At 59.8% G+C, this 55,174-nt stretch carries 60 protein-coding genes (2 of these 60 only partly in view); 26 read left to right on the top strand and 34 right to left on the bottom strand.

The window, feature by feature from the left end; genetic code table 11:
• On the top strand, positions 1–481 hold the final stretch of the coding sequence (locus V6S97_RS02290; protein ID WP_334426013.1) for an Rne/Rng family ribonuclease. It extends 2,417 nt beyond the left edge of the window; 481 of the gene's 2,898 nt are visible here — the last part of the coding sequence; its start codon lies off the left edge, out of view; its stop codon occupies positions 479–481.
• A 231-nt stretch (positions 482–712) separates the two neighbouring features.
• Here the strand turns inward: V6S97_RS02290 and V6S97_RS02285 are convergent, their stop codons facing one another.
• From V6S97_RS02285 to V6S97_RS02275, 3 genes are all read right to left on the bottom strand, one after another.
• A complete protein-coding gene (locus V6S97_RS02285) occupies positions 713–1,417 on the bottom strand; it encodes an SDR family oxidoreductase (RefSeq protein WP_003502501.1) in 705 nt (234 codons plus the stop codon).
• 118 nt (positions 1,418–1,535) lie between these two features.
• Entirely contained in the window at positions 1,536–1,901 is a 366-nt protein-coding gene (locus V6S97_RS02280) for an antibiotic biosynthesis monooxygenase family protein (protein WP_060724119.1), read from the bottom strand.
• Positions 1,898–2,224, bottom strand: coding sequence for an NIPSNAP family protein (locus V6S97_RS02275; protein WP_003502499.1), 327 nt, complete (start codon positions 2,222–2,224; stop codon positions 1,898–1,900). The genes V6S97_RS02280 and V6S97_RS02275 overlap by 4 nt, the downstream gene beginning before the upstream one ends.
• A 74-nt stretch (positions 2,225–2,298) precedes the next feature.
• Here V6S97_RS02275 and V6S97_RS02270 point away from each other — a divergent pair, with 74 nt between their 5' ends.
• Positions 2,299–2,982: an ArsR/SmtB family transcription factor gene (locus V6S97_RS02270; protein ID WP_003502498.1), complete on the top strand. Its 684-nt coding sequence runs from the start codon at positions 2,299–2,301 to the stop codon at positions 2,980–2,982.
• A gap of 24 nt (positions 2,983–3,006) precedes the next feature.
• Here V6S97_RS02270 and V6S97_RS02265 read toward each other — a convergent pair whose 3' ends face one another.
• A complete protein-coding gene (locus V6S97_RS02265; protein ID WP_060724201.1) occupies positions 3,007–4,164 on the bottom strand; it encodes a pyridoxal phosphate-dependent aminotransferase in 1,158 nt (385 codons plus the stop codon).
• 173 nt (positions 4,165–4,337) lie between these two features.
• Here V6S97_RS02265 and V6S97_RS02260 point away from each other — a divergent pair, with 173 nt between their 5' ends.
• The 6 genes from V6S97_RS02260 to V6S97_RS02235 all read left to right on the top strand — a co-directional run bounded on the left by V6S97_RS02260 (position 4,338) and on the right by V6S97_RS02235 (position 8,715).
• Positions 4,338–5,105: a DsbA family protein gene (locus V6S97_RS02260; RefSeq protein WP_003502496.1), complete on the top strand. Its 768-nt coding sequence runs from the start codon at positions 4,338–4,340 to the stop codon at positions 5,103–5,105.
• A gap of 125 nt (positions 5,106–5,230) precedes the next feature.
• A complete protein-coding gene (gene aroQ / locus V6S97_RS02255) occupies positions 5,231–5,668 on the top strand; it encodes a type II 3-dehydroquinate dehydratase (protein ID WP_003502495.1) in 438 nt (145 codons plus the stop codon).
• Positions 5,669–5,693: 25 nt separating this feature from the next.
• On the top strand, positions 5,694–6,182 hold the full coding sequence (gene accB, locus V6S97_RS02250; protein ID WP_003502493.1) for an acetyl-CoA carboxylase biotin carboxyl carrier protein: 489 nt from the start codon (positions 5,694–5,696) through the stop codon (positions 6,180–6,182).
• A 12-nt stretch (positions 6,183–6,194) separates the two neighbouring features.
• Positions 6,195–7,541 (top strand): acetyl-CoA carboxylase biotin carboxylase subunit, encoded by a 1,347-nt coding sequence (accC, locus tag V6S97_RS02245; protein WP_003502491.1) that lies wholly within the window; start codon positions 6,195–6,197, stop codon positions 7,539–7,541.
• Between the two features lie 6 nt (positions 7,542–7,547).
• On the top strand, positions 7,548–8,192 hold the full coding sequence (aat, locus tag V6S97_RS02240; RefSeq protein ID WP_003502489.1) for a leucyl/phenylalanyl-tRNA--protein transferase: 645 nt from the start codon (positions 7,548–7,550) through the stop codon (positions 8,190–8,192).
• A gap of 79 nt (positions 8,193–8,271) precedes the next feature.
• Complete coding sequence (locus V6S97_RS02235; protein WP_035212392.1) at positions 8,272–8,715, top strand: hypothetical protein; 444 nt, start codon at positions 8,272–8,274, stop codon at positions 8,713–8,715.
• A gap of 18 nt (positions 8,716–8,733) precedes the next feature.
• Here the strand turns inward: V6S97_RS02235 and V6S97_RS02230 are convergent, their stop codons facing one another.
• From V6S97_RS02230 to gatB, 5 genes are all read right to left on the bottom strand, one after another.
• Entirely contained in the window at positions 8,734–9,171 is a 438-nt protein-coding gene (locus V6S97_RS02230; protein WP_026364075.1) for a DUF2155 domain-containing protein, read from the bottom strand.
• Positions 9,172–9,300: 129 nt separating this feature from the next.
• Complete coding sequence (locus V6S97_RS02225; RefSeq protein ID WP_004441414.1) at positions 9,301–9,699, bottom strand: NADH:ubiquinone oxidoreductase subunit NDUFA12; 399 nt, start codon at positions 9,697–9,699, stop codon at positions 9,301–9,303.
• A 109-nt stretch (positions 9,700–9,808) separates the two neighbouring features.
• The gene (locus V6S97_RS02220; RefSeq protein WP_003502481.1) at positions 9,809–10,282 is read right to left on the bottom strand and encodes a GNAT family N-acetyltransferase; all 474 of its coding nucleotides are present in this window, start codon (positions 10,280–10,282) and stop codon (positions 9,809–9,811) included.
• Positions 10,279–10,776, bottom strand: a complete 498-nt coding sequence (locus tag V6S97_RS02215; RefSeq protein ID WP_003502479.1) for a GNAT family N-acetyltransferase — start codon at positions 10,774–10,776, stop codon at positions 10,279–10,281. Before V6S97_RS02215 ends, V6S97_RS02220 begins: the two co-directional genes overlap by 4 nt.
• A 211-nt stretch (positions 10,777–10,987) precedes the next feature.
• On the bottom strand, positions 10,988–12,493 hold the full coding sequence (gene gatB, locus V6S97_RS02210) for an Asp-tRNA(Asn)/Glu-tRNA(Gln) amidotransferase subunit GatB (protein ID WP_099085464.1): 1,506 nt from the start codon (positions 12,491–12,493) through the stop codon (positions 10,988–10,990).
• Between the two features lie 151 nt (positions 12,494–12,644).
• On the opposite strand from gatB, the gene V6S97_RS02205 reads away from it, so the two are divergent.
• Positions 12,645–12,977 carry a DUF1294 domain-containing protein gene (locus V6S97_RS02205; RefSeq protein WP_209788007.1) on the top strand — a complete coding sequence of 111 codons (333 nt, stop codon included), beginning with the start codon at positions 12,645–12,647 and terminating at the stop codon, positions 12,975–12,977.
• Here the strand turns inward: V6S97_RS02205 and V6S97_RS02200 are convergent.
• Positions 12,959–13,468: a GNAT family N-acetyltransferase gene (locus tag V6S97_RS02200; RefSeq protein ID WP_020012369.1), complete on the bottom strand. Its 510-nt coding sequence runs from the start codon at positions 13,466–13,468 to the stop codon at positions 12,959–12,961. The two genes, V6S97_RS02205 and V6S97_RS02200, sit on opposite strands and share 19 nt — an antisense overlap.
• A gap of 274 nt (positions 13,469–13,742) precedes the next feature.
• Here V6S97_RS02200 and V6S97_RS02195 point away from each other — a divergent pair, with 274 nt between their 5' ends.
• The gene (locus V6S97_RS02195; RefSeq protein ID WP_003502469.1) at positions 13,743–14,000 is read left to right on the top strand and encodes a YjhX family toxin; all 258 of its coding nucleotides are present in this window, start codon (positions 13,743–13,745) and stop codon (positions 13,998–14,000) included.
• Positions 14,001–14,069: 69 nt separating this feature from the next.
• Here V6S97_RS02195 and V6S97_RS02190 read toward each other — a convergent pair whose 3' ends face one another.
• The 4 genes from V6S97_RS02190 to V6S97_RS02175 all read right to left on the bottom strand — a co-directional run bounded on the left by V6S97_RS02190 (position 14,070) and on the right by V6S97_RS02175 (position 17,212).
• Positions 14,070–14,567 (bottom strand): GNAT family N-acetyltransferase, encoded by a 498-nt coding sequence (locus tag V6S97_RS02190; RefSeq protein WP_334426009.1) that lies wholly within the window; start codon positions 14,565–14,567, stop codon positions 14,070–14,072.
• A complete protein-coding gene (gene gatA / locus V6S97_RS02185; protein WP_059753190.1) occupies positions 14,558–16,039 on the bottom strand; it encodes an Asp-tRNA(Asn)/Glu-tRNA(Gln) amidotransferase subunit GatA in 1,482 nt (493 codons plus the stop codon). Before gatA ends, V6S97_RS02190 begins: the two co-directional genes overlap by 10 nt.
• Positions 16,040–16,094: 55 nt before the next feature.
• Complete coding sequence (gene gatC / locus V6S97_RS02180; RefSeq protein WP_003496362.1) at positions 16,095–16,382, bottom strand: Asp-tRNA(Asn)/Glu-tRNA(Gln) amidotransferase subunit GatC; 288 nt, start codon at positions 16,380–16,382, stop codon at positions 16,095–16,097.
• A gap of 125 nt (positions 16,383–16,507) precedes the next feature.
• Positions 16,508–17,212, bottom strand: coding sequence for a metal-dependent hydrolase (locus V6S97_RS02175; RefSeq protein WP_003502462.1), 705 nt, complete (start codon positions 17,210–17,212; stop codon positions 16,508–16,510).
• Between the two features lie 84 nt (positions 17,213–17,296).
• On the opposite strand from V6S97_RS02175, the gene V6S97_RS02170 reads away from it, so the two are divergent.
• Positions 17,297–17,599: an alkylphosphonate utilization protein gene (locus V6S97_RS02170; RefSeq protein ID WP_003502460.1), complete on the top strand. Its 303-nt coding sequence runs from the start codon at positions 17,297–17,299 to the stop codon at positions 17,597–17,599.
• 14 nt (positions 17,600–17,613) lie between these two features.
• The gene (ruvX, locus tag V6S97_RS02165) at positions 17,614–18,093 is read left to right on the top strand and encodes a Holliday junction resolvase RuvX (RefSeq protein ID WP_003502458.1); all 480 of its coding nucleotides are present in this window, start codon (positions 17,614–17,616) and stop codon (positions 18,091–18,093) included.
• On the opposite strand, the gene V6S97_RS02160 is transcribed toward ruvX, so the two are convergent.
• The 6 genes from V6S97_RS02160 to V6S97_RS02135 form a co-directional block, all read right to left on the bottom strand.
• Positions 18,045–18,362, bottom strand: coding sequence for a DUF6105 family protein (locus V6S97_RS02160; protein WP_129565745.1), 318 nt, complete (start codon positions 18,360–18,362; stop codon positions 18,045–18,047). The two genes, ruvX and V6S97_RS02160, sit on opposite strands and share 49 nt — an antisense overlap.
• A complete protein-coding gene (locus V6S97_RS02155; protein WP_153314807.1) occupies positions 18,359–18,520 on the bottom strand; it encodes a hypothetical protein in 162 nt (53 codons plus the stop codon). Before V6S97_RS02155 ends, V6S97_RS02160 begins: the two co-directional genes overlap by 4 nt.
• Before the next feature lie 249 nt (positions 18,521–18,769).
• A complete protein-coding gene (locus V6S97_RS02150; RefSeq protein WP_003502452.1) occupies positions 18,770–19,414 on the bottom strand; it encodes a TetR/AcrR family transcriptional regulator in 645 nt (214 codons plus the stop codon).
• A 155-nt stretch (positions 19,415–19,569) separates the two neighbouring features.
• Complete coding sequence (locus tag V6S97_RS02145; protein WP_003502450.1) at positions 19,570–20,181, bottom strand: GNAT family N-acetyltransferase; 612 nt, start codon at positions 20,179–20,181, stop codon at positions 19,570–19,572.
• A gap of 137 nt (positions 20,182–20,318) precedes the next feature.
• The gene (locus tag V6S97_RS02140) at positions 20,319–21,971 is read right to left on the bottom strand and encodes an acyl-CoA dehydrogenase family protein (RefSeq protein WP_003502448.1); all 1,653 of its coding nucleotides are present in this window, start codon (positions 21,969–21,971) and stop codon (positions 20,319–20,321) included.
• Between the two features lie 137 nt (positions 21,972–22,108).
• The gene (locus tag V6S97_RS02135; RefSeq protein WP_035212507.1) at positions 22,109–22,687 is read right to left on the bottom strand and encodes a LysE family translocator; all 579 of its coding nucleotides are present in this window, start codon (positions 22,685–22,687) and stop codon (positions 22,109–22,111) included.
• Positions 22,688–22,978: 291 nt separating this feature from the next.
• Here V6S97_RS02135 and V6S97_RS02130 point away from each other — a divergent pair, with 291 nt between their 5' ends.
• The 5 genes from V6S97_RS02130 to dprA all read left to right on the top strand — a co-directional run bounded on the left by V6S97_RS02130 (position 22,979) and on the right by dprA (position 27,708).
• The gene (locus V6S97_RS02130; protein ID WP_003502444.1) at positions 22,979–23,410 is read left to right on the top strand and encodes a DUF6841 family protein; all 432 of its coding nucleotides are present in this window, start codon (positions 22,979–22,981) and stop codon (positions 23,408–23,410) included.
• Positions 23,411–23,648: 238 nt separating this feature from the next.
• A complete protein-coding gene (locus tag V6S97_RS02125) occupies positions 23,649–24,590 on the top strand; it encodes an aspartate carbamoyltransferase catalytic subunit (RefSeq protein ID WP_080866099.1) in 942 nt (313 codons plus the stop codon).
• The gene (locus tag V6S97_RS02120) at positions 24,587–25,879 is read left to right on the top strand and encodes a dihydroorotase (protein WP_003502440.1); all 1,293 of its coding nucleotides are present in this window, start codon (positions 24,587–24,589) and stop codon (positions 25,877–25,879) included. The genes V6S97_RS02125 and V6S97_RS02120 overlap by 4 nt, the downstream gene beginning before the upstream one ends.
• Before the next feature lie 48 nt (positions 25,880–25,927).
• The gene (plsY, locus tag V6S97_RS02115; RefSeq protein ID WP_162686132.1) at positions 25,928–26,545 is read left to right on the top strand and encodes a glycerol-3-phosphate 1-O-acyltransferase PlsY; all 618 of its coding nucleotides are present in this window, start codon (positions 25,928–25,930) and stop codon (positions 26,543–26,545) included.
• Positions 26,546–26,565: 20 nt separating this feature from the next.
• A complete protein-coding gene (dprA, locus tag V6S97_RS02110; protein WP_065694940.1) occupies positions 26,566–27,708 on the top strand; it encodes a DNA-processing protein DprA in 1,143 nt (380 codons plus the stop codon).
• Here dprA and V6S97_RS02105 read toward each other — a convergent pair.
• On the bottom strand, positions 27,661–27,894 hold the full coding sequence (locus tag V6S97_RS02105; protein ID WP_020012349.1) for a hypothetical protein: 234 nt from the start codon (positions 27,892–27,894) through the stop codon (positions 27,661–27,663). The two genes, dprA and V6S97_RS02105, sit on opposite strands and share 48 nt — an antisense overlap.
• 258 nt (positions 27,895–28,152) lie before the next feature.
• Between V6S97_RS02105 and topA the strand changes: the two genes are divergently transcribed.
• From topA to rpmG, 6 genes are all read left to right on the top strand, one after another.
• A complete protein-coding gene (gene topA, locus V6S97_RS02100) occupies positions 28,153–30,822 on the top strand; it encodes a type I DNA topoisomerase (protein ID WP_209787998.1) in 2,670 nt (889 codons plus the stop codon).
• Entirely contained in the window at positions 30,819–33,173 is a 2,355-nt protein-coding gene (rnr, locus tag V6S97_RS02095) for a ribonuclease R (protein WP_111780855.1), read from the top strand. Before topA ends, rnr begins: the two co-directional genes overlap by 4 nt.
• 45 nt (positions 33,174–33,218) lie before the next feature.
• A complete protein-coding gene (locus V6S97_RS02090) occupies positions 33,219–33,662 on the top strand; it encodes a DUF983 domain-containing protein (protein WP_003502429.1) in 444 nt (147 codons plus the stop codon).
• 61 nt (positions 33,663–33,723) lie between these two features.
• The gene (locus tag V6S97_RS02085; RefSeq protein WP_153315051.1) at positions 33,724–34,350 is read left to right on the top strand and encodes an NUDIX hydrolase; all 627 of its coding nucleotides are present in this window, start codon (positions 33,724–33,726) and stop codon (positions 34,348–34,350) included.
• Between the two features lie 17 nt (positions 34,351–34,367).
• Positions 34,368–35,534: an MFS transporter gene (locus tag V6S97_RS02080; protein WP_003502425.1), complete on the top strand. Its 1,167-nt coding sequence runs from the start codon at positions 34,368–34,370 to the stop codon at positions 35,532–35,534.
• 89 nt (positions 35,535–35,623) lie between these two features.
• A complete protein-coding gene (rpmG, locus tag V6S97_RS02075) occupies positions 35,624–35,791 on the top strand; it encodes a 50S ribosomal protein L33 (protein WP_003496403.1) in 168 nt (55 codons plus the stop codon).
• Between the two features lie 896 nt (positions 35,792–36,687).
• On the opposite strand, the gene V6S97_RS02070 is transcribed toward rpmG, so the two are convergent.
• A complete protein-coding gene (locus tag V6S97_RS02070; RefSeq protein WP_020810760.1) occupies positions 36,688–38,058 on the bottom strand; it encodes a PleD family two-component system response regulator in 1,371 nt (456 codons plus the stop codon).
• Positions 38,059–38,076: 18 nt separating this feature from the next.
• Positions 38,077–38,448, bottom strand: a complete 372-nt coding sequence (locus V6S97_RS02065; RefSeq protein WP_003496409.1) for a response regulator — start codon at positions 38,446–38,448, stop codon at positions 38,077–38,079.
• 131 nt (positions 38,449–38,579) lie between these two features.
• On the opposite strand from V6S97_RS02065, the gene V6S97_RS02060 reads away from it, so the two are divergent.
• Positions 38,580–38,888, top strand: coding sequence for a DUF3572 domain-containing protein (locus tag V6S97_RS02060; RefSeq protein ID WP_003502421.1), 309 nt, complete (start codon positions 38,580–38,582; stop codon positions 38,886–38,888).
• A gap of 21 nt (positions 38,889–38,909) precedes the next feature.
• On the opposite strand, the gene V6S97_RS02055 is transcribed toward V6S97_RS02060, so the two are convergent.
• Both V6S97_RS02055 and V6S97_RS02050 read right to left on the bottom strand, forming a co-directional pair.
• Positions 38,910–39,170, bottom strand: coding sequence for a BrnA antitoxin family protein (locus V6S97_RS02055; RefSeq protein WP_334426004.1), 261 nt, complete (start codon positions 39,168–39,170; stop codon positions 38,910–38,912).
• Positions 39,136–39,423, bottom strand: coding sequence for a BrnT family toxin (locus tag V6S97_RS02050; protein ID WP_003502417.1), 288 nt, complete (start codon positions 39,421–39,423; stop codon positions 39,136–39,138). Before V6S97_RS02050 ends, V6S97_RS02055 begins: the two co-directional genes overlap by 35 nt.
• 178 nt (positions 39,424–39,601) lie before the next feature.
• Here V6S97_RS02050 and V6S97_RS02045 point away from each other — a divergent pair, with 178 nt between their 5' ends.
• Entirely contained in the window at positions 39,602–40,885 is a 1,284-nt protein-coding gene (locus V6S97_RS02045; protein WP_087743823.1) for a DNA polymerase IV, read from the top strand.
• A 169-nt stretch (positions 40,886–41,054) separates the two neighbouring features.
• Positions 41,055–42,293: a L,D-transpeptidase family protein gene (locus V6S97_RS02040; RefSeq protein WP_111834311.1), complete on the top strand. Its 1,239-nt coding sequence runs from the start codon at positions 41,055–41,057 to the stop codon at positions 42,291–42,293.
• Between the two features lie 21 nt (positions 42,294–42,314).
• Here the strand turns inward: V6S97_RS02040 and dnaE are convergent, their stop codons facing one another.
• From dnaE to V6S97_RS01995, 9 genes are all read right to left on the bottom strand, one after another.
• A complete protein-coding gene (dnaE, locus tag V6S97_RS02035) occupies positions 42,315–45,818 on the bottom strand; it encodes a DNA polymerase III subunit alpha (protein WP_003502411.1) in 3,504 nt (1,167 codons plus the stop codon).
• A 539-nt stretch (positions 45,819–46,357) separates the two neighbouring features.
• Positions 46,358–47,041 (bottom strand): ABC transporter ATP-binding protein, encoded by a 684-nt coding sequence (locus V6S97_RS02030; protein WP_003502409.1) that lies wholly within the window; start codon positions 47,039–47,041, stop codon positions 46,358–46,360.
• A gap of 15 nt (positions 47,042–47,056) precedes the next feature.
• Positions 47,057–48,364: a lipoprotein-releasing ABC transporter permease subunit gene (locus V6S97_RS02025; protein WP_003502407.1), complete on the bottom strand. Its 1,308-nt coding sequence runs from the start codon at positions 48,362–48,364 to the stop codon at positions 47,057–47,059.
• A gap of 124 nt (positions 48,365–48,488) precedes the next feature.
• Positions 48,489–49,811, bottom strand: a complete 1,323-nt coding sequence (gene proS, locus V6S97_RS02020; protein ID WP_003502405.1) for a proline--tRNA ligase — start codon at positions 49,809–49,811, stop codon at positions 48,489–48,491.
• Between the two features lie 666 nt (positions 49,812–50,477).
• Positions 50,478–50,783: a DUF1467 family protein gene (locus tag V6S97_RS02015; RefSeq protein WP_003502403.1), complete on the bottom strand. Its 306-nt coding sequence runs from the start codon at positions 50,781–50,783 to the stop codon at positions 50,478–50,480.
• Positions 50,784–51,062: 279 nt separating this feature from the next.
• Complete coding sequence (locus V6S97_RS02010) at positions 51,063–52,730, bottom strand: ribonuclease J (protein ID WP_003502399.1); 1,668 nt, start codon at positions 52,728–52,730, stop codon at positions 51,063–51,065.
• 203 nt (positions 52,731–52,933) lie between these two features.
• Positions 52,934–53,674 (bottom strand): biotin--[acetyl-CoA-carboxylase] ligase, encoded by a 741-nt coding sequence (locus V6S97_RS02005; RefSeq protein ID WP_003502397.1) that lies wholly within the window; start codon positions 53,672–53,674, stop codon positions 52,934–52,936.
• 26 nt (positions 53,675–53,700) lie between these two features.
• Positions 53,701–55,143 (bottom strand): NADH-quinone oxidoreductase subunit NuoN, encoded by a 1,443-nt coding sequence (nuoN, locus tag V6S97_RS02000; RefSeq protein ID WP_003502395.1) that lies wholly within the window; start codon positions 55,141–55,143, stop codon positions 53,701–53,703.
• 18 nt (positions 55,144–55,161) lie between these two features.
• Positions 55,162–55,174, bottom strand: the 3' end of a protein-coding gene (locus V6S97_RS01995) for an NADH-quinone oxidoreductase subunit M (protein WP_003502393.1). Its footprint extends 1,499 nt past the window's final position; 13 of the gene's 1,512 nt are visible here — the last part of the coding sequence; its start codon lies off the right edge, out of view; its stop codon occupies positions 55,162–55,164.

Genomic DNA, 55,174 nt, shown 5'->3' with positions numbered 1-55,174 from the left:
CCGCAACCGTGCGGAAGACGAAGCTCTTGATGCTGCCGGCTCGGAAGCTGAAGGTGAGAGCGAAAGCGAAGAGGTTTCCGTTGAAGCATCTGTAACCGAAGAACCGACCGCCGCCGCCGCGGTGGAAGGTGTGGTTGCCGAGGTTGCGGAAGAGGAAGTGCCGAAGAAGCCACGCCGCACCCGCAAGGCGAAGGTCAAGACTGAAACCGAGGAAGCGCCGAAAGCTGAAGCCGTTGAAACGGTGGAGCCGGTGATCGTCGAGGAAACAGTCGCCGAGGTCGCGGTTGAAGAAGCTGGTGAGGCTTCGGCCGATCTGGCTCCGGAAGCGGAAGCACCGGCCACGGAAGAAAAAGTCCGCGCCAACCGGGGCAGCAATGTCTCCAGTTCGGAGCCGGTGGTAACCTCGTCTTCGCCGCACCCCGATGGCGACGAGCCGAAGCCGCGCAAGGGCGGCTGGTGGCAGCGCAAAGGCTTCTTCTGAGAGAAGAAAGACTGAATGAAAAACGCCCGCAACATCGTTGCGGGCGTTTTGTTTTGTCGATGCAAAGAACGGGCGTTTTCTTGAGCCGCTGAGATTTCCTCATTCCTGTGCTTGTCACAGGAATCCAGTCGACGCGCGTACGCGTGGCGGGAGAGTCCTTTCAGCCCAAGGACTTGGGCTGGCTGGATCCCTGTGACAAGCACAGGGATGAGGGTTGGGAAGGCCAGCCCGTCAAACAGACCGCGTCAGGCCACCATCAACCCGGATATTCTGGCCGGTAATATACCCCGCCCCTTCCGACGCGAGGAATGCTACGGTGGCGGCGATTTCCTCGCTCTTGCCGTAACGCTGCATCGGCACGGCCTCTCGGCGTTCTTCCGTGGCCGGCAGACTGTCAATCCAGCCGGGTAGCACATTGTTCATGCGCACGTTGTCGGCCGCGTAGGTATCGGCAAATATCTTGGTGTAGGAGGCAAGGCCGGCGCGGAACACGGCGGATGTCGGAAACATGCTGCTCGGTTCAAAAGCCCAGGCCGTCGAGATATTGACGATCGCGCCCGCCTTTTGCTTCACCATGACGGGCGCGATGATACGCGTCGGGCGGATGACGTTCATCAGATAGACATCGAGGCCCGTGTGCCATTGCTCGTCGGTAATGTCGAGAATGGAGGCGCGCGGGCCATGCCCGGCGCTGTTCACCAGCACGTCGATGCGGCCGAATGTTTCGAGTGTCCTGTCCGCCAGCCGCTGGAGATCGTCATTGGACTGGTTGGAACCGGTGACCCCGATACCGCCCAGTTCCTTTGCCAGCGCCTCTCCCTTGCCGGAGGATGACAGGATCGCCAGTTTGTAACCGTCCGCGGCCAGCCGTTTCGCCACAGCTGCGCCCATGCCGCTGCCACCCGCCGTTACAATCGCCACTTTTTCTGCCGACATCGTTTTTCTCCATTTCCAGGCCTGCATCCATAAACTGCCCCATCTATAACGGGTTTCAACGACGAGTTCGAACCAGAAAGGCTTGGAGCGGCGTGCAGAAAAACTGATGCTGGAAATGTCAGCCTGACACACTCCCCTCTGCCGGATGTGCTACCCGGCTGTCGGCTGGTGCCTCCTCCCTGTCCTGCAAACCGTAGTCGCGTATCACATGCGCGATGCGCAGGCGATAATCGGAAAAAACACCGGACCGGCCCAGCGACTGCGCGGTGCGATGCGGCAGGGTATTGCGCCATGCTTTCACCGCCTCCTCATCCCGGAAAAACGACAAAGACAGCATCTTTTCCGGATTGCTGATGCTCTGGAACCGTTCGACGGAGAGGAACCCATCAATGGTTTCGAGTCCGGCCCGCAGGCTGGCGGCGATATCGAGATAATGCTGTTTTTCGCCGTCGGCCGGCCAGACCTCGAAGATGACGGCGATCATTGCCCGCCTCCGGCATGCGGGGCGGAAGCGAGACGGAGAAACAGCCGGTCCTCGCGGCGGATGAACTGCTCGCGCCGGGCGAATTCATAATTTTCCCGCCCGGCCGGATCGGCGGCAAGACGCGCCCTGTAGGCTTCGTAAGCGGCGAGGTTTTCGATGTTGTAAACACCATAGGCGATCGTGCTCGATCCCTCCTTCGGCGCGTAATAACCAATGAGATCGGCGCCGCAGCGTGGGATCGCCTCACCCCAGTTGCGGGCATATTGTTCGAAGGCATCGACCTTGAAGGGGTCGATCTCGTAGCGGATGAAACAGGTCAGCATCGTCACTCTCCTTGTGTTCTGCCGCATCTTTTTACGCTATTGCCTCGCATCAATGCTTCGGTTATCATCGAAGTATGAAAGACGGACCTCTCATCGCCAACGTCGCTGCCCTGATCGGCGACCCTGCCCGCGCCAATATCCTGACGGCGCTGATGGATGGGCGCGCGCTCACCGCAAGCGAGCTTGCGGAAGCCGCTGGTGTAACCCTGCAGACCGCGAGCGGGCACCTGTCCAAACTCTCAGAAGCACAATTATTGAAGGCGGAAAAACAGGGGCGGCATCGTTACTTCCGTCTGTCAGACGAGGATGTTGCACAGGTTCTGGAAGCGCTTATGGGCCTTGCCCAACGCACAGGGGCAATCCGCGTCCGCACCGGACCGAAGGACAAGGCTCTGCGTGAAGCGCGCATCTGCTACGACCATCTGGCCGGAGAAAGCGGCGTGGCGCTGCTTGCCGCTATTACCGCGAAGGGGCTCGTGACGTTAGGTGATGATCCTGCCCTGACGGATAGCGGACGCGACTTCTTCTCGAGCTTCGGCATCGACCTTTCGCCACTGGAAAAGGCGCGCCGCCCGGTCTGCCTGCATTGTCTTGACTGGAGCGAACGCCGCCATCACCTCGGCGGCGGGCTTGGTGCGTCTCTTCTGGAAGCCATGCAGCAGCGTGACTGGCTGCGGCGCGGAAACGGCCGGGTGCTAACCTTCACCGCAAAGGGTGAAAAGGCATTCAACAGCACCTTTAGCTGCACACCCGCCTGATCTCCCCGAGCGGATGATCCGGGCTTATTTCAGCCAGCCGGCAATACGTCCAACGGCCTCGGCAATGTCAGACACGGAACCCGCATAGGAAATGCGCAGCGCGCGATGGCCTTCTTCGGGATCGAAATCCATGCCTGGCGTCGCCGCCACATCGATTTCCGCCAGCATGCGCTTGGCGAAATCCATGCTGTCGTTGGAGAAGCGGCTTGTATCGACATAGGCGTAAAAAGCGCCATCCATGGGCGATGCCAGCGGCAGGCCGATTTCCGGCAGGCGCGCCATCAGGAAATCGCGGTTGGTGCGATAGCTTTCCCTGTAGACATCCAGTTCCTCCGCCGCCGAAAAGGCTGCAGTCGCCGCAAGCTGCGAAAGTTCCGGCGGGGAAATATAGAGGCTCTGGGCCAGACACTCGACCGGACGGACGAGATTCTCCGGCAGCACCATCCAGCCAATGCGCCAGCCGGTCATGCAATAATATTTGGAAAAGGAATTGATGATCACGGCATTATCGGTGATTTCGAGCGCGCTCGTCTCTTCGCCGACGAAGGTCAGACCGTGATAGATTTCGTCGGAAATGAAAGCCATGTCGCGGCTTTCGCAATAGCTCGCCAGCCGCTTCAGCGCCTCGCGGCCGGTGACTGTGCCAGTCGGATTGGCCGGGCTTGCCAGAAGCACGCCCTTCAGCTTGCAGCCGGCTCTTGTTTCCGCACGTTCGAGGCTTGCCGGCGTCAGCGTATAACCGGTTTCGGCCGTGACCGGCACTTCCACGACATTAAGGCCGAGCGCCTTGAGAATATTCCGATAGGCGGGATAGCCGGGCCTCGCGATGGCGACATGGTCACCGGCATCGAAAAGGGTGAGGAAAGCGAGATTGAAGGCCGCAGACGAACCGGTGGTCACCGCGATGCGGCCCGGATCGATGGCGACCTGGTGGCGCAGCCGGTAATGGCCGGCGATCGCCTCACGCAATTCGCGCAGGCCGAGCGCATCGGTATAACCGATCCGCCCGTGTTTCAGCGCGGCCTCAGCGGCTTCGAGCGACGCTTTCGGCGCGGGATGGGAGGGCTGGCCGACCGCCATGGAAATGACGGGGCGTCCCGCCTGCCTGCGCCTGTTCGCTTCCGCCAGAATATCCATGGCGTGAAAGGGTTCGACTGCGCTCCGCTTCGACATCGTGATCAAGGGCATGCTCTTTCCTGAACCGTATTTCAGAGACTTGCCGCAGAATCACAATCTTCACAATCATGCGATCATAATGCGGACAAGTATTTTTGCCGTATGGCATTTGGCTTAAAGTAAGGTAATTGCCTTCATAAGATTTCAAGAGGCTTCGGCCGCACAGAATGAGGACCGATATGGCGCATTTTCTCCGTTCCACCCTTCTCGCCAGCGTGACGGCCCTTTCGACGGTATTCGCCTCCCTGCCCGCCCATGCGCTCGATGAGCAGCAGAAGAAGGAAATGGGCGAGTTCATCAAGCAATATCTCATCGAGAACCCGGAAATCATGCTCGAGGTTCAGGATGCGCTTGAACGCAAGCAATATGCGACGCGTAACGCCAAGGCGGCGGAAGCCGTCGCCGACAACAAGAAGGCCATCTTCGAATCGAAATTCGATCTGGCGCTCGGCAATCCGGATGGCGACGTCACGCTGGTCGAGTTCTTCGATTACAATTGCGGTTATTGCAAACGCGCCATGGCTGACATGGATAAAATCCTGAAGGGCGACAAGAAGGTGCGCGTCGTCCTCAAGGAGTTCCCGATTCTGGGACCGGAATCGGTCGCCGCGCACCGCGTTTCCAACGCCGTCAAACTGCTTGCTCCGGCCAAGTACCCCGAGTTCCAGCGCACCCTGCTCGGTGGCCGCGGACGGGCGAATGAAGACAGCGCCATGGAAGTCGCGACCTCGCTCGGTCTCAAGGAAGCCGACATCCGCAAATCGATGGCGGAAAACCCCAATGACGAGCAGGTGCAGGAGACTTACAAGCTGGCAACCAGCCTCGGCATCACCGGAACGCCGTCCTATATCGTCGGCGACGAAGCGGTTTTCGGCGCGGTCGGTGCCGACCCGCTGAAGGAAAAAATCGCCAATATGCGCAGCTGTGGAAAAGCCACCTGCTCCTGATTGCTAAAAAAGCCACTGCATTCCCTGTGAGATGCCCGCCAAGCGGGCTGTTTACGGCTTGCGGGGGCTTTTCCTTGACGTCTGCGCAGTCTATAGGTGTCGCTGATTTTCTTATGGAAACGTGAATGAGCAACATCATCATCGTCATCAACGGCCCCAATCTCAACATGCTGGGAAAAAGGGAACCGGGTATCTATGGTGGCAAGACGCTGAAGGACATCGAGAATGATTGTCTTGCGGCCGGTGCCGATCTCGGTTTCGCAGTGGAATTCCGCCAGTCCAACCACGAAGGCGTGCTGGTGGACTGGTTGCAGGAGGCGGGCGAGCGGGCGGCGGGCGTCGTCATCAATCCCGGCGCCTACAGCCACACGTCGATCGCGTTGCATGACGCCATTCGCGCGATTTCCACGCCCGTCGTGGAAGTGCACATTTCCAACATCCACGCCCGGGAAGAGTTCCGTCACAAATCGATGGTATCACCCGCGGCGAAGGGCATGGTCTGCGGTTTCGGGCCATATGGATATATCATGGCGCTTCACGCGCTGAAAAACATCACGGCATAAAAAGAAACAAAGAATAGGGTTTGTCATGTCTGAAAAGAAACAGGGTATCGACAAGGAACTGATCCGCGAGCTCGCGAATATCCTCAACGATACCGACCTTTCGGAAATCGAAGTGGAGCAGGAAGACCTGCGCATCCGCGTCTCCCGCGCCGCTCCCGCTCCCGCCACGGTCTATGCTGCAGCGCCCGCCGCTTATGCGCCGGCACCTGCCCCGGCCGCCGCGCCGGCAATGGCCGCACCTGCTGCTCCCGCAGCGGCAGCAGCACCGGCCCGTAACCCGGCCAACACCGTGTCCTCGCCGATGGTCGGCACGGTCTATCTTTCGCCTGCCCCGGGCGCACGTCCCTTCATCGAAGTGGGCGCGACCGTCAAGGAAGGCCAGACCATTCTCATCGTCGAAGCCATGAAGACCATGAACCAGATCCCGGCTCCCAAGTCCGGCAAGGTCGTGGAAATCGTCGTCAACGACGCTCAGCCCGTGGAGTATGGCGAAGCCCTCGTGGTCATCGAATAAAGGCGGTTCAGCATGGTTTCGAAGATCCTCATAGCCAACCGCGGCGAGATCGCGCTACGCGTCCTGCGCGCCGCGAAAGAGCTTGGCATTCCGACGGTAGCCGTACATTCCACGGCCGACGCAGACGCCATGCATGTGCGCCTTGCCGACGAAAGCGTTTGCATCGGCCCGCCGCCCTCGCGTGACAGCTACCTCAACATCCACCAGATCGTTGCGGCCTGCGAAATAACAGGTGCGGACGCGGTTCACCCCGGTTACGGCTTCCTGTCGGAAAATGCCAAGTTCGCCGATATTCTCGACGCACACGGCATCACCTTCATCGGACCGACCGCCGAACATATCCGCATCATGGGCGACAAGATCACCGCCAAGCAGACGGCGCAGGAACTCGGCATTCCCGTCGTTCCCGGCTCGGATGGCGAAGTGAAGCCTGAAAACGCGCTCGAAATTGCCCGCACGATCGGCTTCCCAGTCCTCATCAAGGCGACGGCGGGCGGCGGTGGTCGCGGCATGAAGGTGGCGAAGACCGAGGCCGATCTGGAAGAGGCGGTTGCGACTGCCCGTTCCGAAGCGGCAGCAGCCTTCGGCAACGACGCCGTCTACATGGAAAAATATCTCGGCAAGCCGCGCCATATCGAAGTGCAGGTTTTCGGCGATGGCGAAGGCAATGCCGTTCACCTTGGCGAACGCGATTGCTCGTTGCAGCGCCGTCACCAGAAGGTGCTGGAAGAAGCCAATTCGCCGGCTTTGACCGTCGAACAGCGCATGAAGATCGGCGAAATCTGCGCCGACGCCATGCGCAAGCTGAAATATCGCGGTGCAGGCACCATCGAGTTCCTTTATGAAAACGGCGAGTTCTATTTCATCGAAATGAACACCCGTCTTCAGGTGGAGCATCCGGTCACGGAAGCGATCACCGGTATGGATCTCGTGCAGGAACAGATCAGGGTCGCTTCGGGCCAGGGTCTGTCGGTCACGCAGGCTGATATCGAATTCCATGGCCATGCCATCGAATGCCGTATCAACGCCGAAGACCCGCGCACCTTCGTTCCCTCGCCGGGCACGCTGACCTATTTCCATACGCCGGGCGGTCTTGGCGTGCGCGTCGATTCGGGCGCCTATCAGGGTTACAAGATCCCGCCCTATTACGACAGCATGATCGGCAAGCTGATCGTTCACGGCCGCGACCGTGACGAGTGCATCCGCCGTCTGCGTCGGGCGCTGGACGAGTTCGTCGTCGACGGCATCAAGACCACGCTGCCGCTTTTCCAGGACCTCCTCGAAAACGAGGATATTCTGAAGGGCGATTACGACATTCACTGGCTGGAGAAATACCTGGCCGGTGACGCGTCTCACTAAGACGCCATGGTTGGGCGTCGCAGTAGAAACAACGGCATAACGGTCGATATTCTGCTGCGCGCCTATTCCGCCGGCCTGTTTCCCATGGCCGATTCGGCTGACGATCCCGAGCTCTTCTGGGTCGAGCCGGAGATTAGGGGTATCATCCCCCTCACCTCCTTCCATATTTCCAAAAGCCTCGCCAAGGCGATGCGCAGGAAGCCGTTCGAGATACGCTTCAACACTGCCTTCGAAGCTGTCATGGCCGGATGCGCGGCGGAAGCGCCAGATAGACCAAGCACGTGGATCAACGCCACCATCCGCCGGCTCTATACCGAGTTGCACCAGATCGGCCATGCGCACAGTGTCGAGGCATGGGAGGGCGAAGAGCTTGTCGGCGGGCTTTACGGCGTCTCGCTTGGCGCCGCCTTCTTCGGCGAGAGCATGTTTTCCCGCCGCACCAATGCATCGAAGATATGCCTCGTACATCTGGTGGAGCGTTTGCGGCAGCAGGGATTTACGCTGCTCGACACGCAATTTACGACCGAACATTTAAAGACATTCGGGGCAATCGATATTCCAAAGTCGGAATATGCAACGATACTGGAAGCGGCTGTCGATAGGCCGGATGTGCCCTTCGAAAATTTGCCTGCGCAAGAAAATCCACGCTGAAAACAACCTGAGATTTTGCTTGCAACCCTCAAAAACATGACTTATCCGGTCATGATATTTTATTCATCGGGGGTTGGTCATGCGCTGGATTGCGGCCTTGTTATTGATGCTGACGCTGGCGGTGAATGTCACCGCTGCTGAACAGCTCCCGAACCCGCTGGCCGCCTGGCGAAACGAAGTTTCCCGAGCCTTGACGGGCACAACCGGCCGCCCGGAATTCAAGGTCGTGCGGACAAACAAGCGGCAGGTCCTCCTTGTTACTTTCCGCGTTGACCCGGCGGGGAAAATACAGGCCGTTCAAGTCAAAAACGTAAGGGATAGCACCTATCAAACCCGAACGGCCGTGAAGAGGGCATTTTCTGAAATCAGATTCCCCTCACCTCCCGCTGGCGATCGACCAAATAAGTTCACCGTGCCGATCGCGATTGACCCCGAACTGACGCGGGAAGAAATGATCGAACAATTGGAAAGCAAAAGCAAAGCCCTGGCCGATTTGGCGGAGAAGCTCAGACGCCAGAAATAGGCACGGTCGTCGGTTAAATTACTTGCTTGCCGTAGAGGGAGCAGGAACTTCCGAGTCCTGCTTGCAGCCTGTCAGCCACACGTCGTAGATCGGGTGTTCCACGGCATTGAGACCGGGGCTGTCGGCGAACATCCAGCCCGTGAAAATCCGCTTGATCTTGCGATCAAGCGTGATCTCATCGACCTCGATAAAAGCGTCGATCTTCTGGGTTTCCGTCTGGTCGCGGGAATAACAGACCTTCGGCGTCACCTGAAGCGCGCCGAACTGCACAGTCTCATCGATATAGACATCAAAGGAAGTGATGCGGCCGGTGATCTTGTCGATGCCGGAAAACACGGCGACGCGGTTCTCCAGACGGGCGGCGGAGACAGGTGACACGAGGAGAACAGCAGAGACCGCCGCAAACAGCGACACTGTCAGCGCACGCAAAGAACGATCCCGCGTGATTTTCCTCATATAGTGGTCTCCAAAATTTGCCTGTGTCGCGATGCCGACCGGATCAACGCCTAAGGGCGGAATGTGGCAAAAACCGGTGAGGCCAGATGCAAGCGCGGTGTTTTGCACAACACCGCGCATCACAAAAGCTTAGTTGCCAGGGGTCCAGGCGTCGTAGTCGCCGGTCACACGCGGGCGCTCGCCTGCCACCGCCAGCGATCCCTGCGGGCGATAGGCTTTTGACGAACCGGTCAGATTCGGCTGGTGCGGCTTCTGCCATTCGCGCGCAACGTAGCTTTCCTGGCTTGGCGGCACGTCGGTGCGGTAATGCATCCAGCCATGCCAGCCGGGCGGAATGGCGGAAGCTTCGGCATAACCATTATAGATCACCCACCGGCGCGGCATGCCCCAGGAGGTGGTGCCGCCTTCGTAATAGGTGTTGCCCAACTCGTCCTGCCCGACCTTCTTGCCGAAACGCCAGGTGTGAAACCGCGTTCCGATCGTCTGGCCATTCCACCAGGTGAAGATTTGCGTCAGGAGAGTCTTCATTATGCGTTCCTCGGGCTTGAATGCGCCGCAGCGATTTTCCGTGCACGGCACAAGACATGCTTATGCCGCCCCTCACAGCAATTGTCCAGCATTTCAAGATATATCCGTGCTATTTCAGCTTCATCCTGAAGCCCAAATGCCGCTTCTCGAAACCCAGCCGCTCGTAGAAGCGGTGCGCGTCCAGCCGGGCCATGTTGGACGTCAGTTGCGCGGCGTTGAGGCCCTGACGGCGGGCTTCTTCCAGGCAATGATTGATCATCACCGCGCCGATACCGCGACCGCGCATGTCGGCGCGCGTCTGCACCGCCTCGATCACCATGGACTTTGCCCCTCGCCCGACGAGCTTGGTCAGGATCGCCGTCTGGAAGGTGCCGACGACCTCGCCATCCAGTTCCGCCACATAAAGCGTTTCGCTCGGCGATGCCTCGATGGCGCGGAAGGCCGCAAGATAATCCGGCTGCGCTGATTCTTCCGCCGTATCGCCGTGGCCGCCGATCTCGTCTGCGGCAAAAATGGCGGCAAGGGCGGGAAGGTCGTCCTCGCGCGCCATGCGGATAATGAGATTCTGCAATGTCGCATTCATCGGGTCAGGCTCTTTTCCATAACGATGCCGGGCAGACCCTCGATGCCCGCCATGCGCTCGATTCGGTCTACCTCGACAAATCCGACGCCTTCATAAAAGGCGATTGCGACAGTATTTTTAGGCTCGACTTCAAGCCGCATGATTTCCGCATCCGGAAAGCAGGTTTCCAGTTCCGCGAAGAGATCACGGCCGACGCCCTGACGCTGAAGGTCGGGCGCGACGTAAAGCTGGTGCAGCAGGGCCGTCTTCGCCATCTTGGAGGACATGGAGCCATAGGCCATGCCGCCAATCCGCTTGCCGTCATCAGCCACCAGAAACTCGCCGCCCTTTTTCTCGATACGGTCCTTCATGGCCTGCGGCGAATGCCATGCGAGGATCAGCTGGTTCACCTTGTCGACGCCATAGATCGCATCATAGGTCGCGTGCCATGTCGTGGCGAGCAAGGTGCGGACCGGCTCGATGTCCCGCAGACTTGCCGTGCGGATGAAAAACATGTTTGGGCTCCGTCTTGAAACAGAAAAGCCGGGCGTTGATCCCGGCAGATATATGTCGAGCCTCCCGCACTCTCGACGTGATCCTCGGGCTTGTCCCGAGGATCTGAGCACGTTTGGCCTTGTGGGTATCTAGATCCTCGGGACAGGCCCGAGGATGACGAAGGAGAGCTTTGTGCCTCGATGCCTCCTACCGGCAGGAAGCAGCTTTCGCTTACTCTTCCTCGATGCCGAGCTTGGCCTTCACCAGTGCCTGCACCGCCTGCGGGTTGGCCTTGCCGCCCGTGGCCTTCATGACCTGGCCGACGAACCAGCCGGCGAGCGTCGGCTTCGCCTTGACCTTTTCAACCTGATCCGGGTTGGCGGCGATAATCTCGTCCACGGCCTTTTCGATGGCGCCGGTATCCGTCACCTGTTTCATGCCGCGCGCCTCGACGATTTCGGCCGGGTTGCCGCCCTCGTTCCAGACGATCTCGAACAGGTCCTTGGCGATCTTGCCCGAAATGGTCTCAGACTTGATGAGATCGATGATGCCACCGAGCTGTTCCGGCGAAACCGGCGTCGTCTCGATATCCTTGCCGAACTTATTGAGGGCGCCGAGCAGGTCGTTGATGACCCAGTTGGCGGCAGCCTTCGCATCGCGGCCGGCGGCGACGGCCTCGTAATAATCGGCGATCGCCTTCTCCGAAACGAGGATCGAGGCGTCATAGACCGACAGGCCGAGATCGGCCACGAAGCGCGCCTTCTTGTCATCGGGAAGCTCCGGCAGATCGACCTTCAGCGCCTCGACGAAAGCATCGTCGAATTCGAGCGGCAGCAGATCCGGATCGGGGAAATAACGATAGTCATGCGCGTCTTCCTTGGAGCGCATGGAACGCGTCTCGCCCTTGCCGGGATCGAACAGGCGGGTTTCCTGATCGATGACGCCGCCATCTTCCAGAATTGCGACCTGGCGGCGCGCCTCATATTCGATGGCCTGACCAACGAAACGGATGGAGTTGACGTTCTTGATTTCACAGCGCGTGCCGAAACCTTCGCCCGGACGGCGCACGGAAACGTTGACGTCGGCGCGCATCGAGCCTTCATCCATGTTGCCGTCGCAGGTGCCGAGATAACGCACGATCGAGCGCAGCTTGGTCAGATAGGCCTTGGCCTCATCCGACGAGCGCATGTCCGGCTTGGAAACGATTTCCATCAGCGCCACGCCCGAACGGTTCAGGTCCACGAAGGACATGGTCGGATGCTGGTCGTGCATGGACTTGCCGGCGTCCTGCTCCAGATGCAGACGCTCGATGCCGATCTCGATATCCTCGAAATTGCCCTGACGGTCCGGACCGAGCGAAATGGTGATAGTGCCCTCACCGATGATCGGATCTTTGAACTGCGAAATCTGGTAGCCCTGCGGCAGGTCCGGATAGAAGTAGTTCTTACGGTCGAAGATAGAACGGTTGTTGATCTTCGCCTTCAGGCCGAGACCGGTACGCACCGCCTGCTTGACGCATTCCTCGTTGATGACGGGAAGCATGCCGGGCATGGCGGCATCCACCAGCGACACGTTGGAGTTCGGCGCATTGCCGAAGGTGGTCGATGCGCCGGAAAACAGCTTGGAATTGGAGAGAACCTGCGCATGCACCTCCATGCCGATCACGATTTCCCAATCGCCGGTGGCGCCGGGAATGAAGCGTTTCGGGTCGGGGGTGCGCACGTCTACAAGGGTCATCTGAAGCTCACGATATACGGGTTCTTTGGCCTTGGTGGGTAGAACAAATGGAGCGCGGGCGCAAGACATCTTGCACCCTCTCACGCCAGGCCCGGGATTTTAGCCCATACCGGATACGCGTTTTTTACGCTTCCCGGTTTCAATTCACGCCATGGTGACGATCGCTCTCTGCTTCACGGCCTATATCGCCTTCAATCTTTTCGTCTTTCTTGTCTATTGGTGGGACAAGGAAGCGGCGAGGAATGGCGAATGGCGTATCCGGGAAAGCACGCTGTTATCGCTTGCGCTCATTAGCGGCAGCTTGGGTGCGATCTCGGCACAACGCCTGCTGCGGCACAAGACGCGCAAGGAACCCTTCCGCAGCATCCTGATATCAATCGTGATATTGCAGGTGGGCCTTGTCGCATCGCTTGCCATCATGCCAGACTGGCCGATGCGGCTGGTGGATGCTCTGCAAACTCTGTCTCAGAAAGCCGGCCCATAAAGACCACTCTCAACCTCCGCCAATTGCTTCTGCAGGCCTACCGACTGCACTTCGCGATCGAGCTTTGGCGCATAGGAAACGGAGAGCCAGCGGACACTGTAGCCATGGTGGCGGAAAAAGGCGACGGCCGGTTCGTTCTGGGCGTGAGTTTCAAGCCGGATGGTCTCGAATCCCCTGTCCTCTATCAGCCTTTCCACATCACCCAGCAGACGACTGCCGACCCGCCGGCGCTGAAAATCCGGATCGATCCAGAAATCGGAAATCGTCTCGTCAAAATGTTCGCGCGCCGCCCAACCCGCAACCGAGCCACCGAACTCCGCCACCCTGATTGCCAGCCATGACGAACGGGTAAAATTGGAAAAGGCGCTGGCCGCATTGTCGTAAAGGGTCGGGGTGATGCCGAGAGCTGCGGTTGCCTGTCGCCATGCCCTGAGGCCGATGGCCGCCAGAACCTCCGCTTCCTGCTCATGCGCATTGCGAATGACGATCAAGCCGCGCCCTCCATGACCGTTGAAATTAAACCATTGCCAGCGCGATTCGACCAGCATGGTTTTCTCGCGCCTGGCGGGACTTGACCGCGCCGGGTTCGCCCGCTACCCAAAAGGAGCAAGAACGGAGTTTTTATGTTCGCTCAATCGGAGTCCCGGTAAAGGCCCTGCCCGCAAGTTTATTGCGCGCCGGGCCATGCTGAAACCGAGCCGGCTGCCTTAACGGCACCCGGATTTGTTTTCACGCGTCTATATGACGCCGACCGGACTTCCAAAAATGGACATTTCCCGCGCCGAACAGCGCATTCTTCACCTGCTCGCCCAGGGCGGCAGAATTGAACTCGTTCGAGATGACGCCCACAAAATCGAAAAACTCGCGCTTTATACGCGTGATGGCTGGATTTTCAGCGGCCTCAATCTCCTCACCTTCCGCAAGCTGAAACGGAAGAGAGCCATTGCCTCCTCGGGCGGCAAGCCCTACCTCATCACCACGCGCGGGCTGGAACTCGTGCGGGGTGAGCTGGACAACAGATAAATCGACCGGGCGGCGGCAGCGCTGTCGCCCGGCATTTCGCCGAGAAGCAGCTGCGGCCGTAAAAGCGGGTTATGGCGAGAGCCTGCGCTCGAGCTTCACCTTTTCAAGCTCGACTTTCATGATGTCGGACCATTCCATGCCGCGCCAGACGATCTCAAATCCGCAACGCTCGTAAAGACCGATAGCGGCGCGATTTCTGGCATGGGTATCGATGGTGGCTAGCGGCAGGCCTTGCGCGCGCATCCTGTCTAGAAAATGAAGGATCAGGGCTTTGCCGATCCCCTTGCCTTGCCAGTTTGGGTCCACCCAGAGATCGGAAATGTGATGCGGCGCCGCATCGCATGCGCCCCAGCCGGCAACCACGCCTCCCATTTCAGCGACGACAACATCACCAGTTGGAGACTTGGCGAAGCTCTCGAATTCGCCCCTCACCCGCTCGATGACATCAGGGTCGAGATAGCTCTCGTCGAAGGCCTCGCCGGAACGCCAGGCGGCAAAACCGACAAAGCCGACCGCATCGCGATCGGCTTCGTTCATCTGTCTAAGCTTGAGGCCGCTTACCACCACTTGGCGGGGGTGAACTTGCCGGCTGCCTGCTCGATGGCGTGGGCCGTCTTGAACAGCGTTTCTTCGTCGAATGGCTTGCCGATGAGCTGCAGGCCAAGCGGTAGGCCCTTGCCGTCAAGGCCGGCCGGAACCGAAAGGCCGGGAAGACCGGCCATGTTGACGGTGATGGTGAAAACGTCCTGCAGATACATCTTCACCGGATCGGAGGCGAGTTCCTCGTCGCCGACTGCGAAGGCGGAGGACGGAGTGATCGGCGCCAGAATGGCGTCGACGCCTTCGTGGAAGACGTTTTCGAAGTCACGCTTGATCAGCGTGCGAACCTTCTGCGCCTTCAGGTAATAGGCGTCGTAATAACCGGCCGACAGCACATAGGTGCCGACCATGATGCGGCGCTGCACTTCCTTGCCGAAACCGGCGGCACGGCTCTTTTCATACATGTCGGCAATATCCTTGCCGTCGACGCGCAGGCCGTAACGAACGCCGTCATAACGGGCAAGGTTGGACGAGGCTTCCGCCGGTGCGACGATGTAATAGGCAGGCAGCGCGTATTTGGTGTGCGGCAGCGAGATATCGACCACCTCGGCGCCGGCATCGCGCAGCCATTCCACGCCCTTGGCCCAGAGCTTTTCGATTTCTTCCGGCATGCCATCGACGCGGTATTCCCGGGGGATACCGATCTTCAGGCCCTTCAGCGACTGGCCGATGGCCTTTTCGTAATCCGGCACCGGCAGGTCGACCGAGGTCGTATCCTTGGCGTCAACGCTTGCCATGGTCTTCAGCAGGATAGCGGCGTCGCGCACGTCACGGGCGATCGGGCCGGCCTGATCGAGCGAGGAGGCATAGGCAACGATGCCGAAGCGTGAGCAACGGCCATAGGTGGGCTTGATGCCAACCGTGCCGGTAAAGGCTGCCGGCTGGCGAATGGAGCCGCCCGTGTCGGTTGCGGTGGCGCCGGCGCAGAGATGCGCGGCCACGGCAGCGGCAGAACCGCCGGAGGAACCGCCTGGCACGAGCTTCTGCTCGGAACCATTGGCGCGCCAGGGATTGATGGCCGGACCGTACCAGGAGCTTTCGTTGGACGAGCCCATGGCGAATTCGTCCATGTTGAGCTTGCCGAGCATGACGGCGCCCTGATCCCAGAGATTCTGGGTAACGGTGGATTCATATTTCGGCTTGAAGCCGTCGAGAACATGCGAACACGCCTGCGTGTGGATGTCACGGGTGGCGAAAAGGTCCTTCACACCAAGCGGAACGCCTTCCAGCTCGCCAGCCGAACCGGACGCGATACGGCCATCTGAGGCTTTCGCCATGTCACGCGCCTTTTCAGGCGTGGTTACGACATAGGCGTTCAGCGCGCCATTGGCGGCATCAATGGCGGAGAGATAGGCGTCGGTCAGCTCCAGGGCGGAAAACTCTTTGGCCTTCAGCTTTTCGCGGGCTTCGGCAATGGTCAGGCTCGTCAGGTCGGTCATGGTCGGCAACGGCTTTCGAAATCTTGGAAAAATCGGGCGGCAAACGGCGGTCGGATTATTCGACCACTTTCGGGACCATGAAGAAGTCCCGGTCGGTCGCAGGCGCATTGGCGACAATGTCTTCCGCCTTGTTGCCGTCGGTCACCACGTCGGCACGCTTTTTCATCTCCACCGGGGTGACTGATGTCATCGGCTCGACGCCGTCGACATTCACTTCCGAAAGCTGCTCCACGAAACCGAGTATGCCGTTCAGCTGGCCGAGCATATTCTGTGCTTCTTCTTCGCTGACTGCGATACGGGCAAGGCGCGCAACGCGCTTTACGGTGGCGAGATCGACGGACATGGTTCTACTCCGGTCAGAATTTTCCTACCCGCTATAATCACCATGTCCGCCATTCGCAACGGTAGAAAGCATGTCGCGTCAAAGTGTGAGGTGCTTTTGCGGTCACGACATGCCTGAGCAAAACGTCAGAAGGACAGCGTATCGCCCGCCTTAGGCGTGTGGACACGGGCTTCCGACCCCTCCATGCCGGTCACGAACTTCTCCGGCGTCTGGTCGATGATCGGGAAGGAACCATAGTGGCAGGGAATGACATTCTCGAACTTGAAGAAGCGCTGGCAGGCGAGCGCCGCGACGGCTCCGCCCATGGTGAAGCGGTCACCAATCGGCACGAGGCCGATATCCGGCTGGTGCAATTCGTTGATGAGCTTCATGTCGGAAAAGATGTCCGTATCGCCCATATGATAAACGGCCGGGCCGTCTTCGAAATGCAGCATCAGGCCATTGGCACTGCCGAGCGAATGGGAGACGCCATCCTCAGTGATCTGGGCGGAGGAATGCAGTGCATTGGTGAAGGTGACGGAAAAACCGTCAAAATGCACCGTGCCGCCGGTATTACCCATATCGACCTTCGCGACACCCTTGGCGGAAAGCCATGCGGCAAGATCGGCATTGGCCAGTACGGTTGCACCCGTCTCGCGCGCAAGCTGAACGGTGTCGCCGACATGGTCGCCATGGCCGTGGGTCAGGAGAATATGAGTGATGCCTTCGGCCGCCGACTTCCCATCCTGTCCGGCAAAACCGGGGTTGCCGGTGAAGAACGGATCGATGAGGATCTTCGCGCTACCGTTTTCGAGGCGGAAGGCGGAATGGCCGAGCCAGGTGATTTTCATGGGAAGTTCTCCTTTGTATTACCGGTATATTATGACATAGGACGGCCTGAACAACCGCACTACCAATATTTAAGAGAGGCGACCATGGCCGCAAATGATGACGAGTACGTGTATGACGAGGCGACCGGTGAATGGCGACCGGCCTCCGAACTGGCTGCAGAAGCGGCGCGTGCGAATGAAGTACGCGATGCGGCGGGCAATGTGCTTGAAGATGGCGATTCCGTCACCCTGATCAAGGATTTGAAGGTCAAGGGCACCAACACGGTCATCAAGCAGGGCACCGTAATCAAGTCGATCCGTCTGACAGACAATCCGGAAGAGATCGATTGCAGGCATGATGCGGTCAAGGGTCTGGTGCTGCGCACTGAATTCGTCCGCAAACGGTAAGGACAGCGCGCGACATGGCAATACTCACCATCGAGGAACTGGCGCAGACGCTTCAGCCCGCGCAGGCAATTGCCGGCCTCGACCTCGGCACAAAGACCATCGGGCTTGCCATGTCAGACCTGTCGCGGCGCTTTGCAACGCCGCGTCCGGTCATCAAACGGGTGAAATTCACGCAGGATGCGGAAGTGCTGCTGGCCTTCGCCGAAAAGGAAAAAGTTTCCGCCTTCATCATCGGCCTGCCCATGAACATGGATGGCTCGGCCGGTCCTCGCGTGCAGGCAACGCGCGCCTTCGTGCGCACCATGGGTGAAAAAACCGCCCTGCCCTTCATCTTCTGGGATGAGCGGCTTTCAACAGTCGCGGCCGAGCGCGCATTGCTGGAAATGGACGTCTCACGCGCCAAACGGGCCGAACGTATCGATTCGGCCGCCGCGAGCTTCATTCTTCAGGGCGCGCTGGACAGGCTTTCCGCACTCACCCGCGCGGCCGACTGACGGCCGTGCCACCAGGCGGCAATCTGCTTTCTCTTGCGGAATGCGAGAATCGCAAAAACGATCAGACTGTCTAGCGCGATGGCGCGCGCCACCAGCGGCGGCAGGCTTTCCGGCGGCAGGCCGAGAATGTTGCCGTATATCTCGAACACCAGATCATGGGTCTGCCGCGTCAGCATGTAGAAGCCGAAGCTCATGTCGTAATAGGAAAGCCAGTACCAGCTGCCCAGCAATGCGACGGGACCGGCCCAGAGTATCAGAAACCACTTCATGCCACCTGCCCCCGCGCCAACATCGCATCGGGAAAGCCGGCAAGCACCGCCCAGCGAGCCACGGCCATCAGGCAGAGGTTCAGCGCCGGCACGTCGATATCCAACGGCAGCATCACAAAAAACGTCATCATGACGCCTAAAGCTGTCCAGCGGCTCACTTGCGGCTCCCTTATGCGCAGTCATTGCGCATGGTTAACATTTCGTTAATCCACACTGGACCGGCAGCCCGGGCGAGGCAAATGAAAGCTGTCATTATGGTTAATGACGGGCGGCCGGCATGTGGAAAAGCATGTGATCCCGTGAACGACCGGATGCGCCGGGCGGTTGCCGACCGGGTGAAAACATGGCTGATTTTTCTTTAACGCGCTGGTTCTGAACGTGACCGCCCTACACCTGCTGAAGCCGGTTCAGCCGTAAACGCCACGCACCAGTCTTTTGACGGCAGTGGAGATCTTGTCCCAGTCCCGGTCCGATTTGAGCGGCACGCCGGCAAACTGGCCGCTGGTGGCAGCGGAGATGACGAGGTGCTGGATGGCGGCGAACAGCACGGCATTGACCGCCGCTGTATCCACGCCCTTCGGCGCCGCCAGCGAACCGCGCATGCGCTCCAGCCACTTGCCCAGCGACTTGGCGCGGGCTTCGGCCAGCTGACGCACCTGCGGTGAACCGTCAGAGACTTCCCAGGCGATGATCTTGCAGACGAGAGGATCGCTGCGCAGCGCATCCATGAAATAAAGCGCCAGCTTTTCCATGAGATCGCCATAGGTCAAAAGAAACATGCCGCCGGTGTCCTCGGGAATGCGATCCTTCACCCAGGAGCCGAGATCCTCGCCGATCGCCTCGATCAAGCCATCGAGGCCGCCGAAATAACGGTAGATCAGCTGCTTGTCGCAGCCGGCGCGGCGGGCGACGGCGTTGATGCCGAAACCCTGAAATCCCTCTTCGGCGAGCAGCGATCGCGCCGCGTTAAAAATCGCCTTCTCGGTCTGAGCGCGATCCTTGATGCGCTTTTCCGGTCTGTCGGCTGAAATCGCCTCTGCGGTCGCCAGCATGATTCCCTACCCGTTTTCTGAAAGGCCTTTCTCAACGGGTTAACAAAGCATGAAGGGAAGAACAATGTGGCGGGGCGGATGGACGGAAGGTTCCTGTGGATGAAGGGTAGCCGACGTGAACAATCCCGAACCCATGTTCCGCGGAATCAGCCGGTTTATTCCAGCGCCATGCCGAACCAGACGCTGCCGGGCGTTTCGTGGCTTTCGAGGCGTTTGAAGCCGCGGGTTTCCCAGAAGCGCATGCCCGCATGGTTGCGTTCGCTGGCGCCGAGGTGGATGCCGTAGACGTTGTTCTGTCTTGCCATATCGAGCCAGCGCGACAGAAGCCGGGTGCCGCCGCCCTTGCCCTGCGTGCGCGGCAGCAGGTTCATGTGAATATGGGCCGGAAACGGATCGGTGAGCCAGGTGGGCGTGCGGCGCGGATGGTGGATGAACTGGGCCCGGCGCTGATCGGCGTCCCATGTCTGCTGGTCGCCGCCGGGATCGGGGTAAAGGGTGCGCAGATGCGGCCACCATTCCCGCTCCAGCCGCTCTTCGTGCACCGCCGTGTCGAGCGCGCCGACGATATAACCGCACACACCCTCCTCATCCTCAGCCACAAAAACGGCATCGGGCCAGAGATGCAGATAGGGCACGGAATAGATATGCCCGACCATGCGGCCATCATTGTAAAGCGGGGTAGCATCCTGCCCGGCATCGCCGGTGGCAAGGCTTATGGCGTAGAGCGCGTCTTCATCCTCAGCGCGGGCGGAACGGAAGGTCAGCATTGGCAGCCGCCTTCCCTTGCCGCGCATTGATGCGCGAAGCTGTCGTGACAGATAAGAACACGCCTTACGCCATTGCTGTTTGTCAAATCCGAGACCCCTCCCGCCAGGACTGCAAAACCTTCATCCGCATGCATCGGTCAAGATGCAGGCGGATAAAGAAGATCGATTATATAATTCGGATCGAAGCGGGAATCGAGCATGCCGTAAGTATGCCGCCAGCCGCCCGCCAGACGGGTTTCGAGGAAGGCATCGGCGATCTTGCCGGCGCCAAGGCGGCAAAGCTCGGCGGCAGCGGCCGCGAGTGCAAACTGCTCCACCAATAGACGGGCCGCCCCCTCGTCACGTTCGGCAAGGGCGATCGCGGCGCGCAGCACGTCGGTGGTCTTCTTGCCGGCAGGTCCGAGATCGCGTTCCAGCGTCTGGAAGACGAGATCGAACAGGTCCTTGCCGCGCTGGAGAACCCGCAGCACATCCAGCGCCATGACGTTGCCGGAGCCTTCCCAGATGGCGTTGACGGGCGCTTCGCGATAGTGGCGGGCAATCGGCCGCTCTTCCACGTAACCATTGCCGCCAAGGCACTCCATGGCCTCGTAGATGAGGGCCGGCGCGATCTTGCAGCACCAGTATTTCACGATGGGCGTCATCACCCGCGCATAGGCGGCTTCGGCCGGATTGTTGCGGGCGGCATCAAACGCCGTCGCCAGCCGGAAGGAGAGCGCAGTGGAGGCCGCCACATCCAGCGCCATGTCGGCGAGAACGCGCGTCATGATCGGCTGGGTGACCAACATCTTGCCAAAAACCGAACGACCGCGGGCGTAATGCACCGCTTCGGCAAGCGAGGCGCGCATCATGCCTGATGATGCCAGCGCGCAGTCCAGCCGCGTCAGCGTCACCATGTCGAGGATCGTGCGGATGCCGCTGCCGGGATCGCCCAGCAGATAACCGAACGCATCGGTGAATTCGACTTCGGCTGATGCATTGGAGCGGTTGCCGAGCTTGTCCTTCAGGCGCTGGAAGTGCAGGCCGTTCTTCGAACCATCCTCCAGATAACGCGGCACAAGGAAGCAGCCCATGCCGTCGCCCATCTGGGCGAGCATGACGAAACCATCGCTCATCGGCGCGGAAAGGAACCATTTGTGGCCGGACAGACGATAGATGCCCTCACCCACCCGCTCCGCCGTGGTGCGATTGGCGCGCACATCCGTGCCGCCCTGCTTTTCCGTCATGCCCATGCCGATGGTGACGGCGGTTTTCTGCAGGCCCGGTTTCTGCGAGGAATCATATTTGCGCGACAGGATCTTCGGCGCCCATTCCTTCTGCACGCGCGGCGAGGCCATGATGGCGGCAACGGAGGCGCTGGTCATGGTGAGCGGGCAGAGATGGCCAGCCTCGAGCTGCGAGGTCAGGTAGAATTTCGTGGCGCGCGCCTTGTGTTCATTGCCGCGCGTATCGGGAGAGTTCTCCCAGACGCTGGAATGCAGGCCCGATGACATGGAACGGCGCATCAGCGCGTGCCAGGCGGGATGGAACTCGACCTGATCCAGACGTTCGCCGCGCGGGCCGTGGGTGTGCAGCTGCGGCACGCCCTGATTGGCCATGCGCGCCAGCTCCTGCGCCTCATGCGAAGTGACGTAGCGGCCGAGCTGGTCGAACTCGTCCCTCAGATTGCGCGACAGGCCGGACGTGAGATCGACGATCAGCGGATCGGAACGATAGGCGTTGATACCGGACCAGAGGCTTGGCTGGTTCAGTTCGGCGAGCGTTTCTTCTGTCCGGGAATTCTGGGTCATCCGCTGCTTCTAGCTGTTTTGTACTGGCGTTGCATAGTGGGGTGATATTGCATAATTCCACCCGCAGGAAGCGATTGAGACGATTAAACCGCCGCTTTCAGCATTTTTCGGGAGTGCCCCTGATTTAGGTATCCGGCCTAGAGAATGCCAAACACGTTTCCGGCAAGACCGAGCGACAGCACCAGAAGGAAGCCCGAGGCGGTGCCGCGCACGAGCCTCGGCGAAGACTGGCCCGCATGGCGGATGAGAAGCGCCCCTGCAAACAGCCACACAAGCGCCGCGAAAGCCACGAGAGCAGAAAACAGCAGTATATATGGCCATATCTGGGTCAGCGGCGCCTGTGGCAACAAGACAAGGCCGACGATCAGCCCCTTCGGGTTAAGACAGGTGGTGACGAAAACCCGACGAGGAGTGATCGCCTCACCGATTGGCGCCGAAGACGGCAGGGTCCACAGCCGAACGGCCAGAAATGCGACCCAGATGGCGGCACAGAGCTTGATGGCCTGCGCAAGGCCCGTATGCATCTTCAGAAAATCGGAAAACAGCACAGCAAGCGCAAGGATGACCAGCAGATAGCCGGCGATTTCACCGATCATCAAAGGCAGCGACGCTCGGACACCACGACCGGCACCGGAAAGCGCCAGAAGCGTGTTCGTCGGGCCAGGCGTCAAAAGCAGGGCCAGTACGGCCAGGGCGAAAACAGAATAGGAATGCATTGCGATAATTCCAGTCAACTGCGTCAAAGGCCGGATCTGGCCCGAGAATTCCACCCGAAACTGCCCAATGCCGCAGGGCGGCGCCATGATATAAAGCAAGCGGCGAAACATTCCCAACCCGGACCAAATGTCGGGTTCCGCACGGTCAATCCGCTCCGCTTGCGGCAGGCATCCGATCCCGTTTGAAGCACCATCGTCAGAGATTCTGCATAGGCCGCCGCCTGATATGGAACTTGCGACGGGCTTTTTCGGTTGGCGACTTGCTGAACGGCTGCACAGGGGGAGGAAACCATGGAGACCAGCGTGAGAAAGCTCTTCGAGCGGTATGAGCGATTTTTCAACAAGTCTCTCAAAGGCGACATGGATATGGAGGAGGTCGCCTCCCTCTATGCCTCCGACTTCATCGCCGCATCCCCTGCCGGAGTGATGACCGGAAAGAACGACGACCACTTAAAGCAGGTCATGAAGAAGGGTTATGACCGCTATCGAGCGATCGGAACGAAGGAGATTCGGATCCGCAATATCCGTATCTCGCCGATCGATGAACATCATTGCGTCGCCCACGTTGCCTGGACAGCGAACTTTACCCGCAAGCAACAATCGGATGTCGCAATCAACTTCGATGTTCACTATTTTGTCCAGAGGCTGGAAGGAGCGCCGAGAGTTTTCGGCTGGGCGTCAGGCGACGAGCAGGCGCTTTTGAAGGAGCATGGCGTCATCTGATGCATGCTCGGACCATCGTCAGGCCACTTGTCCACTAGGGTTGGGGAAACATCGCCATGTTTTCATTTCAGGGGTTGCGGGCGCTTGCCCCGCGACCGTGCAATCTCTATAGAGCGCAGGACCGAATTCCGCGGCACTCCTGAGGCGTGTTCACAGCGAATGGGAGCGCACGGATCAGCATTCGGGCGTTCCGGGCATTTTCACGGGAAAATGCGGCGCCCGTCAGGAGGCAAACCGCATGGTCTTCTTCCCCCATCGCCATCTCCTCGGCATCAAGGGGCTTTCCCATCAGGATATCACCCTGCTTCTCGACAAGGCCGATGAGGCGGTGAAAATCAGCCGCCAGCGCGAGAAAAAGACCTCGACGCTCCGGGGCCTCACCCAGATCAATCTGTTCTTCGAAGCCTCGACGCGCACGCAATCCTCCTTCGAGCTTGCCGGAAAGCGCCTCGGCGCAGACGTGATGAACATGTCGGTTGGCAATTCCTCGGTGAAGAAGGGCGAGACGCTGATCGACACGGCGATGACGCTGAACGCCATGCGCCCGGATGTGCTGGTCGTGCGCCACTCCTCCGCCGGCGCCGCCGCTCTTCTCGCACAGAAGGTCGCCTGCTCCGTGGTCAATGCCGGCGACGGCCAGCACGAGCACCCGACACAGGCCCTGCTCGATGCGCTGACCATCCGTCGCGCCAAGGGCCAGCTTTCGGGTATCACGGTGGCGATCTGCGGCGACGTGCTGCATTCGCGCGTGGCTCGCTCCAACATCATCCTGCTCAACCAGATGGGCGCGCGCGTGCGCGTCGTCGCCCCTGCCACGCTTCTACCATCAGGCATTCGCGACATGAGCGTGGAAGTCTTCCACGACATGAAGGAAGGGCTGAAGAATGCCGACGTGGTGATGATGCTGCGGCTGCAGCGTGAACGCATGTCCGGTTCCTTCGTGCCTTCGGTGCGCGAGTATTTCCATTACTACGGTCTCGATGCCGAGAAGCTGAAAGCGGCGAAAGAGGATGCGCTGGTCATGCATCCCGGCCCGATGAACCGCGGCGTGGAAATCGCCTCAGAAGTGGCCGACGGTCCGCAGAGCGTCATCGAAAGCCAGGTGGAAATGGGGGTTGCCGTGCGCATGGCCGTCATGGAAACCCTGCTTGTCTCGCAAAATCAGGGTGAGCGCGTATGAGTGCCGTTACCGTTCTCAACAATCTCCGCATCGTCGATCCTTCCCGTAATCTCGACGAGACCGGCAGCATCGTCATCGGTTCCGATGGCGCTATTCTCGCAGCCGGCAAGGATGCGCATAATCAGGGCGCACCTGAGGGTGCGACGGTGCGCGACTGCAAGGGGCTGCTGGCCGTTCCCGGCCTGGTGGACGCCCGCGTCTTCGTCGGAGAACCGGGTGCCGAACACCGCGAAACCATCGAATCCGCCTCGCGCGCGGCAGCGGCCGGCGGCGTCACCAGCATCATCATGATGCCCGACACCGATCCAGTCATCGACGATATCGCGCTGGTCGAATATGTGAAAAAGACGGCGCGCGACAAGGCGCTCGTCAACGTCCATCCCGCAGCAGCCCTGACCAAGGGTCTGAACGGCGAAGAAATGACCGAGATCGGCATGTTGAAGGAAGCCGGTGCAGTTGCCTTCACCAACGGCCGCAGGGCGCTTTCCGACACGCTGGTGCTGCGCCGCGCCATGACCTATGCGCGCGAACTGGGCGCCGTCATCGCGCTTGAAACCCGCGACAAATATATCGGCGGCGGCGATATGAATGAAGGGCTTTTCGCAAGCTGGCTCGGTCTGTCGGGCATTCCGAAGGAAGCCGAGATCATTCCGCTGGAGCGCGACCTGCGCATTGCCGGGCTGACGCAGGCGATCTACCACGCCGCCAAGATTTCCGTTCCGGAATCGGCAGAAGCGATCCGCGTTGCGCGGCAGCGGGGCGTAAAGGCTACCTGCGGCATCTCGATCAATCACCTCACCCTCAATGAGAACGATATCGGCGAGTACCGGACCTTCTTCAAACTCTCGCCACCGCTGCGCGCCGAAGACGACCGCAAAGCCATGGTGGAAGCGCTGAAGGACGGCACGATCGATATCATCGTCTCCTCGCACGACCCGCAGGATGTCGATACCAAACGCCTGCCGTTTTCGGATGCGGCGAGCGGCGCGATCGGGCTTGAAACCCTGCTAGCGGCGGCGCTGCGCCTGCATCACAGCGGCGAGGTTCCGCTGATACGGTTGATCGATGCGCTCTCCACCCGCCCGGCCAAAATTTTCGGACTGGATGCGGGAACGCTGAAGGCTGGCGCGAAGGCCGATATCACGCTGATCGACCTCGACGAACCGTGGCTTGTGGCCAAGGAACAGCTGGTCTCGAAATCCAAGAACACGCCGTTCGAGGATGCCCGTTTCAGCGGCCGCGCGGTCGCCACTTATGTGGCTGGCAAAGCCGTTCATTCCTTGGCATAAGATCACCAACAGAGATCACGCGGCCGGCGCGACAGAGGGGACGTTTGAATGAGTGCTTTGACTGACTGGCAGACGGCGCCTGCCCTTCTCGCGCTGGCAGCGCTGATTGGCTATCTGTTCGGTTCCATCCCCTTTGGCCTCATTCTCACCCGCATGGCGGGGCTGGGCGACGTGCGCAAGATTGGCTCCGGCAATATCGGCGCGACCAATGTGCTGCGCACCGGCAACAAGAAACTTGCGGCGGCTACCCTGCTGCTTGACGCGCTGAAGGGCACGGCGGCCGTGCTGGTCGCCAATGCGCTCTGGGGTTATGAGGCTTCGCTGGTCGCCGGTTTCTTCGCCTTTCTCGGCCACCTGTTTCCGGTTTGGCTCGGCTTCAAGGGCGGTAAGGGTGTGGCCACCTATATCGGCGTGCTCCTGGGCGTAGCCCCGCTGATGATGCTGGCCTTTGCCCTGATCTGGCTCGCGACCGCCTTCATCACCCGTTATTCCTCGCTGTCGGCGCTGCTTGCCATGCTGGTTATTCCTGTGGCCCTCTGGGTGCTCGGACCTGAAAAGACGGCGCTGCTGGTGACGCTGCTCAGCGTTATTTCCTGGTGGAAACACCGCGAGAATATTACGCGCCTGCTGGCAGGCACTGAAAGCAGGATCGGGCAAAAGGGCTGAGACCCATTTGAGGATATGCCATGCCGCATGAGGAAACGACACGGCAGGGCATAGAGCTTTCCGCGCGGCAGCGTGTCGCCTGGCTGAGGCTGATCCGCAGCGACAATATCGGTCCCGTTACCTTCCGCGAACTCATCAATCATTTCGGCAGCGCCGAAAAGGCGCTCGACGCCCTGCCCGAGCTTTCACGGCGGGGCGGCTCCTCCCGCAGCCCGCGCATCGCGACACAGGCGGAGGCGGAAGGCGAGATCGAAACCGCTGACAAATTCGGCGCGCGTTTCATCGGCATCGGCGAACCGGATTACCCGCCTGCCCTGCGACATCTGGATGGCGCACCACCGCTGATCGCCATGAAGGGATCGGCGGATGCGGCGACAAGGCCCTGCGTCGGCATCGTCGGCTCGCGCAACGCCTCCATCAACGGTGCTAAATTCGCCGCCATGCTGGCGCGCGATTGCGGGCGGGCCGGTTATGCGATCGCCTCCGGTCTGGCGCGCGGCATCGATGCGGCGGCGCACCGGGCAAGCCTTGCAACCGGCACGGTTGCCATGCTGGCAGGCGGTCTCGACCGTCCTTACCCGCAGGAAAATTTCGGGCTGTTGCAGGAGATATACGATCAGGGCGGCGCGACGATCAGTGAAATGCCCTTCGGCTGGGAACCGCGCGCACGGGATTTTCCCCGTCGCAACCGGCTGATATCAGGCGTCTCGCTCGGCGTCGTCATCGTGGAGGCGGCGGAGCGCTCGGGTTCGCTGATCACGGCGCGTCTCGCCGGTGAAGCGGGACGGCTGGTTTTTGCCGTGCCCGGCTCCCCACTTGATGCACGCTGCGAGGGCACCAACCGGCTGATCAAGGAAGGGGCGATGCTGACCACGGGTGCCAACGATATTCTCGAGGCGCTGCGACCGCTGATGGAGCCGCAACTGCCCTATGACCGCAAGATCGAGGAACCGAGATCCGACACGGAGATGTCACCACCAGGAGACGACGAGCGCAGCATCATCGCCGCCGCTCTCGGTCCCTCGCCCGTGGAAACGGACGATATCATCCGTCACACAGGTTTCTCCGCTGCCACCGTTCACCTGGTGCTGCTGGAGCTTGATATTGCAGGACGTCTAAACCGGCATGCCGGGGGGCGCGTGTCGCTCTTCATCGCGGATTGACAGCTTGCGTCGTCCGCTCTGGATATCACCGACTTCGACATAAGCCATCTCGATCAGATAACACAGCATGTCGGCGCCCTCGCGGCTGGCGACCTGGCGCAGCTCCGCCAGCATCTGGCGAATGTAAGCCAAGTTCTCTCTGGTCCCTTCATTGTCGGCATTATTGTTTGTTGCGTTCGGGACCATATATTTATCCTAGGAATTACGCCTGAAACGAAGAGCATTAAGTAGATTCAAATGATGTTGCCCATCATAACCATTTTACCAAAGATTGCAATACAACAATAGATGATCCATAGGTTGCAATCACCTTGGAGTGATAAAATCGGCCTTGCCTCTTGACCCGCGCGCATTACCTGTCCATGTCGAAATATAAAGAAGGCCAATTGCGGCATTGCGCGGCGATCCGGCCATGTTAACGGACCAGTTCCAGAGAAAAACAATATGAATGTCGTCGTCGTAGAATCTCCTGCCAAAGCCAAGACGATCAACAAGTATCTTGGCCCGGGCTATAAGGTTCTTGCATCCTTTGGCCATGTGAGGGATCTTCCTGCCAAGGACGGATCGGTGCTGCCCGACCAGGATTTCGAAATGTCCTGGGAAGTCGACAGCGCCTCCGCCAAGCGCATGAAGGATATTGCCGATGCGGTAAAATCCTCCGACGGCCTCTTTCTCGCAACCGACCCGGATCGCGAAGGCGAAGCCATTTCCTGGCACGTTCTCGATCTTTTGAAGAAGAAGCGCGTTCTCGGCGACAAGCCGGTGAAGCGCGTGGTCTTCAACGCCATCACCAAGAAGGCGGTGCTGGACGCCATGGCGAACCCGCGCGACATCGACGTGCCGCTGGTCGACGCCTATCTCGCCCGCCGTGCGCTCGACTATCTCGTCGGTTTCAACCTGTCGCCGGTTTTGTGGCGCAAGCTGCCCGGCGCGCGTTCCGCCGGTCGTGTGCAGTCCGTTGCGCTGCGTCTGGTCTGTGACCGCGAATCCGAGATCGAGCGTTTCGTTTCCGAAGAGTACTGGAATATCAGCGCGCTTTTGAAGACCCCGCGCGGTGACGAGTTCGAGGCCAAGCTGGTTTCCGCTGACGGCAAGCGGTTGCAGAACCGTGCGATCAAGACCGGTGAAGATGCGAACCGGCTGAAGGCGCTGCTGGAAGGCGCGACCTACGTGGTCGACAGCGTCGAGGCGAAGCCCGTCAAGCGTAATCCCGGCCCGCCCTTCACCACATCGACGCTGCAGCAGGCGGCCTCCTCGCGCATGGGCTTTTCCGCCTCGCGCACCATGCAGGTGGCGCAGAAGCTTTACGAAGGCATCGATATCGGCGGCGAGACCGTCGGTCTGATCACCTATATGCGTACCGACGGCGTGCAGATGGCGCCGGAAGCGATCGATGCCGCCCGCCTTGCCATCGGCGAGCAGTTCGGCGACCGTTACGTCCCGGAAAAGGCGCGTTTCTATTCCACCAAGGCCAAGAACGCCCAGGAAGCGCACGAAGCGATCCGCCCGACCGATTTCAACCGCACGCCGGATCAGGTGAAGCGTTACCTCGATCCCGATCAGCTGCGCCTTTACGACCTGATCTGGAAGCGCGGCATTGCGAGCCAGATGGCCTCTGCCGAAATCGAACGCACCACGGTGGAAATCCTTGCCGACAAGAACGGCGAAAAGGCCGGTCTTCGTGCCGTCGGCTCGGTGATCCGTTTCGACGGTTTCATCGCCGCCTATACCGACCAGAAGGAAGATGGCGAGCAGAGCGACGACGGTGATGACGAAGGCCGTCTGCCGCCGATCAACGAGCGCGAAAACCTCGCCAAGCAGAAGATCAATGCCAGCCAGCATTTCACCGAACCGCCGCCGCGTTATTCGGAAGCCTCGCTGATCAAGAAGATGGAAGAGCTCGGCATCGGCCGTCCTTCCACCTATGCGGCGACGCTGAAAACGCTGAGCGACCGCGAATATATCGTCGTCGACAAACGCAAGCTGATACCGCATTCGCGCGGCCGGCTGGTGACGGCTTTCCTCGAAAGCTTCTTCACCAAGTACGTCGAATACGATTTCACCGCAGCCCTTGAAGAAAAGCTCGACCGCATCTCCGCCGGCGAACTGGACTGGAAGCAGGTTCTGCGTGATTTCTGGAAGGATTTCTTCGCCCAGATCGAAGATACCAAGGAACTGCGCGTCACCAACGTTCTCGATGCGCTGAACGAGGTTCTGGCGCCGCTGGTCTTCCCCAAGCGCGAGGACGGTTCCGATCCGCGCATCTGTCAGGTTTGCGGCACCGGCAATCTTTCGCTGAAGCTCGGCAAATATGGTGCTTTTGTCGGTTGCTCCAACTATCCGGAATGCAACTATACACGCCAGCTGACCTCGGACGGTTCGGAAGCCGAAGCTGCCGCATCGAACGAGCCGAAGGCGCTGGGCGCCGATCCGATGACTGGAGAAGAGCTCACGCTCCGCTCTGGCCGTTTCGGGCCCTATATCCAGCGTGGCGACGGCAAGGAGGCCAAGCGCTCCTCGCTGCCCAAGGGCTGGAAGCCTGAAGATATCGACCACGAAAAGGCTCTGGCGCTCATCAACCTGCCGCGCGATATCGGCAAGCACCCGGAAACCGGCAAGATGATCTCGGCCGGTCTCGGCCGCTACGGGCCGTTCCTGCTGCATGATGGTTCCTACGCGAACCTCGAAAGCATCGAGGACGTGTTCGCGATCGGCCTCAACCGGGCAGTAACCGTCATTGCCGAGAAACAGAGCAAGGGACCGGGACGCGGCCGCAGCGGCACGCCGGCTGCTCTGAAGGAACTGGGCGACCACCCCGATGGCGGCGCGATCACTGTTCGTGACGGGCGTTACGGCGCTTATGTGAACTGGGGCAAGGTCAACGCGACCATTCCAAAGGGACAGGACCCGGCTTCGGTGACGCTGGACGAGGCGTTGGTGTTGATTGCCGAGCGTATTGCCAAGACCGGCACCGGCGGCAAGCCCGCAAAGGCCAAGAAGGCCGATGGTGACGCCGAGGCGAAGCCGAAGGCGACCAAGGCCAAGGCCGCAACAAAGAGCAAGACGGCCGCCAAGCCGAAGGCAGCGGCCAAACCCAAGAAGGCAGCAGAGTGAGCAAGGCGCCGCGTCAGAGACAGGGTTCCGCCAGCGACGGTTTCGGACGCACCGGGCGCGGCAAGCGTGTGAATGAAGGTGAAGGCATCATCCATGGCGAGGTGCCTTCCCGCGAAGTGCTGCTGAAATTCATCGCCGACCACCCGCAGCAGGCCTCCAAACGCGAAATCGCCAAGGCTTTCGGCCTGAAGGGTGAAAACCGCGTGGTCCTGAAGGCGCTGCTGAAGGAGCTTGAAACCGACGGCATGGTCCAGAAGAGCCGCAAGTCTCTGACGCGCCCGGGCGGTCTGCCTCCGGTGACGGTTCTCGACATCACCACCCGTGACAAGGACGGCGAACTGATCGGCCGGCCGGCGGAATGGCCGGAGGATCAGGGCGCGGCACCCGCCGTTCTCATCCGCCAGTCATCGCAGGACCGCGGCAAGAAGGCCCCGGCAGCGGGTCTTGGCGATCGTATTCTGGCGAAGATCTTCCCCTCCAAGGAAAGCGCCGGCCCGGCCTATACGGCCCGTGTCGTGAAGCTGATCGACCGCCGCCAGAACGCGCTGCTCGGTGTATTCAAGGAGACGGCAGGCGGCGGCGGACGGCTTATGCCGATCGACCGGCGCGGCGAGGAAATGGTCATCGACCCCGATGGCGTCGGCGATGCAAAGGATGGCGATCTGATCGAGGTGGAAACCTCGCGCAACAGCGGTCGTTATGGCCTGACGCGCGCCAAGGTTCTGTCGGTCATCGGCTCTGTCGCCTCAGAAAAGGCGATCTCGATGATCGCGATCCATTCCCACGGCATTCCGCATATCTTCCCCTCGAACGTTCTTGCCGAGGCGGATGCAGCCAAGGCGGCCAGCATGTCGCACCGCGAGGACTGGCGCGACCTGCCGCTCATAACCATCGATCCGGCCGACGCCAAGGACCATGACGATGCGGTCTATGCCGAGCCCGACACGTCTCCCGACAATCCTGACGGCGTCATCGTCACCGTCGCCATTGCCGATGTCTCCTGGTATGTGCGGCCCGGTTCGCCGCTGGACCGCGAGGCGCTGAAGCGTGGCAACTCCGTCTATTTCCCCGACCGCGTCGTGCCGATGTTGCCGGAGCGCATCTCCAACGATCTCTGCTCGCTGAAGGAAGGCGTTGACCGCCCTGCCCTTGCGGTGCGGATGACCTTTTCGAAGGAAGGCCGCAAGGCGGGCCACACCTTCCACCGCATCATGATGAAGAGCGCGGCGAAGCTTTCCTACCAACAGGCACAGGCAGCCATTGACGGCAGGCCGGACGACAAGACCGGTACGCTGCTGGAACCTATCCTGAAGCCGCTGTGGCATGCCTATGAGGTGATGAAGCGCGGCCGTGACCGCCGCCAGCCGCTGGAACTCGACATGCCGGAGCGCAAGATCCTGCTTCGGCCTGATGGTACGGTGGACAAGGTCGTCATTCCCGAACGCCTCGATGCGCATAAGCTGATCGAAGAAATGATGATCCAGGCGAACGTCGCCGCCGCCGAGACGCTGGAAAAGAAAAAGCAGCCGCTGGTCTATCGCATCCACGATGCGCCCACGCTTTCCAAGCAGGAGGTTTTGCGCGAATTCCTTGGTACCATCGGCATTACCATGGCCAAGGGAGCGGCCATGCGCGCCAATTCCTTCAATGGCATTCTGGCTCGCGCACTCGACACGCCGCACCAGATCATGGTCAACGAGATGGTGCTGCGCAGCCAGAGCCAGGCGATCTACAGTCCTGAGAATATCGGTCACTTCGGCCTCAACCTGATGAAATACGCGCATTTCACCTCGCCGATCCGCCGTTATGCCGACCTGATCGTGCATCGCGCGCTGGTGGGCTCTCTGGGACTGGGTGAAGGCGGCATCACTCCGCAGGAAGAAGCGACGCTGGACGATATCGCCGCCGAAATCTCCACCTTCGAGCGGCGCGCCATGGCCGCCGAGCGCGACACCATCAACCGCCTCATCGCGCATCATCTGTCTGAACGGGTGGGCGAAGAATTCGAGGGCCGCGTCGGCGGTGTCACCAAGGCGGGACTTTTTGTCGCGCTGCCGCAATTTGGCGCTGATGGTTTTGTTCCTATATCTACACTCGGAACCGATTATTTCCTCTATGATGAGGCCCATCAGGCCCTGACAGGGGAAAAGACCGGCCTCGGCTACCAGCTTGGCGATACGGTTCAGGTGCGGCTTGCGGAAGCGGTGCCTTTGGCAGGTGCGCTGCGTTTCGATATGCTGAGCCCGGGGCGCAAGATGCCGGTCGGCTCGCGGTCGTTCCACAAGGCAGGCCGGCGGACATCTCGTCTTGCCGCCAAGCCTGGAACACGTCCGCCGAGAAGGCGACGATAACAAGACCGCTGCAGGCGGTTGAACGAACGGGAGAAGGACTTAAGGATGAGTGCACATCAGGGCTCGGAAACGGTCACCTTCGGAGACGATAGCGCGGAACGGCCGCTTGGCCGCTCGATCATGCGGGGAATGGCCAATCGTTGCCCGGCCTGCGGCAGCGGCCGCCTGTTCCGGGCCTGGCTGAAGCCGGTGGACGCCTGCGCGGCCTGCGGCGAAGAAATGCATCATCACCGTTCAGACGACCTGCCGCCCTATATCTCCATCGTCATCATCGGCCATATCGCCGTTGGCGGCTTCATGATGACGGATATGGTCCTCAACATTCCCATGTGGGCGCATTTCGCCATCTGGGTGCCGATCACCATTCTGTCCGCACTTTTGACGCTGCAGCCGATCAAGGGCGGCGTCATCGGCCTGCAGTGGGCGCTGCGAATGCACGGCTTTGATCGAAAACAGCAAAAAGTGCAGATAGACGGCTCGTCTCACTGACGTGAGCAGGACCTTGCACGTGCCTGAGCTTTCCCGGGACCCCGAAACGGTGAGCGCTCCTATGCGGCCGCGAGACGCTGCCTCCATCATCCTCTTCGACCGTTCCGGCTCAGGCCCCAGGGTCCTGATGGGCCAGCGCAGCAGCGCCCACGTCTTCATGCCGGGTGCCTATGTCTTTCCCGGCGGCAAACGCGATCCGCGCGACCATGCGCTGCCCTTTTCCGGTGATCTGCACCCTGCCGTCCTCAACAGCCTCACCGCTTCGGCGGCGCGCCGCCTGAGTGCCGCTGGCGCACGGGCTCTGGCGCTGGCCGCCGCGCGCGAGCTTTTCGAGGAAACCGGCGTGAACCTCGGAATGGGTGCCGAAGGTCCTGATCTCTCCCGTTTCCGATATGTGGCTCGCGCCATCACCCCACCCGGTAATGTGCGGCGCTACGACACGCGATTCTTCTGCTGTTATGCCGATGAGTTGGGGCTCGATGTCAGGCTCACCCGTGATTCCGACGAGCTCTCCAACGTGCAATGGCTTGACATGACAGACCTTTCCAGTCTGAACATGCCCAAAATCACACGTACGGTTCTCGAAGATGTCACAAAACTCATGATAGGTGATCCCTCACTGCCCTTTGAAAGCCCCGCGCGGCTCTATATCACGCGCCACGGCCGGTTCATTCGAGACTTTGTATAAAGGCCGTCATGTCACAAATGAAATGCGAAGAAGCGGACGCCATTCACTGGCCCTCACTGATCGCCGCCATTTCCGCCATCAGTGCGGTGGGTGTCGCCATCGGTCTCGGCCTGCCGCTCCTGTCGATCATCCTTGAGAAGCGCGGCATCTCCTCGACCATGATCGGGGTGAATTCGGCCATGGCGGGTGTCGCGGCGATGATGGCCGCCTCGGTGACCAGCAAGATCGCCCATGATTTCGGCGTGGCGCGAACCATGCTTCTCGCGGTCCTGATTTCGGCGCTGAGCGCACTCGGCTTTTATTTCGCCGAAGCCTTCTGGATGTGGTTTCCGCTGCGAATCGTCTTCCATGGCGCGACCACGACGCTGTTCATTCTCTCCGAATACTGGATCAACATGACCGCGCCGCCGAAAAAACGCGGCATGGTTCTCGGCATTTACGCGACCGGCCTTGCGGTCGGTTTCGCGGTTGGGCCATTGCTGTTTTCCGTCGTCGGCAGCGAAGGCATCCTGCCCTTCCTCGTCGGCGCGGCGATCATCCTTCTGGCCGCTATCCCCATCTTCATGGCGCGCGGCGAGAGCCCGGAGCTGGACGAGCGGCCCAATCACCACTTCGTCCGCTACGTCTGGCTGGTGCCGATGGCGTCGGCCGCGGCTTTCGTGTTCGGTTCGGTGCAGGCAGGCGGCCTGTCGCTCTTTCCCATCTACGCCACCCGTGAGGGCTTCAACGAATCGCAGGCGGCGCTGCTGCTGACCGTCATGGGAATCGGCAACATGGTCTTCCAGATACCGATCGGCCTGCTTTCCGACCGGATGAAGGATCGGCGCACCATGCTCGCCCTCATGGCCTTTGCGGGCGTTTGCGGCACGCTGGCGCTTCCGGTTCTGGTGGAAAGCTGGCTTCTGGTGGCGGCGCTGCTGCTGTTCTGGGGCGGCCTCGTCTCCGGCATGTATACCGTTGGCCTCACCCATCTCGGCTCGCGCCTCAAGGGCGCAGATCTCGTGGCCGCCAATGCCGCCTTCATCTTCTGTTACGCCATGGGTACCATTGCAGGACCACAGGCCGTCGGCATTTCCATGGATGTTGCGGGCACTGATGGTTTCGCCTGGGCGCTTGCCGTATTTTTCGGGCTTTACGTGGTGCTTTATGGGTTCCGTTTTGTTTTCCGGGCAAAACAGGCTTGACTTTTCGGGCGCGATACGTAGTTTCGCGCCAGATTTAGCCGAGGTGAGAAGCGCCTGCGGCTTCTCTTTTGTTTAAAGGCAGGACGACCATGGCGAAAGCTACAACAATCAAGATCAAGCTGCTGTCGACAGCCGACACCGGTACCTTCTACGTCACCACCAAGAACAGCCGTACGTTCACGGACAAGATGACGAAGACGAAGTATGACCCGGTTGTACGCAAGCACGTTGAATTCAAGGAAACCAAGATCAAGTAATTTCTTGATCGGGTCTCCGGCAAAAAGCGCGCCCAATGGGCGCGTTTTTTGTTTGTGCCCAGCGGAAGAAGCGGCCACAAGCCCTTTGCGCCCAGAGGCTTCCCAGCGGGAAAACAAGGGGCCTGCCTCCTGCCGCCACGGAAATTGGGCGGTCATTGGCAACGTGTGGACGCAGGTTATCGATGAGTCCGACCACATGGTCTGACGTACCACTCACCACCGCAATCGTTCATGTATTCAGAGGGTGTGCTGGGGGTTACCGCCATCCGCCCCTGCCGCGTGACGACCTCGTCGCGTCGCGTAAGGAAGACGACTGCGCAAGCCGCTACGCTGCAACGCGTGTACCAAAAGCAGGCAATTTTCGGAAATAAGGCGGTCGGCCAACGATGTGATTACGGCACGAGGAACCGATTCGGACATCGTCAGCCGACCGACCCCACGATTCAGGAGATGCGGCGGACCTGAGCATCATGGGGCATTCAAACTACGCAATACCAGCCCCTGACGAGCGAAATCGCGACGGCTAAGCCGCAATCATTCATCATCGCAAGACGGATAAACCGCCGGAAGAACTGTTATTCTCGATTGTGAGTGTGCGCAGAAGTAAAATAAAAATCAAGAAATTCTTAAGCCAGAGACATATCACCTGGGAAACATGGTTAAGTATACAAAGCTGGCACACTATAGTTGCCGGAGAGATTGAATTCAACGTGTTTTTCAACTTGAACTCTATTTATATCGTTAAGCTGCATCCTTTCATTGCAAAACGATAAAATACATCCAAGGTCAATAGCTTGCAGTCTGGCGGTGTCCATTCCCGATTTCCGGCTGAATATTTCGCCGGGACATGACGGAGAGGTTGCGCAATATTTTTTAGTTAATCTGCCACCGCCGGGTCAGGCAGCGGCCGCCACGACGCGGTTGCGGCCGGCGTGTTTCGCCTCGTAAAGCGCCTTGTCCGCATGTTTCAGGATTTCGTCCGGCGCACCGAAGGCGCCGCTGCTGGTGGCTATGCCGAGAGAGGCGGTAATGCTCAATTCCCGGTCGATGGAACGGACATAAAAGGGCTTGTCCTCCACGATCGCCCTCAGGCGCTCGGCGACACTTGCCGCAAGCTCTATCGGCGTATCGGGCATGACGACGACGAACTCCTCGCCGCCATAGCGGCAGGCAAGATCCGCACCGCGCACCGTGCTGCGGATGCGTGCCGCAAACTCCCGCAGCACCTCATCGCCGACATCATGGCCATAGGTATCGTTGACCAGCTTGAAGCGGTCTATATCGGTCATGCAGATGGAGATCGGACGGCCGCGAACGGCGGCGCGGTCGAACAGTATCTTCAGGTGGTTGTCGAGGTAGCGGCGATTGTTGAGGCCAGTCAGCCCGTCGACAATGGCAAGTTCCATCGTGTGCTGCAGATTGAGCCGCAGATGCTCGTTATAACGCTTGCGCCTGATCTGCGTCAGCGAGCGGGCGACGAGTTCGTTCGGATCGATCGGGCGGAGAATATAATCGTTCACGCCGAGATCGAGCGCGCGCGCCACCATCTCATCCGCCCCCTGCTCCGCCACCAGAAGCAGCGGCAGGAAACGGGTGCGTTCCAGCGAGCGAAGCTGCGAGCACAGCCGCAGCGGATCGTAGTCCTCGAAATTGGAATTGACGATGACGAGTTCGAAGGGATTGCTCGCCGCCTTGAGCAGCGCCGCCTGCGGCTCCGTGACAGCATCGACCTCTGCAATCGGCTTGAGCGCCCGGACGATACGTTCCTGCGAGCTGGCGCGGCCGTCCGCCACCAATACGCGGCCGGGCGTCTGCATCAGGCCATCGCTGCGCAGCATCTCCTCGATGCCGATCTGCCGTGCGGTCTCGGCGCGCAGCCGCAGCTCATCGCTGACGGCCTTGAGGCGGACCAGGCTTTTGACGCGGGCGATCAGCTGCAGGTCGTTGACCGGTTTGGTCAGAAAATCGTCGGCGCCGGCTTTGAGGCCGCGCACGCGATCCGACGGCTGATCGAGTGCGGTGACCATCACGACCGGAATATGCGCCGTATTCGGATTGGCCTTCAGCCTTTCGCAGACCTCGAACCCGTCCATGCCCGGCATCATGATATCGAGCAGGATGATATCGACCTGCTCCTCGTCGCAGATGGCCAGCGCCTTGAAACCATCCTCGGCAGTGACGACATCGAAATATTCCGCCACAAGACGCGCTTCGAGAAGCTTCACATTGGCCGGAATATCGTCAACAACCAGAACTCTCGCCGTCATAACCGTTCCCCAGTCGCCTCACGCATCGCCCAGATAAGTCTTGATGATTTCGATGAACTTCGGAACGGAAATCGGCTTCGACACATAGGCCTCGCATCCGCCCTGACGAATGCGTTCCTCGTCGCCCTTCATGGCGAAAGCCGTGACCGCGATGACCGGAATGACATGCAGCTCGTCATCTTCCTTCAGCCATTTCGTCACCTCCAGCCCAGAAACTTCCGGCAGCTGGATATCCATGAGGATGAGGTCCGGGCGGTGCTTGCGGGCGAGATCGAGCGCTTCCATGCCGTTGCGCGTCTGGATCGTCGTATAACCAGACGCCTCGATCAGGTCGCGAAAGAGCTTCATGTTCAGCTCGTTATCTTCGACTATCATGACCTGCTTGGGCATGGTGAGCAGTCCCCGTTTCGCTTTGAAACCTTCATCCAGACATATAGGGTGTCAGAGAACCGATTCCATCGTCCATTTGTTGCGCAAGGCTAGAGGGATTTGGTTTCAAAATAGGTAACTTCGGGGAAGAAATGCTGCGCGATACGAAAAACAAAGGCAATGCCGGCAAAGATCCGCAAGAAACGGCCGCCGCCATACTTGGCTGGCTGGCAAACGAACCGGACATGCTGGCGCGTTTTCTGGCGCTGAGCGGATTGCAGGCCAACATGCTGCGCCAGGCCGTCAACGATCCCGGCTTTCTGGCGGGGCTCACCGATTTTCTGATGAGCCACGAACCCGATCTGATGGCATTTTGCGCCGCGACCGACACTTCCCCCGAAGCAGTGGCGGCCGCCTGGCATCACTTTTCCGGCCCGGGGCTCGATTCTGGCGTGTATTGACGGGCCGAGAGACGGAGACAGTCAGCGTTTCAGCAACGTGCGGGCATAAGATTCCAGAACGGCGTTCATGCGTGTCTGGTATCCCTTCCCGGTGGATTTATACGCCTCGACAACGGATTTCTTGACCCGCAATGTTATTTGCTGTGTTCCCTCGGGCTCCACGAGTTTTGCGTTCGCCCAGAAGCGCTCATCCAATTCGGGAATATCGCTGTAGTCTATCTTCTCGTCCGGCAAGGTGGCGAGTTCTTCAAGGCTCAGTTCTTTTTCGTATTTCTTCGTCATAACGTTTCCTTTCACGGCGGTTTGCCGGCCGGGCGGAGATGATGCGGATGAGACCGGCACGATCGGTATGAATGACCGCCAGAAATACTATTCCTTCAATCTGCCCGATGGTGTGATAACGCGTCTCGCCATACGCTACGCGCTCATCGACCCATGACAGGACCGCATTTTCGAAGATTCGAATCGCAGTCCGAAATCCGACGCCATGCTTTCGGATGTTGGACCGGTTTTTCTCTTCATCCCATTCAAACATGCGTAAAAAATCATCTACAATTGTAACTACAAATATGAGTCAAGATCAAATATTTCCCGCCGCTATGCAAGCTTTTCCCATTCTCCGGGGTTGAAATCTGGGCTTTGTCGCCAACGCCCCTTGAGCCGTCGTCACGGCCGGAGTATGGTCGGCGACGTTCTGGTTTTGTTTTCGGCTCATGTCCACGTCGCACCCTTATGATCCCGGTTTTTGCCGCGACTGTCTGGCCGGCCAGCCAGAAGGGTTGAGGCGTTGCCGCGCCTGTGGCAGCCCGCGCCTTGTTTATCACGCTGAACTTTACGATCTGAGCATCGCCCATATCGACTGCGACGCCTTTTATGCCTCTGTTGAAAAACGGGATAATCCGGAACTGGCCGACAAGCCTGTCATCATTGGCGGCGGCAAGCGCGGGGTCGTTTCCACCGCCTGTTATATCGCCCGCATTCAGGGCGTGCGCTCCGCAATGCCCATGTTCAAGGCGCTGGAAGCCTGTCCTGACGCGGTGGTCATCAAGCCGGACATGGAGAAATACAGCCGTGTCGGGCGCGAAATCCGGGCGATGATGCAGGAATTGACGCCGCTCGTGCAGCCAATTTCCATAGACGAGGCCTTTCTCGATCTTTCCGGCACCGAGAGGCTGCATCACGATCCACCGGCCCGTGTGCTGGCGAAATTCGCCCGGCGCGTGGAAAAGGAAGTGGGCGTGACCGTTTCAGCCGGGCTTTCCTATTGCAAATTTCTCGCCAAGGTCGCGTCCGACCTGCAAAAACCGCGCGGCTTTTCAGTGATCGGTGAAGCGGAAGCGCTGTCCTTTCTGGCGGCGCGGCCGGTAACCACCATCTGGGGCGTGGGCAAGGCCTTTGCGGCGACGCTGGAAGCGGACGGTATCCGCATGATCGCGCAGCTGCAAGAGATGGAGGAAAGCGAGCTGATGCGCCGTTATGGCGTGATGGGGCAGCGCCTCTTCCGGCTTTCCCGCGGCATTGACGAGCGGCACGTGCATAATAACGACCCCGTCAAAAGCGTGTCTTCCGAAACCACCTTTTTCAACGATATTTCCCGCCATGAGGATCTGGTGCCGATCCTGCGCTCTCTATCCGAAAAGGTTGCCTGGCGGCTGAAGAAAAGCGGCATTGCCGGTCAGACGGTGGTGCTGAAGATGAAGACGGCCGACTTCAAGCTCCGCACCCGCAACCGCAGGCTGGACGATCCCACGCAGCTTGCCGACCGGATTTTCCGCACCGGCCTCTCGCTGCTGGAGAAAGAAACCGACGGCACCAAATTTCGCCTCATCGGCATTGGCGTCAGCGATCTGCGCGATGCGGGCCTCGCCGACCCTCCCGATCTCGTCGACAGACAGGCGGGACGGCGGGCGGCGGCGGAAGCGGCGATGGACAAGCTGCGCGACAAGTTCGGCAAGGGCAGCGTCGAGACCGGCTATACTTTCGGAACACGTAAATAATGCCCGCTGGGTTGTGCGAAGGGTCGCGCAATCTGGCCCCCGTCACGTCGTGCCCGATATATTTTAGATTTTACACAAATTAGTGATGTTCGGGATAAGCCGTCCTTAAACTTCATTAAACTTCGCGTGGTTGAGTGAGGCAAGTTTTGTGCATGTGGTGTATTGCGTCATGTCCCTTCGCCTCCGTCTTATGGCTGGCATGCTGTCGGCCAGCATTCTCGCCTTTCCGGCGCTTGCCGCTGACAGCCGCGCGCTGCAGATTCTGGTATCAAAAAGCGATCAGTCGCTCTCGCTTTATGAAAATGGCGAAATCATCGCCACCTCGAAAGTCTCCACCGGCAAGGCCGGTCATGAGACGCCGAGCGGCATATTCTCCATTCTGGAAAAGCGGAAATACCACGAGTCGAATATCTATTCGGCTGCACCCATGCCCTTCATGCAGCGGCTGACATGGTCCGGTATCGCGCTGCACGAAGGCAAGGTGCCGAACTATGCGGCCTCGCATGGCTGCGTGCGCCTGCCTTCCAAATTCGCCAAGTCACTTTTCGGCGACACGCGCACTGGCGTCCATGTCATCATCACCGACCGCCCGGTCTCGTTGCGTTTCGTACAGCACCCGGCGTTGTTTGTTCCACGCGACGATGCCGATGACGGCAAGCTGCTTCTTTCGGATGTGGAGTTGCGCCCGGCTACATTCGATGCAGCCTTGGGCACGGTTGAGGTTGCCGTCAATGAAAAAACCCAGTCCCTCAAGCCGGCGGCGAAGGCCAGAGAACCCTCACCCCTGCGCATTCTCATCACCCGGCGTGGCGAGCGCGAAAAGGTGATGGATATTCAAACCGTGCTGACCCGTCTCGGCTTCGATGCTGGTTCTGCCGATGGTTACACCGGAGAGATGACGATCAGCGCAATCAATGGTTTCAAGCGCTGGAAGGGGCTGAAGACGACCGGGCCGCTTCTGACCGACGCCTTCGTGGCGGCGCTTTATGCCTCCGCCGGTGAAGACCATCCGCCGACCGGCCAGATCATGGTGCGGCAGGATTTCAAACCGCTGTTCGAAGCAGCCATCGACATCAAGGACCCGGAAGTGGCGCTCGGAACCCACTTCTTCGAGGCTGTTACCGTGGACCGCGCGGCTGGAACTGCCGAATGGAACGGCGTGACGCTCGAAAACCACCTGCCGGCGGCAGCCCGCAAGCGGCTCGGAATCACCGTTACCGAGGCCCCTGGCGGCTTCGATCAATTGAGCGCCGTGCTCAGCCGCCTCGAAATACCCGCAGAGATACGCAGCCGTATCGAACAGGAGCTTTCAAGCGGCAGCTCGATCACCGTTTCCGACATTAGTCACCAGATGGAAACAGGCGCCGGAACGGACTTCATCACCGTTACGAAAGAAGGGCCGGTATGAGCGACGTGTGAGGCGCGAGCCTCACACCAGTTCCACGTCAACGACACCGGGTGCGGACCGCAGCGCAGCGGCGATTTCCGGCGAGATACGGTATTTCTCCGTCAGTTCCACCTCGATCTCGCGGCTGCCTTCATCCTTGATGACGATGAAATAGACCGAGCCGTCACCCTTGGTGTTGAGATGGCGGGCGACCGTTTTCAGCGGACCGGAATCGCGGACATAAACGCGCAGAGCCTTCTGCATCTGCACGGATTTCTCTTCAAGCGACTGCGCCGTCTGGATACGCAGGCCGATGCCTTCCGGGCGCTCTTCCGCCTGCACGGTGATAACAAGCGATTTGCCGACTTCCAGCAGATCCCGGAATTGGCCGAGCCCTTCGGAAAACAGCACCGCTTCATATTGCCCTGATGCATCCGAGAAGGTGACGATGCCCATCTTGTTGCCGGTGCGGGTCTTGCGTTCCTGCTTGCCGGTGACGGTGCCGGCCAGACGCCCGGCGGTCGCACCCTGTTTCACCGCCGCTGAAAAATCGGCGAAATTCTGCACCCGCAACTTTTCCAGCACGGGGCGATAGGTATCGAGAGGATGGGCGGTGAGGTAAAAACCGAGAACCTGATATTCACGCAGCAGTTTTTCCGAAGCGAGCCAGGGCTGGAAAGCGGGCAGGACAAGCTTTTCCGGGCCGTTGCCGCCGCCGGAACCGAACATGTCCGACTGGCCGATGGTGCGATTGTTCTGCGCCATCTGCGCATAACCGATAATGCGGTCCAGCCCGCCGATCAGCTCGGCGCGGTCGCGGCCGAAACAATCGAAAGCGCCGGCATTGATCAGGCTTTCCAGCACACGCCGGTTGATCTGCTTGGGGTCGATGCGCAGGCAGAAATCCTCAAGGCTCGTGAACGGCTTGCCGTCGCGAACCTGGACGATGTGTTCCACCGCTCCCTCGCCTACGCCCTTGATGGCGGCCAGCGAATAATAGATGCGGTTTTCACCTGTCTCGAACTGGCGGAAGGACGTCTGCACCGAAGGTGCGACGACCTCGATGCCAAGGCGGCCTGCATCCTGCCGGAAATCGTTGAGCTTTTCCGTGTTTGCCATATCGAGCGTCATGGAGGCCGCGAGGAACTCTACCGGATAATGCGCCTTCATATAGGCGGTCTGGTAGGACACGATGGCGTAGGCGGCGGCATGGCTCTTGTTGAAGCCGTAATTGGCGAATTTCGCCAGAAGGTCGAAGATGGTGTTGGCTTGCGGCTTCGAGACGCCATTCTTGATGGCGCCATCGACGAAGCGCTCACGCTGCTGGTCCATCTCCTCCTTGATCTTCTTGCCCATGGCGCGGCGCAGAAGATCGGCTTCGCCGAGCGAATAACCTGACAGGACCTGGGCGATCTGCATCACCTGTTCCTGATAGACGATAACGCCCTGCGTTTCCTTGAGTAGATGGTCGATGGTCGGGTGGATTGATTCCAGCTCCTCCTCGCCATGTTTGCGGGCGTTATAGACCGGAATGTTCTCCATCGGGCCGGGACGATAAAGCGCCACCAGCGCGATGATGTCCTCGATGCAGTCCGGCCGCATGCCGATCAGCGCCTTGCGCATGCCGGCACTTTCCACCTGGAACACGCCGATGGTTTCGCCGCGCGACAGCATCTCGTAAGTTTTGGCGTCATCCAGCGGGATGGCGGCGAGATCGACCTTGATGTCACGCTTGGCAACAAAATCGACGGCCACCTTCAGCACCGTCAGCGTCTTCAGGCCGAGGAAGTCGAATTTGACGAGGCCGGCGCTTTCCACCCATTTCATGTTGAACTGGGTGACCGGCATATCGGATCGCGGATCGCGATACATCGGCACCAGCTTGGAGAGCGGCCGATCGCCAATGACGATACCGGCGGCGTGGGTGGAGGCGTGACGGTAAAGCCCCTCAATCTTCTGGGCGATATCCAAGAGGCGGGCGACGACCGGCTCCTTGTCCGCCTCTTCCTGCAGGCGCGGCTCTTCCTCGATCGCTTTTGACAGCGGCGTCGGATTGGCCGGGTTGTTGGGCACCAGCTTGCAGATCTTGTCCACCTGCCCATAGGGCATTTCCAGCACGCGGCCGACATCACGCAAGGCCGCGCGCGCCTGCAGCGAACCGAAGGTGATGATCTGCGCCACCTGCTCGCGACCATATTTGGCCTGCACGTAGCGGATCACCTCTTCACGGCGGTCCTGGCAGAAGTCGATATCGAAGTCGGGCATCGATACGCGTTCGGGATTGAGAAAGCGTTCGAACAGCAGCGAGAAGCGCAGGGGGTCGACGTCGGTAATGGTAAGCGCGTAAGCGACAAGCGAACCCGCACCCGAACCACGGCCAGGGCCTACCGGAATATCATGCTGCTTGGCCCATTTGATGAAGTCGGCAACGATCAGGAAGTAACCGGGAAACTTCATGCGCGAGATGACGCCGAGTTCGAAATCCAGCCTGTCGCGATACTCCTGCTCCGTATAACCGGCCGCCATGCCGAGCGCTGCCAGCCGCTGATCCAGCCCCTCTACTGCCTGGCGGCGAAGCTCCTCGGCTTCAGCGCGTTCCGCCGCTTCGGGGTCGTCGCTGGCGCCGGTGAAGCGCGGCAGGATCGGGCCACGCTTCTTCAGCACGAAGGAGCAGCGGAGCGCGATCTCGACAGTGTTTTCGAGCGCCTCGGGAATGTCGGCAAAAAGCGCCACCATCTCCTCACGACTCTTGAGGTAATGGTCGGGCGTCAACCGGAACCGGCTGTCATCGGAGACGATGGCGTTGTGCGCCACCGCCATCAGCGCATCATGCGCCTCGTAATCAGCCTTGGAGGGGAAGAACGCTTCATTGGTGGCAACCAGCGGAATATCATGCTCGTAAGCAAGGCCGATCATGCGCCGCTCATGGGAACGGTCGTAGCCGGACTGGCGCTGCAATTCGATGTAGAGACTGTCCCCGAAGAGTGACTTCAATGTCAGCAGCCGCTCTTTCGCCTGCGCTGCATGGCCTTCCTTCAAGGCCATATCCACCGGTCCGCCGGAAGCGCCCGTCAGCGCGATCAGCCCCGCATTGGAGGCCTCTTCCAGCCATGCACGGGTAATATGCACGGAATGACCGCCACTGCCCTCGCCTTCCAGATAGGCGCGGCTGACGATATCCACCAGCCGCTCATAACCTTCGGCATTGGCGGCCAGCAGAACGATGGCGGGAAGTTTCTGAAGATGGCTATTGTGGTTGCGGCGATCCTCCGCCGCATCCTGCATGTCGATCGACAGCTGGCAACCGATGATCGGCTGCAGACCCTCATCGCGCGCCTTTTCGGAAAACTCCAGCGCGACGAAGAGGTTGTTGGTGTCGGTAATGGCTATGGCCGGCTGGCCGTCCGCGACGGCCTTGGACATGATTTTCTTGAGGGGCAACGCCCCCTCAAGCAGGGAATAAGCGGAATGAACCCGAAGATGGACGAAACCGGGGGTCTTCAACGTTTCGCCAGAGGTCTCTCCACGCATAACCGCATCGCCCATATCATCATCCTGTCATTCTGAATCGAGGGGGCGATTTTCCGATTTCCGGCGCTTAATGTCCACCGCTTTGCGGCGTCCATACAGGCTTCTGCGCCGGTGTCTTCTTCACAGGGCGGTGAGGATCACCGAGAAGCTGGCAACAAAGACAGCGATGGAAGCGAAAGCAGCAACGTCACGGATGAAATCAGTCATTGGCCTCTCCTTACTCGTTATGTTCCAACTTTGTTCTCATTTTGTTCGATTGTCAACAGGGTTCTGCTGATATTCCTCTTGCTAATGTACGAGAATCGCCTTCGGTTCCGATCAAGGGAACGGCAAGCCGCTGACTCCAAAGCGAAAAACCCGAAGGCAAAAAACGCCTCCGGTTTCGGAAAAAAATCAAATTCAGAGAACAGCTATTCTTCAGGAGGCGCCGGAGAGATTGATCCGGGCTCGCGACGGTTCGTCCTCGTTCCCTCACGGCAACGACCAGCGTAGTCGTTCCGGTCGCTCCGGAAGGCATGGTGATGCGCGAGGATCATCCCCGCGCAATCCCATGGTCAGAAATCGACGATCTTCCCGTCGGCGAGCGTTACGCGCCGGTCCATGCGGGCGGCGAGTTCATGATTGTGGGTGGCAATCAGCGCCGCGAGGCCAGATTGGCGCACCAGCGCCTCCAGCGCGTCGAATACATAATGCGCGGTCTCCGGATCGAGATTGCCGGTCGGCTCGTCGGCGAGCAGCAGGAGCGGCGCGTTGGCGACGGCGCGGGCAATGGCGACACGCTGCTGTTCACCGCCCGAGAGTTCGGCCGGACGGTGTTCGCCGCGATGCCCCACACGCATATAGTCGAGCAGCGCGCTGGCGCGCTTGCGAGCTTCAGCCTGGGTGAGACCGGCGATGAGCTGCGGCATCATCACATTTTCCACCGCCGAGAATTCCGGCAGGAGGTGATGGAACTGATAAACGAAGCCGATATCGCTGCGGCGGATCGCGGTGCGCGTTTCATCCGGCAGGCCGTTGCAGGGCGCGTCGTTAATATAGACCTCGCCGGCATCGGGATGTTCCAGCAGGCCTGCCAGATGCAGCAGCGTTGATTTGCCGGTGCCCGAAGGGGCGACCAGCGCCACCATCTCACCGCTCTTCAATTCAAAATCGGCCTTGCGCAGAATGGAAAGCGACGTCTCGCCCTGACCATAGGTTCTCTCAACGCCGGTGAGCCGCAGCACTGTTTTTTTTGCCATATTGCGAAGCGGTCCTTATTCGTAACGCAGGGCCTGCACCGGATCGAGCTTGGAAGCCCGCCATGCCGGGAAGATCGTTGCCAGGAAAGAGAGCGTGAGCGCCATGATGACAACGGAAATCGTTTCGCTGATATCCATTTCTGCCGGAAGCTGGCTCAAGAAATAAAGCTGCGGGTCAAACAGCACCGTGCCCGAAATCCAGGAGAAGAACTGCCGGATGGATTCCACGTTGAGGCAGACGATGACGCCGAGCGCCACACCGGCGAAGGTGCCGACCATACCGATGGCCGCACCTGTCATGAAGAAGATGCGCATCACCGCGCCCGAACTTGCGCCCATGGTGCGCAGAATGGCGATATCGCTGCCCTTGTCCTTCACCAGCATGATGAGGCCGGAAATGATGTTCAGCGCCGCCACCAACACGATGAGGGTGAGGATCATGAACATGACGTTTCGTTCCACCTGCAGGGCGGAGAAGAAGGTCTGGTTCCGCTGCCTCCAGTCGGTAATGTAGATCTGCCTTTCGGCCGCCTGCTCCACCAGCGGACGGATGCCATCGACATCATCCGGGCGGCTCACATAAAGCTCAATGGATTGCACGATGCCGTCGGCATTGAAATAAAGCTGGGCTTCGGACAGAGGCATATAGATCATCGATGCGTCGTATTCCGACATGCCGATCTCGAAGACACCGGAAATCTTGTAAGACTTGACGCGCGGATTGACGCCCATCGGCGTTACGTCACCTTCTGGTGATATGAGGGTGATATCGTCACCCGCCGTAACACCAAGCTGGGCGGCGAGCCTGGAGCCGACGAGAACGCCGTCACCCGCCATGAAGCCGACGAGGTCGCCGGTTTTGATGTTGGTGGCGACTTCCTTGACCTTGTCGATATCCTCCTGGCGCACACCGCGCACCAGAGCGCCGGAACCCGCACCGCCACGACCGGAAGCCAATGTCTGGCCCTCCACCAGCGGCAGAGCCATGGTGACGCCGGGTACGGCGGCGAATTTCTTAGCCAACTCATCATAATTATTGAAGGGCTGGTCAATCGGCTGCACGATCATATGGCCGTTGATGCCGAGAATGCGGGAAATCAGCTCCGTGCGGAACCCGTTCATGACAGCCATGACGATGATAAGCGTCGCCACGCCCAGCATGATGCCGACAAAGGAAAAACCGGCGATGACGGAAATGAATGCTTCCTTGCGCCGCGACCGCAGATAGCGCCAGGCCACCATGCGTTCGAAAGCGGAAAACGGCCGGGCGGTCTTTGCCCCGGCGGAAACAGCCGCACCCTTGTCAGCCTCGGCTTGTGCCATGTCGTCTCCCTGATCTCAAACTGCAAGGCCGGTCTTTTCCGAAAACCGGCCCATATTTCTGCTACATCTGCGCTACGAAACCGGAGCGGACTTCGGGTGAAGCCGCTCCGTCTTCCATTCGCGCTTAGGCGAGCACCTTGTTCATCGCCGCCTCGATCGTCACGGTCTCCCGCTCGCCGGTCTTGCGATCCTTCACTTCGACTTCGCCATTCGCGACCGAACGCGGGCCGACGATGATCTGCAGCGGCACGCCGATCAGATCAGCGGTGGCGAATTTCTGGCCCGCCCGGTCGTCCGTATCGTCGTAGAGAACATCCTTGCCGGCGTTGGAGAGCTGATAATACAGCTTTTCACAGGCCGCATCGCAGGCCGCATCGCCAGCCTTCATGTTGATGATCACGACGTCGAAAGGAGCGACCGAGGCCGGCCAGATGATTCCGTTCTCGTCATGCGATGCTTCAATGATGGCGGGAACAAGGCGTGTCGGCCCGATGCCATAAGAACCCATGTGGACGGGGTGTTCCTTGCCGTCCTTGCCCTGCACTTTCGCGCCCATAGGCTCGGAATATTTGGTGCCGAAATAGAAGATGTGCCCAACCTCGATGCCGCGCGCGGAAAGGCGCTCGCCTTCGGGAATGGCGTCATAGGCGGCCTCGTCGTGCATTTCGGACGTGGCTGCGTAATCGGTCGTCCACTCGTCGAACACGCCCTGCAGCGCCGCGACATCGTCGAAATCGGTGCTTTCAGCTGGAATGCCGCGGTCGAGGAAGCTCTTGTGGCAGAAGACTTCGGATTCGCCGGTATCGGCCAGAATGATGAACTCATGGCTGTGATTGCCGCCGATCGGGCCGGTATCGGCGCGCATGGGAATAGCGCGCAGGCCAAGGCGCTCGAAGGTCCGCAGGTAAGCCACGAACATCTTGTTGTAGGAATGGATCGCGTCTTCCTTGGTGAGGTCGAAGGAATAGGCGTCCTTCATCAGGAACTCGCGCGAGCGCATGGTGCCGAAGCGCGGACGCACCTCGTCGCGGAACTTCAGCTGGATATGGTAGAGGTTCAGCGGCAGGTTCTTGTAGGACTTCACATAGGAACGGAAGATGTCGGTGATCATCTCCTCGTTGGTGGGGCCATAGAGCATCTGGCGGTCCTGGCGGTCCTTGATGCGCAGCATTTCCTTGCCGTAGTCGTCATAACGGCCGCTCTCCTGCCAGAGCTCGGCGGTCTGCAGCGTCGGCATCAGAAGCTCGATGGCGCCGGAACGGTCCTGCTCCTCGCGGATGATCTTGTTGACCTTGTCGAGCACGCGTTTGCCGAGCGGCAGCCAGGAATAGATGCCAGCCGATTGCTGCCGGATCATGCCGGCGCGCAGCATGAGGCGGTGAGAGACAATCTCGGCTTCCTTGGGGTTTTCCTTCAGGATGGGCAGGAAATAACGGCTAAGACGCATGACGGCTTCCATTGATGTGGACGACAGCGCCAAAAGGCGCGGGAATCGCCCCGAATAGAGGGATATTGGCGCCGGATATAGCGGTTTCTGACCCAGATGAAAACCCGCCATGCAAAGAGCGTTAAAGGCGATTTTGTGGTATTTTCACGATAGCTAATTCGCGTCAAAACGCTTTGGCCGGAATATTATTCTTGATCCGGTGCGACAAATTGCACCACAGAGAATTTTTTGCCGACTGTAACAAATATGCAAAAAATGAGATGACAAGCATGGGGGTTTGAGCTAGCTTTAGCTTACAAAAGAGGCAGGAAGTTTAAATTCTTGTCATTTTCGCGGTCAGTCTTGGGAGGATCAGATCTTAGGCGCGCTCGTTCGCAGCCCCGGTAACGGTTACAGATCACGCGAAACCTGAAAACAAGGCTGAAAGGCCTTGTTTTTTTTTGCTTCTGCACGCATTTTCCCGCTCCCGGCCATCATCCCAGTAGAATTACGGCGATGAATCAGGCACCCGGCAAGCTCCTGCTGTGTGCACGATAGATATGACATCCATATGACAGAGTCTCAGCCAGATTCACGGCAGACTGCCCCTTGCATAGGCAGGCTCTTCGGCTTGCTATCAGGTTGGGCGCAGATGTAGGCGGGGGCGGACATTGCCCGCGCTTTTTTTCAGTCGAAAACGGGAATAATTCTCGGCAGGTCATCAAGGCTGACGCCGAACCACCAGGTTCCGCCATACCAGATCCCGCAGATCAGGGCCGAGATCAGGGTCGTCCACAACACGATCCGTCCGCCCTTGAAGCTGGATGGCGCGCTGGCAACCGTCCCCAGCGCCACATCGCCCTCATCGTCCTGGGTGCGCAGGCCAATCGGCAGCACGATAAAAAGCACCGTCCACCAGACGATGAAATAAACGGCGAAGACCGAAAGAAGCGGCATGTGATCCTCCTGCACAATGCGCTTCTTGTAACGCATTCATCCGCAAACCGGAATCAATTCCCTGCAAGATGCATAAAAAGCCTTGGAAAGAGGAACAGAACCGCGCTTTGAGCAGGCACACTCAGGTCGCCGACAAAGGCGGACGCTCTCTCTTCCGTCATGCCGGCCCCCGGAACAAGCCCGAGGATGATCCGGCATCCAGCCACGGCGCGTCTGCGCCGTGAGAGGAGTCTTTACGCGATCAAGGACTTGATCGCGCTGGACCCCGGATCTAGTCCGGGGTGACGGCATGCGGATGATACCCCGCTTTCCGGCTCAGACCTTCGTGACGAAAACCGTCACGATCGGCTTCTTGCCCCAGCTCTGATTGGCGGCGGCGCGCACGGCGCGGCGCACCGCTTCACGCAGCAGCTCCAGATCCTTGCGGCGGGCGCGCGGAATGCTTTCGACAGCGCCGAGCACGGCGTCATAAAGCGTGTCTTCCATCGCCTCATCCTCGTCATCAAATTCCGGCAGGCCGAAAGGCACCACATCGGGATCACCGAGGAAATCGTAACGGCTGTCCAGCACGACATTGACCGCGACATGGCCGGCGAAAGAAAGCTTGCGGCGATTGCTGATGCCCATCTCGTCCATGTCACCGACGAGATTGCCGTCCTTGAAGACGCGGCCATGTGGCACGTCGTCGATAACCTCCGCCGGGCCGGGAGCAAGGCGCAGAACATTTCCGTTGCGCACCTTCGGTACCTGCGAAATGCCGGCCTGTTCGGCCAGTTCCTTCTGCGCCACCAGATGCGCCGCCTCACCATGCACGGGCACGACGATCTGCGGCTTCGTCCACTCATACATCTTCAGAAGTTCATTACGGCGCGGATGGCCGGAGACATGCACTAGCGCCTCATTGTCCGTGACAATGTGCACGCCCTGCTCGATCAGGCCGTTCTTGATCTCGATGATCGCCTTTTCGTTGCCGGGAATGGCGCGTGAGGAAAATACGACAGTATCTCCCGACGCGAGCGCCACATTGCGCATCTCGTCGCGGGAAAGCTTGGCGAGCGCTGCGCGCGGTTCGCCCTGCGAACCGGTCAGGATCAGCACCACACGGTCGCGCGGAATATAACCATATTCATCTTCTGCGAGGAACGGCTTGATGCCTTCCATGATGCCGAGATCCTGCGAGACATTGACGACCCGCTTCAGCGACGAGCCCAGCAGCAGCACCTCGCGGCCCGCGGCCTCAGCAGCCTGCGCAATCGAACGGATGCGCCCGACGTTGGAGGAGAAGGTGGTGACCGCCACGCGGCCTTCGGCATTTTCGATGATCTGGCGCAGGCCTTCGGAAACCTCGTGTTCGGAGGGCGACACACCATCGCGCACCGAATTGGTGCTGTCGCACATCAATGCCAGCACACCCTCTTCGCCGATGGCGCGGAAGCGCGCCTCATCCGTCAACGGCCCGAGCGACGGCGCTTCGTCGATCTTCCAGTCACCGGTGTGGATGACATTGCCGAGCGGCGTGCGAATGACCAGCGACATCGGCTCGGGAATGGAGTGGTTGACACCAACAGCTTCGATTTCGAACGGCCCGACATTGATACGGTCGCCAGCCTTGAAGATCGTTACCGGAATTTCGGCGCGCGTGCCCTCATAAGCGCGCTTGGCTTCCAGCATGCCGGCGGTGAAAGGCGAGGCATAAACCGGGACATTGAGGCCGGGCCACAGATCATTCAGCGCACCATAATGGTCCTCATGGGCGTGGGTGATGATGATGCCCTTGAGGTTCTTCTTCTGCTCGGCGATATAGCTGATGTCAGGCAGAACGAGATCGACGCCCGGCAAATCGAGACCGGCGAATGTCACGCCGCAATCCACCATGATCCATTGGCGCTTGCTTTCCGGCCCATAGCCGTAAAGCGCCAGATTCATGCCGATTTCACCCACACCGCCGAGCGGTATAAAGACCAGTTCGTCCTGTTTAGCCATTATTTTTCTTATCCATTCACGAAAGCACGCGGACGACGGCATTTTGCCGTGCCCACCGCCTCTATCCAGCATCGGACCTGTTAAACCATCTGATCGACCGGGCCGATGCGGAACCGGTTTGTCACCCTGCATTTCATGAGCCGCAGGAAAGCTCCAACCTCTGGAACCGGTTCGGCGCGGCTTCCTGGGCCGCGCCGTTCACCTCATCCGAAAAATACGTCGCCGGCGGCGATGGAGCGCCTGGCGCCCTCGTCTTCATCCAGCAGCAGATAACCATTATCATCAATTCCGACGAAACGCCCGCCAATCGAACGATCAGGGAAATTGACGGTGATATGTTCGCCAATACCGCAAGCGGCCGCCCGCCAGCCGGTCATGATGCCGGAAACACCCCTGCCCTCGTCCCAGTCCCGCAGCACATCAGCCGTCTCGCGGAAGAGATGGGCGAACAGCTCGTCGGGCGAGCAGGACGCGCCATGTTCGGAGAGCATGGTGACGGGATAAAGCGGATTGTCCGGCTTGTGGGCGATATTGATGCCGATGCCGATGACGATGGCGCGCCGGCCGTCAGGCAGCAGCTCCGCTTCCATCAGGATGCCGCAGGTCTTGCGGCGACCGATCAGCACGTCATTCGGCCATTTGATCTCCAGCGGTTCACCATTCGTCGGCAGCACCGCGCGAATGGCGCGATAGACTGCAAGCGCAAAAGCGAGCGGCAGGGAGCCGATGCGGTCCATCGGCGCGGGATCGATCAGAAGAAGCGATGCGTAGAGATTGCCGGGTTCGGAAACCCATGGCCGGCCGCGACGGCCGCGGCCGCCGGTCTGGCGGATGGCGGTAATCCACAGATTGCCGCCATCGCCTGCCCTTGCCCGGGCAAAACATTCCAGATTGGTCGATGGCGTTTCCGCCATCGCCTCGTGCCGGAAATCATCGATGGACATCCGACCCGTATGCTTGTGTGTGCTGCTCAAAAGAAGGTCTTCGCCGCAACAGTCACCGCGTTGCCGAGCGCACCGCCAAAGACGATGAAGGCGACAACGAACAGGGCCGAAAGCGCATAAACGACTTTCAGTTCGCCAGCCGGACGCTCGAATTTGTCCTTGGCCTCATCGAACCACATGACCTTGACGACGCGGATATAGTAGTAGGCGCCGACCACCGAGCCAATCACGCCGATGATGGCGAGCGGATAGAGCTTGGCTTCAATGGCGGCGAGGAAGACATAATACTTGCCGAAGAAGCCGGCGAGCGGTGGAATGCCGGCAAGCGAGAACATCAGGATCGTCAGCACAACCGCCATGAAGGGGTTGGAAGACGAAAGACCGGCGAGATCCTCGACAGTCTCGACATTGCCGATTTCCTTGCGGCGCATGGAGAGAATGCAGGCGAAGGTGCCGAGCGTCATGACCATGTAGATGGTCATGTAGAGAATAACGCCCGAGATACCGGCTTCGGTGCCGGCGGCAAGACCAACCAGCGCGTAACCCATGTGACCGATGGAGGAATAGGCCATCAGGCGCTTGATGTTCTTCTGGCCGATCGCGGCAAAGGAGCCGAGCAGCATGGAGGCGATGGAAATGAAGACGACGATCTGCTGCCAGTCGGCGAAGACCGGCTGGAAAGCCTCGATGACGATGCGCACGAGGATCGCCATGGCGCCGATCTTGGGCGCGGCCGAGAGGAATGCCGTGACCGGGGTCGGCGCACCTTCATAGACATCAGGCGTCCACATGTGGAACGGCACGGCCGAGATCTTGAATGCCAGACCGGCGAGAACGAAGACCAGGCCGAAAACGAGGCCGAGCGAACGGGTTTCGGCCGCCAGAACCTGCGCGATTTCGGTGAAGCCGGTATTGCCGGTGAAGCCGTAGACCAGCGACATGCCATAGAGCAGCATGCCGGAGGAGAGCGCGCCGAGCACGAAGTACTTCAGACCCGCTTCCGTGGAGCGCAGGCTTTCACGGTTGATGGCGCAGACGACGTAGAGCGCCAGCGACTGCAGTTCCAGCGCCATGTAGAGCGAGATCAGGTTGTTGGCCGAGATCATCAGCAGGATGCCGAGGGTCGCGAGAACCAGCAATACCGGATATTCGAAACGGCCGATCGGCTCGAAACGGCCCTGGCCGACGGCCAGGATCATGGCGGTGATGGAGCCGATCAGCGCCAGTACCTTCATGAAGTTGCCGAAGGCATCGGCGATGTAGACACCGCCGAAAGCCACGCCCGATGCGGGGGCAAAGATGATCCAGAGACCGACGACGAGCAGGAGGGCAACGGCAAGGCCGGTGACCGTCGTTGTCGACTTGTCGCCCGAGAAGACACCAATCATGAGCAGCGCCAGCGCGCCGACCGCAAGGATCAGCTCGGGCGTCGCAATGTGCAGACTGGCAAAAAGGATTTCAGCGGTCATGTCCAACGGGTCCTGTCGTCAATTCATAGTG

The organism is Agrobacterium sp. CCNWLW155, assembly GCF_036888815.1.
Classification (GTDB): domain Bacteria; phylum Pseudomonadota; class Alphaproteobacteria; order Rhizobiales; family Rhizobiaceae; genus Agrobacterium; species Agrobacterium radiobacter.
Note: the sequence above shows the minus strand (reverse complement) of the source record. Positions and strands in the feature narration are given on the sequence as shown.

Excerpts from the sequence above, each read along its gene's own strand:
- V6S97_RS02285 (WP_003502501.1), bottom strand. The coding sequence starts at position 1,417 with ATGTCGGCAGAAAAAGTGGCGATTGTAACGGCGGGTGGCAGCGGCATG.
- V6S97_RS02280 (WP_060724119.1), bottom strand. The coding sequence starts at position 1,901 with ATGATCGCCGTCATCTTCGAGGTCTGGCCGGCCGACGGCGAAAAACAG.
- V6S97_RS02275 (WP_003502499.1), bottom strand. The coding sequence starts at position 2,224 with ATGCTGACCTGTTTCATCCGCTACGAGATCGACCCCTTCAAGGTCGAT.
- V6S97_RS02270 (WP_003502498.1), top strand. The coding sequence starts at position 2,299 with ATGAAAGACGGACCTCTCATCGCCAACGTCGCTGCCCTGATCGGCGAC.
- V6S97_RS02260 (WP_003502496.1), top strand. The coding sequence starts at position 4,338 with ATGGCGCATTTTCTCCGTTCCACCCTTCTCGCCAGCGTGACGGCCCTT.
- aroQ (WP_003502495.1), top strand. The coding sequence starts at position 5,231 with ATGAGCAACATCATCATCGTCATCAACGGCCCCAATCTCAACATGCTG.
- accB (WP_003502493.1), top strand. The coding sequence starts at position 5,694 with ATGTCTGAAAAGAAACAGGGTATCGACAAGGAACTGATCCGCGAGCTC.
- accC (WP_003502491.1), top strand. The coding sequence starts at position 6,195 with ATGGTTTCGAAGATCCTCATAGCCAACCGCGGCGAGATCGCGCTACGC.
- aat (WP_003502489.1), top strand. The coding sequence starts at position 7,548 with ATGGTTGGGCGTCGCAGTAGAAACAACGGCATAACGGTCGATATTCTG.
- V6S97_RS02235 (WP_035212392.1), top strand. The coding sequence starts at position 8,272 with ATGCGCTGGATTGCGGCCTTGTTATTGATGCTGACGCTGGCGGTGAAT.
- V6S97_RS02230 (WP_026364075.1), bottom strand. The coding sequence starts at position 9,171 with ATGAGGAAAATCACGCGGGATCGTTCTTTGCGTGCGCTGACAGTGTCG.
- V6S97_RS02225 (WP_004441414.1), bottom strand. The coding sequence starts at position 9,699 with ATGAAGACTCTCCTGACGCAAATCTTCACCTGGTGGAATGGCCAGACG.
- V6S97_RS02220 (WP_003502481.1), bottom strand. The coding sequence starts at position 10,282 with ATGAATGCGACATTGCAGAATCTCATTATCCGCATGGCGCGCGAGGAC.
- V6S97_RS02215 (WP_003502479.1), bottom strand. The coding sequence starts at position 10,776 with ATGTTTTTCATCCGCACGGCAAGTCTGCGGGACATCGAGCCGGTCCGC.
- gatB (WP_099085464.1), bottom strand. The coding sequence starts at position 12,493 with ATGACCCTTGTAGACGTGCGCACCCCCGACCCGAAACGCTTCATTCCC.
- V6S97_RS02205 (WP_209788007.1), top strand. The coding sequence starts at position 12,645 with ATGGTGACGATCGCTCTCTGCTTCACGGCCTATATCGCCTTCAATCTT.
- V6S97_RS02195 (WP_003502469.1), top strand. The coding sequence starts at position 13,743 with ATGGACATTTCCCGCGCCGAACAGCGCATTCTTCACCTGCTCGCCCAG.
- gatA (WP_059753190.1), bottom strand. The coding sequence starts at position 16,039 with ATGACCGACCTGACGAGCCTGACCATTGCCGAAGCCCGCGAAAAGCTG.
- gatC (WP_003496362.1), bottom strand. The coding sequence starts at position 16,382 with ATGTCCGTCGATCTCGCCACCGTAAAGCGCGTTGCGCGCCTTGCCCGT.
- V6S97_RS02175 (WP_003502462.1), bottom strand. The coding sequence starts at position 17,212 with ATGAAAATCACCTGGCTCGGCCATTCCGCCTTCCGCCTCGAAAACGGT.
- V6S97_RS02170 (WP_003502460.1), top strand. The coding sequence starts at position 17,297 with ATGGCCGCAAATGATGACGAGTACGTGTATGACGAGGCGACCGGTGAA.
- ruvX (WP_003502458.1), top strand. The coding sequence starts at position 17,614 with ATGGCAATACTCACCATCGAGGAACTGGCGCAGACGCTTCAGCCCGCG.
- V6S97_RS02160 (WP_129565745.1), bottom strand. The coding sequence starts at position 18,362 with ATGAAGTGGTTTCTGATACTCTGGGCCGGTCCCGTCGCATTGCTGGGC.
- V6S97_RS02150 (WP_003502452.1), bottom strand. The coding sequence starts at position 19,414 with ATGCTGGCGACCGCAGAGGCGATTTCAGCCGACAGACCGGAAAAGCGC.
- V6S97_RS02145 (WP_003502450.1), bottom strand. The coding sequence starts at position 20,181 with ATGCTGACCTTCCGTTCCGCCCGCGCTGAGGATGAAGACGCGCTCTAC.
- V6S97_RS02140 (WP_003502448.1), bottom strand. The coding sequence starts at position 21,971 with ATGACCCAGAATTCCCGGACAGAAGAAACGCTCGCCGAACTGAACCAG.
- V6S97_RS02135 (WP_035212507.1), bottom strand. The coding sequence starts at position 22,687 with ATGCATTCCTATTCTGTTTTCGCCCTGGCCGTACTGGCCCTGCTTTTG.
- V6S97_RS02130 (WP_003502444.1), top strand. The coding sequence starts at position 22,979 with ATGGAGACCAGCGTGAGAAAGCTCTTCGAGCGGTATGAGCGATTTTTC.
- V6S97_RS02125 (WP_080866099.1), top strand. The coding sequence starts at position 23,649 with ATGGTCTTCTTCCCCCATCGCCATCTCCTCGGCATCAAGGGGCTTTCC.
- V6S97_RS02120 (WP_003502440.1), top strand. The coding sequence starts at position 24,587 with ATGAGTGCCGTTACCGTTCTCAACAATCTCCGCATCGTCGATCCTTCC.
- plsY (WP_162686132.1), top strand. The coding sequence starts at position 25,928 with ATGAGTGCTTTGACTGACTGGCAGACGGCGCCTGCCCTTCTCGCGCTG.
- dprA (WP_065694940.1), top strand. The coding sequence starts at position 26,566 with ATGCCGCATGAGGAAACGACACGGCAGGGCATAGAGCTTTCCGCGCGG.
- V6S97_RS02105 (WP_020012349.1), bottom strand. The coding sequence starts at position 27,894 with ATGGTCCCGAACGCAACAAACAATAATGCCGACAATGAAGGGACCAGA.
- topA (WP_209787998.1), top strand. The coding sequence starts at position 28,153 with ATGAATGTCGTCGTCGTAGAATCTCCTGCCAAAGCCAAGACGATCAAC.
- V6S97_RS02090 (WP_003502429.1), top strand. The coding sequence starts at position 33,219 with ATGAGTGCACATCAGGGCTCGGAAACGGTCACCTTCGGAGACGATAGC.
- V6S97_RS02085 (WP_153315051.1), top strand. The coding sequence starts at position 33,724 with ATGCGGCCGCGAGACGCTGCCTCCATCATCCTCTTCGACCGTTCCGGC.
- V6S97_RS02080 (WP_003502425.1), top strand. The coding sequence starts at position 34,368 with ATGAAATGCGAAGAAGCGGACGCCATTCACTGGCCCTCACTGATCGCC.
- rpmG (WP_003496403.1), top strand. The coding sequence starts at position 35,624 with ATGGCGAAAGCTACAACAATCAAGATCAAGCTGCTGTCGACAGCCGAC.
- V6S97_RS02070 (WP_020810760.1), bottom strand. The coding sequence starts at position 38,058 with ATGACGGCGAGAGTTCTGGTTGTTGACGATATTCCGGCCAATGTGAAG.
- V6S97_RS02065 (WP_003496409.1), bottom strand. The coding sequence starts at position 38,448 with ATGCCCAAGCAGGTCATGATAGTCGAAGATAACGAGCTGAACATGAAG.
- V6S97_RS02060 (WP_003502421.1), top strand. The coding sequence starts at position 38,580 with ATGCTGCGCGATACGAAAAACAAAGGCAATGCCGGCAAAGATCCGCAA.
- V6S97_RS02055 (WP_334426004.1), bottom strand. The coding sequence starts at position 39,170 with ATGACGAAGAAATACGAAAAAGAACTGAGCCTTGAAGAACTCGCCACC.
- V6S97_RS02050 (WP_003502417.1), bottom strand. The coding sequence starts at position 39,423 with ATGTTTGAATGGGATGAAGAGAAAAACCGGTCCAACATCCGAAAGCAT.
- V6S97_RS02045 (WP_087743823.1), top strand. The coding sequence starts at position 39,602 with ATGTCCACGTCGCACCCTTATGATCCCGGTTTTTGCCGCGACTGTCTG.
- V6S97_RS02040 (WP_111834311.1), top strand. The coding sequence starts at position 41,055 with ATGTCCCTTCGCCTCCGTCTTATGGCTGGCATGCTGTCGGCCAGCATT.
- dnaE (WP_003502411.1), bottom strand. The coding sequence starts at position 45,818 with ATGGGCGATGCGGTTATGCGTGGAGAGACCTCTGGCGAAACGTTGAAG.
- V6S97_RS02030 (WP_003502409.1), bottom strand. The coding sequence starts at position 47,041 with ATGGCAAAAAAAACAGTGCTGCGGCTCACCGGCGTTGAGAGAACCTAT.
- V6S97_RS02025 (WP_003502407.1), bottom strand. The coding sequence starts at position 48,364 with ATGGCACAAGCCGAGGCTGACAAGGGTGCGGCTGTTTCCGCCGGGGCA.
- proS (WP_003502405.1), bottom strand. The coding sequence starts at position 49,811 with ATGCGTCTTAGCCGTTATTTCCTGCCCATCCTGAAGGAAAACCCCAAG.
- V6S97_RS02015 (WP_003502403.1), bottom strand. The coding sequence starts at position 50,783 with ATGCGTTACAAGAAGCGCATTGTGCAGGAGGATCACATGCCGCTTCTT.
- V6S97_RS02010 (WP_003502399.1), bottom strand. The coding sequence starts at position 52,730 with ATGGCTAAACAGGACGAACTGGTCTTTATACCGCTCGGCGGTGTGGGT.
- V6S97_RS02005 (WP_003502397.1), bottom strand. The coding sequence starts at position 53,674 with ATGTCCATCGATGATTTCCGGCACGAGGCGATGGCGGAAACGCCATCG.
- nuoN (WP_003502395.1), bottom strand. The coding sequence starts at position 55,143 with ATGACCGCTGAAATCCTTTTTGCCAGTCTGCACATTGCGACGCCCGAG.